This window comes from Pseudomonas sp. H9 (genome assembly GCF_004353925.1).
Classification (GTDB): domain Bacteria; phylum Pseudomonadota; class Gammaproteobacteria; order Pseudomonadales; family Pseudomonadaceae; genus Aquipseudomonas.
Genome location: NZ_SMOK01000039.1, coordinates 226,525 through 283,421, shown reverse-complemented (window position 1 = coordinate 283,421; position 56,897 = coordinate 226,525). Strand labels below are relative to the sequence as shown.

The following is a 56,897-nucleotide window of genomic DNA, read 5'->3' as shown; positions in this document are numbered from 1 at the left end:
CAACCAAGACCGTGGTCTATGCCTCGTTGGCAGTCCTGGGTCTGGACTTTATTCTGACCGCCTTGATGTTTGGAGATTTCTGATGCAAAACCGCACCCTGGAAATCGGTGTCGGCCTGTTCCTCCTGGCCGGGATCCTGGCACTGATCCTGCTGGCCCTGCGTGTCAGCGGCCTGTCGGCAAGCCCGAGCGGCGATACCTATAAAGTTTACGCAAACTTCGACAATATCGCCGGTTTGACGGTCAGAGCTAAAGTGACCATGGCCGGTGTAACCATCGGCAAGGTCACGGCCATCGATCTGGATCGTGACACCTACACCGGTCGGGTGACGTTGCAACTGGAGAAACGCGTAGACAACCTGCCTACCGACTCCACGGCATCTATCCTCACCGCTGGGTTGCTCGGCGAGAAGTACATCGGTATCAGCGTGGGCGGAGAAGATGCGGTGCTCAAGGATGGTTCTACCATTCACGACACCCAGTCGGCGCTGGTGCTGGAAGATCTGATTGGCAAGTTCCTGCTCAATACCGTTGGCAAAGAAGCTAAATAAGGAGTTTCCATGATTTCTATCCTGCGACGCGGCTTGCTGGTACTGCTGGCTGCATTGCCGTTGATGGCTAGCGCAGCTGCTCAGTCACCTAAAGAAGTAATTCAGGCCACCACCAACCAACTGCTGGCCGACCTCAAGGCTAACAAGGAGCAATACAAGGCCAACCCAAGCGCCTTCTATGACGCCTTGAATGCCAACCTCGGGCCGGTGGTAGATGCCGATGGCATCTCGAAAAGCATCATGACTGTGAAGTACTCGCGTAACGCTAGCCCGGCACAAATGCAGCGCTTTCAGGAGAACTTCAAGCGCAGCCTGATGCAGTTCTATGGCAATGCTTTGCTGGAGTACAACAACCAGGGCATCACCGTGGGCAATGCCAAGCTGGATGGCGATGATCGTGCCAGCGTCGATATGACCGTCAAGGGCAACAATGGCGCGATCTACCCGGTTTCCTACACCATGACCAAGCTCAATGGTGAGTGGAAAGTGCGTAACGTCATCGTCAATGGCATCAACATCGGCAAGCTGTTCCGTGATCAGTTCGCCGATGCCATGAGCCGCAATGGTGGCGACCTGGACAAGACCATCAATGGCTGGGCGGGTGAAGTGGCCAAGGCCAAGGAAACCGCTGAGCAGCAATCGCAATGAGTCAGAGCAGCGTATCGATGAGCGAACCCGGCCTTTTGAACCTGGCCGGGGTGCTCGACTACCGCAGTGGGCCGGTCTTGCGTAAGCAAGGCCAGGCCTTGATCGCATCGTGCAAGGCCCCGGCCTTGGTGCTTGATTGCTCGCAGGTAGAGAAGTCGAGCAGCGTCGGCTTGTCCTTGTTGCTGGCGTTCATGCGCGATGGCAAGGCGGCCGGCAAGGCTGTCGAGGTACGTGCCATGCCTCAGGACATGCGCGAAATTGCCGAGGTTTATGACCTCGAAGAAGTGCTGGCCGGTCAATGACCACCAGCAAGTGACTGGCCCCTCCGTCAGAGTCTCCGTTTACGGGGTTCGCAGGCGAGGGGCTTTTTTGTATGATGGCCGACCCGCGCGCACTGGGCGCCGATTGAGGTTGAGCATGCAGGCCGTAGAAGTTAAGAACTTCCTTGAAGAAAAGTTGCCGGGAACCCGGGTCGAAGTTGAAGGCGAAGGCTGCAACTTCCAGTTGAACGTGATCAGTGACGAGTTGGCGGCCCTGAGCCCGGTCAAGCGTCAGCAGCAGATCTATGCTCATCTTAATCCGTGGATCACCGATGGCAGCATCCATGCGGTAACCATGAAATTTTTCAGCAGCGCAGCCTGGGCTGAGCGCAACTGAGCCTAAATTGGCGGCGAGACAGAAATGGACAAACTGATTATTACTGGCGGCGGTGCCAAGAACGCGGCCCTGCCAATTCTGGCGGGTGCTCTGCTGTGCGATGGCCCGGTCACGGTCGGCAACTTGCCGCACCTGCACGACATCACCACCATGATCGAGCTGTTCGGTCGCATGGGCATCGAGCCTGTGATCGACGAGAAGCTCTCGGTGGAAATCGATCCACGCACCATCAAAACCCTGATCGCGCCGTACGAACTGGTTAAAACCATGCGTGCCTCGATCTTGGTATTGGGCCCGATGGTTGCTCGTTTTGGCGAAGCCGAAGTGGCACTGCCTGGCGGTTGCGCGATCGGTTCGCGTCCGGTCGACCTGCACATCCGTGGCCTTGAAGCCATGGGTGCGAAAATTGAAGTCGAAGGCGGTTACATCAAGGCCAAGGCGCCTGAAGGCGGCCTGCGTGGCGCGCACTTCTTCTTCGATACCGTGAGTGTGACCGGTACCGAGAACATCATGATGGCCGCAGCCCTGGCCAAGGGCCGCAGCGTGCTGCAGAACGCGGCACGCGAGCCGGAAGTGGTCGACCTGGCCAACTTCCTGATTGCCATGGGCGCCAAGATCCAGGGCGCCGGTACCGATACCATCACCATCGATGGCGTCGAGCGTCTGGGTTCTGCGACCTACCGCGTCATGCCTGACCGTATCGAAACCGGTACCTACCTAGTTGCCGCTGCCGTTACCGGTGGCCGCGTCAAGGTCAAGGACACTGATCCGACCATCCTTGAAGCTGTGCTTGAAAAGCTCAAGGAAGCGGGTGCCGAGATCACCACGGGTGAAGACTGGATCGAGCTGGACATGCACGGCAAGCGGCCAAAAGCCGTTAACCTGCGTACCGCGCCGTACCCAGCGTTCCCAACTGACATGCAAGCGCAGTTCATCTCGCTCAACGCCATTGCCGAAGGCACCGGCGCGGTCATCGAGACGATCTTCGAAAACCGTTTCATGCACGTGTACGAAATGCACCGCATGGGCGCCCTGATCCAGGTTGAAGGCAACACTGCCATCGTCACCGGTACCAAAGTGCTCAAGGGCGCGCCCGTCATGGCGACCGACCTGCGTGCTTCGGCCAGCCTGGTGCTCTCGGCGCTGGTAGCCGAAGGCGATACCCTGATCGACCGCATCTACCACATTGACCGTGGTTACGAATGCATCGAGGAAAAACTGCAGATGCTGGGCGCGAAGATCCGTCGCGTACCGGGCTAGTCTGTGAGCGGCGCAGGGACGCGCCATCCGAATTGAATGCGGTCGGGCCATCAGGTCCGGCCGGCTGTAGCCGCATAAGGACCGACGTTCCCCATGTTGACCATCGCGCTATCTAAAGGTCGGATTCTCGACGATACCCTGCCGCTGCTGGCGGAAGCCGGTATTGTGCCGACCGAGAACCCGGACAAAAGCCGCAAATTGATCATCCCCACGACGCAGGACGACGTACGCCTGCTGATCGTTCGGGCGACCGACGTGCCGACTTACGTCGAGCATGGCGCCGCCGATCTGGGTGTGGCCGGCAAGGACGTGCTGATGGAGTACGGCGGCCAGGGCCTTTACGAGCCGCTGGACTTGCAGATTGCCCAGTGCAAGCTGATGACCGCCGGTGCAATCGGCGCCGCTGAGCCCAAGGGACGGCTGCGTGTGGCGACCAAGTTCGTCAATGTTGCCAAGCGTTACTATGCCGAGCAGGGCCGTCAGGTCGATATCATCAAGTTGTACGGTTCGATGGAGCTGGCGCCGTTGATCGGCCTGGCTGACAAGATCATCGACGTTGTCGACACCGGTAATACCCTGCGCGCCAATGGCCTGGAACCCCAGGAATTGATTGCCACCATCAGCTCCCGGCTGGTGGTCAACAAGGCTTCGATGAAGATGCAGCATGCGCGCATCCAGAGCCTGATCGACACCTTGCGCCAAGCTGTCGAATCGCGACACCGCGGCTGATACCTGCGCGCGACCTTCGCTGTCGCGCCCGTCTATCCGCGTCATAGCCAATTTTCTCAGGTGCCCGCGCGGATGGACTGGTAGCTTAGGGCGCCTGAGCATTCGCCATTTATTGAGGCCCTCGCTATGACCACGTCCACTGCAATTGCCCGACTCAATGCCGCTGACCCGGATTTCGCCCGACATCTGGATCATCTGTTGAGCTGGGAAAGCGTGTCTGACGACGCGGTCAACCAGCGTGTACTCGACATCATCAAGGCCGTGCGTGAGCGCGGGGATGCAGCGCTGGTCGAGTTCACCCAGCGCTTCGATGGCGTTGAGGCCAAGTCCATCGATGACCTGATTCTGGGGCGTGAGCGCCTGGAACTGGCCCTGACACGCATCACGCCTGCCCAGCGCGAAGCCCTGGAAAAGGCAGCCAACCGCGTGCGTATCTACCACGAGCGGCAGAAGCAGGACTCCTGGAGCTACACCGAAGCAGACGGCACAGTGCTGGGCCAGAAGGTCACGCCGCTGGACCGTGCTGGCTTGTATGTGCCGGGTGGCAAAGCGTCCTACCCTTCGTCAGTGCTGATGAACGCGATTCCGGCCAAAGTTGCCGGTGTCGGCGAAGTGGTCATGGTCGTGCCTACCCCGCGTGGCGAGGTCAATGAGCTGGTGCTCGCTGCCGCCTGCATTGCCGGTGTTGACCGGGTGTTCACCATCGGTGGCGCCCAAGCCGTCGCGGCACTGGCTTACGGCACCGAAAGCGTACCGCAGGTAGACAAGGTGGTCGGCCCCGGCAACATCTATGTCGCCACGGCCAAGCGCCACGTGTTCGGCCAAGTCGGTATCGACATGATTGCCGGACCGTCGGAGATCCTGGTGGTGTGTGACGGTCAGACCGACCCGGACTGGATCGCCATGGACCTGTTCTCTCAAGCCGAGCACGACGAAGACGCCCAGGCGATTCTGGTCAGCCCGGATGCAGCGTTCCTCGACAAGGTGGCTGCCAGCATCGACAAGCTGCTGCCGACCATGGAACGTGCCGAAATCATCAAAACCTCGATCAATGGTCGCGGCGCGTTGATTCAGGTACGTGACATGCAACAGGCCATGGACGTTGCCAACCGTATCGCGCCTGAGCACCTTGAGTTGTCGGTGGCCGATCCGCAAGCCTGGCTACCGCACATTCGTCACGCTGGGGCGATCTTCATGGGGCGTCACACCAGCGAAGCGCTGGGCGACTATTGCGCCGGTCCGAACCATGTGTTGCCAACCTCGGGCACTGCGCGTTTCTCCTCGCCGCTTGGGGTGTATGACTTCCAGAAACGTTCGTCGATCATCTTCTGCTCCGAGCAGGGTGCATCGGAGTTGGGCCACACCGCCTCGGTGCTGGCGCGGGGTGAGTCGCTGACCGCTCACGCCCGTAGTGCTGAATACCGCATTGTTTCCGACAAGAAGGGGAACTGAACATGAGTAAATTCTGGAGCCCCTTCGTCAAGGACCTGGTGCCTTACGTTCCGGGTGAGCAACCGAAGCTGGCCAGGCTGGTCAAGCTCAACACCAATGAAAACCCATATGGCCCGTCGCCCAAGGCGCTGGAAGCCATGCGGGGTGAGTTGAACGACAATCTGCGCCTGTACCCGGACCCGAACAGCGACCTGCTCAAACAGGCGGTGGCGGATTATTACGGGGTCAAAGGCAACCAGGTGTTCCTCGGCAATGGTTCGGACGAAGTGCTGGCGCACATCTTCCACGGTTTGTTCCAGCACGGTGCACCGCTGTTGTTCCCGGATATCAGCTACAGCTTCTACCCCGTGTACTGCGGCTTGTATGGCATTCCCTATGAAACGGTAGCGCTGGATGCGCAGTTCCAGATCCGTGTCGAGGATTATGCCAAACCGAATGGCGGGATCATTTTCCCCAACCCCAACGCCCCGACAGGTTGCTTGCTGGCGCTTGAGGCGATTGAGCAGTTGCTCAAAGCCAACCCGGAAACGGTGGTGGTGGTCGATGAGGCGTACATCGATTTCGGCGGGCAAACGGCGATCAGCCTGGTTGATCGTTATGACAACCTGCTGGTCACCCAGACCTTGTCCAAGTCACGTTCGCTGGCTGGTCTTCGGGTTGGCCTGGCAGTGGGGCACCCGGACCTGATCGAAGCGCTGGAGCGGATCAAGAACAGCTTCAACTCCTACCCACTCGACCGTATGGCGATTGTCGGCGGCGCTGCCGCATTCGAAGACCGCGCCTACTTCGACGAAACCTGCCGCAAGGTCATCGACAGCCGTGAGCAATTGGTTGCCGAACTGACCGCGCGTGGTTTTGAAGTGCTGCCGTCGGCTGCCAACTTCATCTTTGCCCGCCACCCGCAGCACGATGCTGGCGATCTGGCGGCCAAACTGCGTGAGCACGGCGTAATTGTGCGTCACTTCAAGCAGGCGCGGATCGCCCAATTCCTGCGGATCACCATTGGTACGCCAGAGATGAACCAGGCGCTGCTTGATGCGTTGAACTGATAGCGCGGTGATTTGATCGCGGGGCAAGCCCGCTCCCACAGGTTGTGTGTGAACTTGTGGGAGTGGGCTTGCCCCGCGATTCATTTAAATCAGCTATGCTCTGCGAATTCATCGGATGATTGGGTGACTTTGTGGCAAGCAATGGGAAAGAGCTGGTACGTCGCTCTTTGGTAGATCTAGCGGTCGAGCAACTGCGCTTGCGCATTCTTGAAGGCGCATGGCAGGTAGGCCAGCGCTTGCCCACCGAGCCTGAGCTAGCCGTTGAGCTGGGCATCAGTCGCAACACCGTGCGCGAGGCTATGCGGGTGTTGGCCTTCAGTGGCGTGGTCGAGGTTCGCCAAGGCGATGGCAGTTACCTGCGCACCCAGCTCGATCCGTTGCAGGCGGTGCAGGCCATGTCTCGCTGCTCGCCCGAACATGCACGGGAGACGCGACACATCCTTGAAGCCGAGGCCATTGGACTGGCGGCGTTGCGCCGTACCGAGGCTGACCTGCGGGGGTTGCGGCAAGCGCTGGAAGGCAGCGCCAGGCATTTTCATGGCGAGGTCGATGCATACGTTGCGTGCGATCTGGTGTTTCACCAGCGCTTGGTCGATGCCGCCCACAACCCGGCTTTGAGCGAGCTGTACCGCTATTTCTCCGGTGTTGTCGCCAGCGCGCTGCAGCAGAACCTGACGCAAGCGCCCCGTTGTCAGTCGGTATTCGACCTGCACGGGCAGATCCTCGATGCCATTGAGCAGCGTGATGCGGAACGGGCCAAGCGCCTGAGTCGCACCCTTATAGAATCCTGAGGTAAGAAGGCCATGGCCGAACAATTGACTCGCACAAGTGCTGCGCGCGAACCCGAGCTCGAAGAGCTGCTGATCGACGCTGAGGCCGACGACGAACAGGTGCAACAGCAGCCGGTGCTGCTTAAGCGCCCTTGGTTACTGCTGCTTGGCCTGGTGCTGGTGGCGCTGAACCTGAGGCCGGCGCTGTCGAGCATGGCGCCACTGTTGAGCCTGGTTTCTGAAAGCCTTGGCCTGAGCGCCTCCCAGGCAGGCTTGCTGACAACTTTGCCGGTGTTGTGCCTGGGCTTGTTCGCACCGCTGGCGCCCGTGCTGGCGCGGCGCTTTGGCAGTGAGCGGGTCATCCTCGGCATCCTGCTGACCCTGGCCGCAGGCATTGCCGTGCGCAGTGCCTTTGGTAGCACCGGCGTGTTTGTCGGCAGCATCATGGCCGGCGCAAGTATCGGGGTGATTGGCGTTTTGTTGCCGGGTATCGTCAAGCGCGATTTTCCCAAGCACGCTGGCACACTGACTGGGGTCTACACCATGGCGCTGTGCCTGGGCGCCGCAGTGGCCGCAGGCGCCACGGTGCCGCTGAGCGAGCACTTTAACGACAGTTGGTCCCTGGGCCTGGGCTTCTGGTTGCTACCTGCGGTGGCGGCGGCGCTGATCTGGCTGCCGCAGGCGCGTCAGGGCCATGGGGCGCATCATGTGGCCTACCGGGTGCGTGGCCTGCTGCGTGACCCGCTGGCCTGGCAGGTCACGCTGTACATGGGGTTACAGTCGTCGTTGGCTTACATCGTGTTCGGCTGGTTGCCGTCGATTCTGATCGGGCGTGGGCTTAGTCCGACCCAAGCGGGGCTGGTGCTGTCCGGTTCGGTGATTGTGCAGTTGATCAGCTCGCTGAGCGCGCCGTGGTTGGCAACCCGAGGCAAGGACCAGCGCCTGGCCATTGTTGTGGTCATGCTGCTTGCCCTGGCGGGCCTGTTTGGTTGCCTGTACGCGCCGCTGGAAGGCCTGTGGGGCTGGGCCATCGTGCTTGGGCTGGGGCAGGGCGGTACCTTTGCCCTGGCCTTGACCCTGATCGTCCTGCGCTCCAAGGACGCTCACGTAGCGGCCAACCTGTCGAGCATGGCCCAGGGCGTTGGTTATACCTTGGCCTCCATGGGGCCGTTCGCGGTTGGCCTGGTGCATGACTTGACGGGTGGTTGGGATGCCGTCGGCTGGATCTTTGCCGTGCTGGGTGTCGGGGCGATTGCCTTCGGTTTGAAGGCTGGGCGCAATCTGCATGTACAGGTGGTCAGCGAGCGGGTCTGAGGTGGGCAGGGCAAACCTGCTCTCACCACGAGGCTAGCTTTTTGCCAGTTGAGCAGATTATCGTGCGGGTCTCTCCATCGGAAACGGACCCGACCTATGAGCGATGCCAACAGTGTCCTGATCACCCGCTTCTACCAGGCGTTCAAGCGCCTGGATGCAGAGGCGATGGTGGCTTGCTACAGCGACGACATCATTTTCAGTGACCCGGCTTTCGGTACGTTGCGTGGCAAGGATGCAGGCGACATGTGGCGGATGCTCACCTCCCGTGCAAAAGACTTTACCCTGACCTTCGACAGCGTCCGTGCCGATGAGCGCAGCGGGTCGGCCCACTGGGTGGCGACTTACCTGTTCAGCCAGACCGGGCGCGTTGTGGTCAATGACATTCAGGCGCGTTTTGTCATCCGCGATGGCAAGATCTGCGAGCATCATGATCATTTCGACCTGTGGCGTTGGTCGCGGCAGGCGCTGGGCCTGCCGGGACTGTTGTTGGGCTGGTCACCGCTGCTACGCAACAAAATACATGCTCAGGCCCTCAACGGTTTGCGGGCCTTTCAGCGCCATTAGCTTCAGAGCGCTGCAGTAACGGCTTGATCCGTGTCGCGATAGTGGAACGTGGTTTTGCCGTCAGGTGTTTGGGGCAGTTGAATGCGGATGACAGGAATGAACGTGCCATTGGTGTCGAACCAATCCTGTTGGTCGGCACGGGCCTGTTCCAGGCCGTTGATCAGCCCGGCAATGTAGAAAAATGATTGGATCGGCAAGGTGGAGGACTTCGATTCGTCCCAGGCGCCGACCATGACCTCATTCCAGGGATACGGCATTTCTGTTCGGAACAGCTGTTTGGTTCGAATCCCCTGATAGAAAGCATTGGCTCTTTCTGTCACCGTGGCGTGCTGCGCATCGAATGCGCACTGATGCTTGTAGTCCCCCGTGCGGCGAAAGTTGGCGATCCAGTCTTCGGCTGACGTTACGCCCTGTTTATGGCAAAGCGCCTCCGTTGAAGTGGTTCGGCTGTTGTCGCCACAACCGCGGGTATCACGGGTCCAGCTGTCGCCATCAGTAGGCCATGTGCACAGCACCTCGTAGTTCAATGCGCCTTGGGGCTTCTGTTGCTGCGGGTAGAGCGTGAAGCCGCTGCGGCCATCTTCGGCCAGGCGTGTGATCGGGATGTCGGCGCGCAAGTAGGAGAAGGAAACGCTGCCTTTGGTTTTCGAGTTCTCGCTATGATGCCAGGTGTGGTACGCCGGGGACGGTCGGGTAGACCTGATCAACACGCCCGAGCACTCATAGGCTGCGTTGGCACCGCTGCCACAGTGCTGCGGCGTGGCATCGAAGTTTTTTTGCATGGCCGCCGCAGTCCGCGGCCCAGTGGAGGCCTGTGCGTTGAACGACAGCAAGCACAGGGCAAAACAGGTTGAAGTTAATTTGTACATGGTGGAGCCCTTTTTGACGTGGGCTCACCAAACTAGTGACAAACGGGGTAGGCGTCGTGAGTGAAGATCTTCCGGATCGGGTAAGCAAACCCTGGTATGTCTACCTGGTGCGGGCAGAGAATGGCACGTTGTATTGCGGGATCAGCGACGATCCGCAGCGGCGTTTTTTGATGCATCAACGCGGGCGTGGTGCACGGTATTTCCAGACCAGCCCCGCGCAGGCACTGGTCTATGTCGAGCAGTGGCCGGACAAGTCTCAGGCGCTGCGCCATGAGCGCCTGGTAAAGAAGCTGCGCAAGAGCGCCAAGGAGGCTTTGGTGGCCTCCTGGACGGGGTTTAGTCCTTGCGGCGTTTGAGCTGATCGGTCAGCTGCGTCGGCAGGCCCTTGATGATCAGGGTGCCGGCTTCTTCGTCGTACTCGATCTTCGAGCCCAGCAGGTGAGCTTCAAAGCTGATCGACAGGCCTTCAGCACGCCCCGTGAAGCGGCGGAACTGGTTCAAGGTGCGTTTGTCGGCGGGGATCTCCGGAGACAGGCCGTAATCCTTGTTGCGGATGTGCTCGTAGAAGGCGCGCGGGCGGTCTTCGTCAATCAACCCGGACAGCTCCTCCAGGGTGACAGGCTCGCCGGCCTTGGTCTGGCTGGTGGCGTAGTCGACCAGGGTTTGGGTTTTTTCCCGGGCGGCTTCTTCAGGCAGATCCTCGCTTTCGACAAAGTCGCTGAAGGCTTTGAGCAGCGTGCGGGTTTCACCTGGGCCGTCGACACCTTCCTGGCAGCCGATGAAGTCGCGGAAGTATTCCGAGACTTTTTTGCCGTTTTTACCTTTGATGAAGGAAATGTACTGCTTTGAATTCTTGTTGTTCTGCCATTCGGACAGATTGATTCGCGCCGCCAGGTGCAATTGACCCAGATCCAGGTGGCGCGATGGCGTGACGTCCAGTTCGGCGTTCACCGCCACGCCTTCACTGTGGTGCAGCAGGGCGATGGCCAGGTAGTCGGTCATACCTTGTTGGTAGTGGGCAAACAACACATGACCACCGACGGACAGGTTGGATTCTTCCATCAGCTTTTGCAGGTGCTCAACCGCCACTCGGCTGAAGGCGGTGAAGGTGCTGCCCTCTTCCAGGTATTCCTTGAGCCAGCCACTGAACGGGTGGGCACCGGACTCGGCATGGAAGAAACCCCAGGCTTTGCCTTGTTTGGCGTTGTAGCTGTCGTTGAGGTCGGCCAGGAGGTTTTCGATGGCGCTGGACTCGGCAAGTTCCGAGTCGCGCGCGTGCAGTACAGCGGGGCTGCCATCGGGTTTCTTGTCGATCAGGTGAACAATGCAATGACGGATCGGCATGGGATTCTCGGTTGAAAATGGGCGGTGCTGGCCGCGTTGCAAAGTTGCCAAGTGTACCTCAGCGCAGAGGTGATTCAGCGGCCAGATGTTGGCAGAAATGTCAGTTGTTCGTTTTTTGTTCAGTTTTTTGCGTTTTTTCGCGCAAACCCCCGAAAAACCTGCACATTTGCCCTGTCAGCAGCGGATATTTATCCATTCCTGTGGTAGTTTTGCCCGGTCTTGCGCCCCGTGTGTGGCGCATTGCTGGCAGACCGCTCACGTCGCGTCGAACCAAACGTCGTTTTTCGTATCTACATACGCGATTGACATGGCTGTAACACCGGACCGCCGGTTCCCCCGCAGGTCTGGCTCGATGACTGACGTAGCACTCTGCATACTCACTGAATTTGATAGGGAAGGAACACCACCATGGCATTGACCAAAGACCAACTGATCGCCGATATCGCCGAAGCTATCGACGCGCCGAAGACCACCGCGCGTAACGCTCTGGAGCAACTGGGTCAGATCGTTGCTGATCAACTGGAAAATGGCAGCGAAATCACCCTGCCAGGCATTGGCAAACTGAAAATCACCGAGCGTCCTGCCCGTACCGGCCGCAACCCTTCGACTGGCGCTGCCATCGAAATCGCTGCCAAGAAAGTCGTCAAGTTCGTTCCAGCCAAAGTGCTGACCGACGCTGTTAACAAGTAATTGTAAGCAGTTCGAAAAAAACCGCGTCCGGTGTGAGCCGAACGCGGTTTTTTTGTGCCTGTAGGAGCGGGCTTGCCCCGCGATTGGGGTTTGTCAGCTACATCGCATCGCGGGGCAAGCCCGCTCCCACAGAGGGTGCCCAGCGTTTTTGACGGGTGGCGGCATCCTGGAAGGTCCAGGCCACCATGCGGCTTTGCTTTTGCCCCTGGCCCATCTCGACAACGCGCTGTTCGACGGCGCCGGCTTTCTTCAGTGCCGCCTGAATGCCAGGCAGGTTCGAGGCTTTGGACACCAATGAGGTGAACCACATCACCTGTTGGCCGAGCGCAGCGCTTTCGGCTACCAACTGGGTGACAAAGCGGATTTCGCCGCCTTCGCACCACAGCTCGTTGTTCTGCCCGCCAAAATTCAGTACAGGCAGTTTGCGCTTGGGGTCGGCCTTGCCCAGTGCGCGCCATTTGCGCTGGCTGCCGCGTGTGGCTTCGTCTCGCGAGGCGTGAAAGGGCGGGTTGCACAGGGTCAGGTCGTAACGCTCGTCGGCTTTGAGCAGGCCGAGCAGGATGTGCTTGCGGTTGCTTTGCTGGCGCAGGCTGATGGCCTTGTCGAGGCCGTTGGCCTGGACGATAGCCTTGGCGGCGGCCAGGGCCGTGGTGTCGATGTCCGAGCCGAGGAAGCGCCAGCGGTAGTCGCTGTGGCCCAGCAAGGGGTAGATGCAATTGGCACCGACGCCGATATCCAATGCCCGCACTTGTGCGCCGCGGGGGACTTCGCCCTTGTTGTCCTCGGCGAGCAGGTCGGCAGCGACATGGATGTAGTCGGCCCGACCGGGAATCGGTGGGCACAGGTAGTCGGCCGGGATGTCCCAATGCTGGATGCCGTACTGCGCCTTGAGCAGCGCTCGGTTGAACACCCGCACGGCTTCAGGGTTGGCGAAGTCGATGCTGGGTTTGCCGTGAGGATTGGTGATCATGAACTGGCCCAGTTCGGGGCTGCTCTTGATCAACTCGGGAAAGTTGTAACGGCCCTGGTGGCGATTGCGCGGGTGCAGGGTCGGTTTACTGGGTGTGGTCATCGCGTTGGTCCGGTAGAACGCATCGCGGGTCAAGCCCGCTCCTACAGGGAGCCCTGTGGGAGCGGGCTTGACCCGCGATGGCGTCGCTGAAATCAGCGAGTGTTACAGTGCAGCGATCCGCGCATGCTGCTCGGTGAAGTTGGCCAGGGCCTGTTCGGCTTCAGCCAGCTTGGCGCGCTCTTTGTCGATCACCGCAGGCGGTGCCTTGTCGACGAAGGCGGCGTTGGACAGCTTGCCACCCACGCGCTGAACTTCGCCTTGCAGGCGCTGGATTTCCTTGTTCAGGCGCGCAAGTTCCGCGTCCTTGTCGATCAGGCCAGCCATCGGCACTAGCACTTGCAGGTCGCCTACCAGTGCAGTGGCGCTCAGTGGTGCTTCTTCCTGTTCGCCCAGTACGGTGAAGGATTCGATCTTCGCCAGCTTCTTCAGCAGCGCTTCGTTTTCCTGCAGACGGCGCTGGTCTTCAGCGCTGGCGTTCTTGAGGAACAGTTGCAGCGGCTTGCCTGGGCCGATGTTCATCTCGCCGCGGATGTTACGCACGCCGAGCATCAGTTCCTTGAGCCATTCGATGTCGCCTTCGGCAGCCGCATCGATACGGCTTTCGTTGGCCACCGGCCACGGCTGCAGCATGATGGTCTTGCCTTCGGCACCGGCCAGCGGCGCCAGGCGCTGCCAGATTTCTTCGGTGATGAATGGCATGAACGGGTGAGCCAGGCGCAGGGCAACTTCCAGCACACGTACCAGGGTACGACGGGTGCCACGGGCGCGTTCGACTGGGGCGTTTTCGTCCCACAGCACAGGCTTGGACAGCTCCAGGTACCAGTCGCAGTACTGGTTCCAGATGAACTCGTAAAGGGCCTGGGCGGCCAGGTCGAAGCGGAACTGCTCCAACTGGCGGGTCACTTCGGCTTCAGTGCGTTGCAGCTGGGAGATGATCCAACGATCGGCCAGCGACAGCTCGTAGGCTTCGCCGTTCTGACCGCAGTCTTCACCTTTGTCCAGCACGTAGCGCGCCGCGTTCCAGATCTTGTTGCAGAAGTTGCGGTAGCCTTCGACGCGGCCCATGTCGAACTTGATGTCGCGACCGGTGGAGGCCAGCGAGCAGAAGGTAAAGCGCAGGGCATCGGTGCCATAGCTGGCGATGCCTTCCGGGAACTCGGCCTTGGTCTGCTTGGCGATTTTCTCGGCCAGCTTGGGCTGCATCAGGCCGCTGGTGCGTTTTTCCAGCAGCTCGTCCAGGGTAATGCCGTCGACGATGTCCAGCGGGTCAAGGACGTTGCCCTTGGACTTGGACATCTTCTGGCCCTGGCCATCGCGCACCAGACCGTGGACGTAGACCGTTTTGAACGGAACCTGCGGGGTGCCGTCTTCGTTCTTCACCAGGTGCATGGTCAGCATGATCATCCGGGCAACCCAGAAGAAAATGATGTCGAAACCGGTGACCAGCACGTCGGTGGAGTGGAAGGTCTTGAGGAATTCGGTTTGCTGCGGCCAGCCCAGGGTCGAGAAGGTCCACAGGCCCGAGCTGAACCAGGTGTCGAGTACGTCGTTGTCCTGGTTCAGGACCACGTCGGCACCGAGGTTGTGCTTGGCGCGCACTTCTTCTTCACTGCGACCGACGTAGACCTTGCCGGACTCGTCGTACCAGGCCGGAATACGGTGGCCCCACCACAGCTGACGGCTGATGCACCAGTCCTGGATATCGCGCATCCAGGAGAAGTACATGTTTTCGTACTGCTTGGGTACGAACTGGATGCGGCCGTCTTCGACAGCAGCAATCGCAGGCTCGGCCAGCGGTTTGGTCGACACGTACCACTGGTCGGTCAGCCAAGGCTCGATGACGGTGCCGGAGCGGTCGCCTTTCGGTACTTTCAGGGCGTGATCGTCGACGCTGACCAGCAGGCCGGCGGCGTCGAAGTCGGCAACGATCTGCTTGCGCGCAACGAAACGGTCGAGACCGGCGTACTGGGCTGGCAGGCTGGCATCGATGCTTTCGTTGACGGTGCCGTCGAGGTTGAACACCTGGGCAGCAGGCAGCACGAAAGCGTTTTTGTCGAAGATGTTCAGCAGCGGCAGGTTGTGGCGTTTGCCGACTTCGTAGTCGTTGAAATCGTGTGCCGGGGTGATTTTCACACAGCCGGTGCCGAACTCAGGGTCGCAGTAGTCGTCGCCGATAATCGGGATGCGGCGGCCAACCAGCGGCAGCTCAACATACTTGCCGATCAGCGCTTTGTAACGCTCGTCTTCGGGGTTCACGGCAACGGCGGCGTCGCCGAGCATGGTTTCCGGACGGGTGGTGGCGACGATCAGGTAGTCTTTGCCGTCGGCGGTTTTCGCGCCGTCAGCCAGTGGGTAGCGCAGGTTCCACAGGTGGCCCTTCTCGTCGTGGTTTTCCACTTCGAGGTCGGAAATCGCCGTGTGCAGCTTGGTGTCCCAGTTGACCAGGCGCTTGCCGCGGTAGATCAGGCCATCTTCGTGCAGGCGTACGAACGCTTCTTTCACCGCTTCCGACAGGCCGTCGTCCATGGTGAAGCGCTCGCGGCTCCAGTCGACCGAGGAGCCCAGGCGGCGGATCTGGCGGCTGATGTTGCCACCGGACTGCTCTTTCCATTCCCAGACTTTTTCCAGGAATTTCTCGCGACCCAGGTCGTGGCGGTTCTGGCCTTTGGCCTCGAGCTGGCGCTCTACCAGCATCTGGGTGGCGATACCGGCGTGGTCGGTACCGGGCTGCCACAGGGTGTTACGGCCCTGCATGCGGCGGAAACGGATCAAGGCATCCATGATCGCGTTATTGAAACCATGACCCATGTGCAGGCTGCCGGTTACGTTCGGCGGCGGAATCATGATGGTGTAAGAATCGCCCGCGCCTTGCGGAGCGAAATAATTCTCGGACTCCCAGGTGTTGTACCAGGAAGTTTCAATAGCGTGCGGCTGGTAGGTCTTATCCATGCGCGGCGGGACCCTATGGCATTTATTCAGGAAAGCCGGGCAGTATAACGGGGATAAGTGCCGGGGCGTAGCGTGAGGTGATGGCAGGAGGCAAAAACATCGCGGGGCAAGCCCGCTCCCACAGGTTTGACAGCACACCTGTGGGAGCGGGCTTGCCCCGCGATTTATGGATTAAGCAGACGCTCTAGCCGAGCATCGAGGCGACGTTTGATCTCGTTTTCGATGTGCGGTGTGAAGTCGTTGATCACGTCCTGCATGATCAACTGTGCAGCAGCGCGTAACTCAGCATCCAGATGCAGCAGGGTATCCTGGCGGCGGGTCTGAGGGTCCACGGGGGCTGCTGGCTCGGCTGCAGCAGGCGGCACCGGGGCCTCTTCGAGCAGCAACGGAATCTGCTCCTCGACCGTGTCGGTCAACAGTGGCGGTTCGAGGGATTCATCGCCCAGCAACTGACGGATCGATTCGAGGTCGTCGAGCAGGTGTGCAGATTGGGGCAGGGGAGTGGGTTTGTCCGTCATCTTCAGAGTCGCTGTAAGCGGTGGTCTTGCAGAGCATAGCCCTGTTCGCGGTAGAAACGAAAACTCTCTCGGGCAGCCTGACGGATCGTCGGCTCCTCGACAACAATCTCGGCGATACGGGCAAAGCGATCGGCGAAAGGCGCAACCTTGAGGTCGAGATTGATCAGTAAGTCGTGGTGGCTGCCGGGATCGGCACCCAGGCCCAGTACCACGCAGCCTTGAGCGTCATCCTCGGCACGCGTGTGCGGTACGAAGGCTTCACCCTTGAAGGCCCACAGGCGGGCATCAAGATCGTCACGCTGCTCGGCATCGGCGCAATGCAGGTAAACCTGATGCCCCATCCGCCAGGCCTTCTCGCAGAGCTTGCAGGCGAAATCCAGGCGCGCCGATGGCGCATCGCTGGGCAGAATATAGAAATCGACTTTGTTCATGGTCTGCCGGCCGCTTGCCTGCGCTCAAGGGCGCAGGCAAGCGGCACTCACTCAGGCATTGGCGCGATCAAGCAGGTATTGAGTCAGCAATGGTACCGGGCGGCCAGTGGCGCCCTTGTCCTTGCCGCCGCTGATCCACGCGGTACCTGCGATGTCCAGATGCGCCCAGTTGTAGGCCTTGGCAAAGCGCGACAGGAAGCAACCGGCGGTGATGGTGCCCGCCTTCGGCCCGCCAATGTTGGCGATGTCGGCGAACGGGCTGTCCAGCTGCTCTTGGTACTCGTCGAACAACGGCAGTTGCCAGGCGCGGTCGTCGGCGCGCTTGCCGGCGTCGAGCAGTTGATTGACCAGCTCATCGTTGTTGCCCATCAGGCCCGAGGTATGGCTACCCAAGGCAACGATGCAGGCGCCGGTCAGGGTGGCGATGTCGACTACTGCCTGAGGCTTGAAGCGCTCGGCGTAGGTCAGGGTATCGCACAGCACCAGGCGGCCTTCGGCGTCGGTGTTGAGGATCTCGACAGTCTGCCCGCTCATGGTGGTAACGATGTCGCCCGGACGAGTAGCGCCGCCGCTTGGCATGTTTTCGGCGCAGGCCAGCAGGCACACCAGGTTGATCGGCAGTTGCAGTTCAAGCACGGCGCGCAGGGTACCGAAGACGCTGGCAGCACCGCCCATGTCGTACTTCATTTCGTCCATGCCGGCACCCGGCTTGAGGCTGATGCCACCGGTGTCGAAGGTGATGCCTTTACCTACCAGCACAAATGGCTTCTCGCTCTTTTTGCCGCCTTGGTAGTTGAGCACGATCAGGCGTGGCGGCTGGTCGCTGCCCTGGCCCACGGCGTAGAACGCGCCCATGCCCAGTTCTTTGATCTTTTTCTCATCGAGAACTTCGACCTTCAGGCCCTTGTAGGCTTTGCCCATGCCCTTGGCTTGTTCGGCGAGGAAGCTTGGGTGGCAGACGTTAGGTGGCAGGTTGCCCAGGTCACGGGCGAAGCTCATCCCGCTGGCAATCGCGGCGGCGTGCTTGATGGCGCGCTCGATGTCGGCGGCACCGGCCTTGTCGGCCAGCAGGGTGATTTTCTTCAGGGCGCGAGGTTCGGCTTTTTTGCTCTTGAACTGGTCAAAGACGTACTCGCCGTCGAGCAGGGTTTCGGCCAGCAGGCGAGACTTGCTATAGAAGGCATCGCGGCCGGTTACCGCCACATCGCCCAGGGCCAGCACGGCGTCAGTGCCATTGAGGCCTTTGAGCACGGCCAGGACGGCGGCTACCACTTTGCGCCAGCTACGGTCGCCCAGTTCACCGTCTTTGCCGGTGCCGACCAGCAATACGCGCTCGGCCTTGAGGTTTGGCAGGCTTTGCAGCAACAAGGTCTGGCCGAGCTTGCCGGTCAGGTCGCCGCGCTTGAGTACGGCACTTAGCGCACCGCCGCTGGCTTCATCGACAGCTTTGGCGTTGGCGCCGAGTTTGCGGCCTTCGCCGACTGGGAGTACCAGTGTGGCAGTTTTCAAGGATGCAGCGGCTACGCTCTTTACAACCAGTTCCATGTCCGTTCCCCGAATGATCTGTTCTTTGCGCGCTGGTGCGGGCACTTCAAGCGAGCTGGCCGCAGGTCGCGGGCCAGTGATAAAGCCGCCAGTTTGAGCCTGCTCGGACCGACCTGACAACCCCGTTAATGAAGCAATGAGTAACGCCAGTGACAGGCACGGCCAATCACAGGATAATGCGCCAACTTTTTTGCGGGCTCGCGCTGGCGAGTCAGCAACTATTCTTGGCTGTTATGGATTTTTTGTTTGGCTGTCCGAGCCTGACAACCCAGGAGTGTCTGGTTTGATCGTCTTCCGATATCTGTCCCGCGAGGTCCTGGTGACCTTGAGTGCCGTCAGCGCTGTGCTGCTGGTGATCATCATGAGCGGGCGCTTCATCAAGTACCTGGCCCAAGCGGCCCAGGGTGTGCTCGACCCGGGCGTGCTGTTCCTGATCATGGGCTACCGCTTGCCAGGGTTCCTGCAGTTGATCCTGCCGCTGGGACTGTTCCTGGGCATTCTGCTGGCCTACGGCCGCCTGTACCTTGAAAGCGAAATGACCGTGCTGTCGGCCACCGGCATGAGCCAACAGCGTCTGTTGGGCATGACTATGGCCCCCGCAGCTCTGGTTGCCGTGCTGGTCGCCTGGCTGAGTCTTGGCCTGGCGCCTCAGGGCGTTACTCAAGTAGCACAGATCATCAACCAGCAGGACGCCCTGACCGAGTTCGATACCCTGGTGCCTGGGCGCTTCCAGACGTTGCGCGATGGTTCGCGGGTGACATACACCGAAGAACTGTCTGAAGACCGCGCCAACCTTGCCGGTGTGTTCATTTCCGAGAAGCGCTTCTCCCAGGACAAGACCAAAGAACGTGCACCTTCGGTGCTGGTCGCTGAGAAGGGGCGTCAGGAAATCGGTGCCGACGGCAACCGTTACCTGATTCTGGAGAACGGCTATCGCTACGACGGTAACCCAGGCCAGGCTGACTACCGCGCAATCAAGTACGACACCTATGGCGTGCTGCTGCCCAAGCCTGAAGTCAGTGAAGAAATCACCGACCGCGAAGCGATTCCGACTTCCGAACTGCTTGCCAGCGATGGTCGCCGTGAGCGTGCCGAGCTGCAATGGCGCTTGTCGTTGCCGCTGCTGGTGTTCGTGGTAACCCTGCTGGCGGTACCGCTGTCACGGGTCAACCCGCGCCAGGGCCGCTTCCTCAAGCTGCTACCGGCGATTCTTCTGTATATGGCGTACTTGACCATGTTGATTGCTGTACGGGGTGCTCTGGAGAAAGGCAAGTTGCCGATTGGTCTGGGTATCTGGTGGGTCCACGGAATCTTCTTGCTCATCGGTCTGGGGCTGATGTACTGGGAGCCGCTACGCCTCAAGCGTGCCGCGCGTCGTGCGGAGGTGGCCCATGGTTAAGCTCGACCGCTACATCGGCAAGAGCGTGCTGCTGGCGATCATTGCTGTACTTGGGATCATCCTCGGCCTGGCCTCGTTGTTTGCCTTCATCGACGAGATGGGCGACATCACCGACAGCTACACCCTGTGGGACGCCGGCAGTTTTGTACTGCTGACCGCGCCACGGCGCCTTTACGACATGCTGCCGATGGCTGCCCTGATCGGCTGCCTGATCGGCCTGGGCAGCCTGGCCAGCAGCAGTGAGCTGACCATCATGCGCTCGGCTGGGGTGTCGATCGGGCGTATCGTCTGGGCGGTCATGAAGCCGATGCTGGTGCTGATGCTGGTTGGTATCCTGATTGGCGAATACCTGGCGCCGGTCACCGAGAACAAGGCCCAGGCCGACCGCTCCCTGGCGCAGGGCAGTGGCGATGCACAAAGCTCCAAGCGTGGCATGTGGCACCGCCAGGGCGAAGAGTTCGTACACATCAACTCGGTTCAACCCAATGGCCTGCTGTACGGCGTAACGCGTTACCGTTTCGATAACGAGCGCCACCTGGTGACCTCCAGCTTTGCCCGTCGTGCCCAGTATCAGGACGATCACTGGCAGTTGAGCGATGTGACCACCACACATTTCCGTGGCGATCACACTGAAGTCATCAAAGCGCCTGTGGAGCGTTGGGATGTCACCGTTACACCGCAACTGCTCAATACCGTTGTACTGGCACCAGAGTCCCTGTCGATTACCGGACTGTGGGATTACATCCATTACCTGTCCGATCAGGGTTTGAACAATGCCCGCTATTGGCTGGCGTTCTGGACCAAGGTATTGCAGCCGATGGTGACAGCGGCGCTGGTGCTGATGGCGATCTCGTTCATCTTCGGTCCGCTGCGTTCGGTTACCTTGGGGCAACGGGTCTTCACCGGTGTGCTGGTGGGCTTTGTGTTCCGCATTGCTCAGGACCTGCTTGGGCCTTCCAGCCAGGTGTTTGGCTTCCCGCCGTTGCTGGCGGTGGTAATACCGGCGGCGATTTGCGCAGGTGCCGGTCTCTGGATGTTGCGGCGGGCCGGGTAAGGTTCGCAGGCATGAAAAAGCCGACCCTCGGGTCGGCTTTTTTGTGGGGCATTGTAGGAGCGGGCTTGCCCCGCGAGTGCGATCTTCCTGTTACATCGTAATCGCGGGGCAAGCCCGCTCCTACAGCAACAGAATTCGCGTTACTTGCGTTTGGGGAGCTGGACCAGCTGAGTGTCGGAATAGATGTCGTGCCAGCTGCGCTGGCGCTTGTCGAACAGCGACCAGATGAAACCCAACCCAAGGCACAGCCACGAGGCGATGGCGACGACGAAACGCAGCAGGGCCTGCCACAGGCTGATGGCGCTGCCGTCGGCGTTCTGCACGCGTATGCGCCATACCTGCATGCCGAGTGTCTGCCCACCATGGGTCCAGAACTTGGCGAAAAAGCCGAACAGGGCAAATACCAGTATGGTCGACAGCAACGGATCGCCGTCCAGGGCTCCAGCGTCGGTCAGCGCGCGCATCTGCGCTTCACCAATGATTGCCATCTGGATCATCTTGTACACGCCAGCAGTCACGATCAGCAGCGCAGTGCACAACAGGAAATCGTAGAACATGGCGGCCAGGCGCCGGCCCAGACCGACGGCAGGGAAATCGCCCTGGGGCTGCAACAACTGCTTGGGCATACACGGGCCTCCTTGGGCAAAACAGCCATTCTACGGAATTACGCGCATAAAAAAGCCCCTGCTGTTGCCAGCAGGGGCTTTTTCGAATCGGGGAATTAAGCTTCCGCGATCACTTCGTCAGCCTGCATGCCTTTCTGGCCCTGCACGGCGATGAAGGTGACTTTCTGGCCTTCTTTCAGGCTCTTGAAGCCGTTACCCTGGATAGCGCGGAAGTGTACGAACAGATCCGGACCGCTTTCTGGAGTGATGAAACCAAAACCTTTCTCGTCGTTAAACCACTTGACGGTACCGCTCTGACGTTGGGACATTGTCTTATTTCCTTTGAAACTTAGAATTAGTAACAGCTTCTTCCAAATGAAAGAGTACTGGGCTGGGTTGCAGGAAAGTAAGAGACGTCGAACGGGTTGTAGCAAATCTCAGCGCTACTGCCCAGGTCACGAACCATAGCGACCCATGCAAACACAGTGCAGTGACTCTACGCTAACTCTGTCGGCAAAAACAAGCCCTCAAAGCCGCTGCCGCTCTACCTTTTAGCAGCCGTTCGGTCTATTTTTTTTGCGCTCATTCCATGCGGTGGTGCGTTGCTTTTCGAATGTTATAAACAGCGTTCGAATTCGAAAACCCGAACGCTGCATGACACAAAGTTTCAACTAACGTTTCAGCCGCGATAGTAACGCTGAGCAACGAATGGCATTTTGCTGACTTTCATTGCCACACGCTTGCCGCGAACAATGGCCCATACAGTGGTTTCCAATGCAGTATGCGCCGCATCCAAGTAACCCATTGCTACAGGGGCATTCAGGCTTGGCCCGAAGCCGCCACTGCACACCGTACCGATGACGTTGCCAGCTTCATCGACAATCTCTGCCCCTTCACGCACGGGCGTACGCTCCTGTGGCAGCAGGCCTACTCGTTTACGTGCCACGCCACCTTGCTGGTGGGCAAATACCGCTTCGGCACCCGGGAAGCCACCGGCGCGTTCGCCGTCTGCGCGACGTACCTTGGAGATCGCCCACAGCAGGCTGGCTTCAATCGGCGTGGTTTGGGCGTTCATGTCATGGCCGTACAAGCACAGGCCCGCTTCCAGGCGCAGCGAGTCACGGGCGCCGAGGCCAATGGGGGCAACTTCCGCTTCGGCCAGCAAACGACGGGCCAGTGCTTCGGCCTGTTCGGCAGGTACCGAGATCTCGAAACCATCTTCACCGGTGTAGCCAGAACGGCTGACAAAGCAGTCGACACCCAGCAGTTGCACCGGCTGGAACTGCATGAAGGTCATCTTCGCCACTGAAGGCGCCAGGCGCTCCAGGACATTGACCGCCGCCGGACCTTGCAGCGCCAGCAGGGCGCGTTCCTCGAACAGCGGCTGGATCTGGCACTGATCGCCGATGTGCTGGCGCAGGTGGGCCAGGTCTTGGTCCTTGCAGGCGGCGTTGACCACCAGGAACAGTTCGTCGTTACCCAGGTTGGCAACCATCAGGTCATCGAGGATGCCGCCTTGTTCGTTGGTGAACATCGCGTAGCGCTGCATACCAACAGGCAGATCGATGATGTCGACCGGTACCAGCGTCTCCAGGGCTTTGGCTGCGTTGGCGCCGCTCAGACGTATCTGGCCCATGTGCGAAACGTCAAACAGGCCGGCTTTGTCGCGGGTGTGCAAGTGCTCTTTCATCACCCCCAGCGGGTATTGGACGGGCATGTCGTAGCCGGCGAACGGTACCATGCGCGCACCCAGTTCAAGGTGCAGGGCGTGCAGCGGGGTCTGGAGCAGCGTTTCGGTGGACATTGATGACTCCTTGGGGCTTTAGAGGGTGTCAGCATTCGATGATGTTGACGGCCAGACCGCCGCGGGCGGTCTCCTTGTATTTGCTTTTCATGTCGGCGCCGGTCTGGCGCATGGTGCGGATGACCTTGTCGAGCGAGACGAAATGTTGACCGTCGCCTCTCAGGGCCATACGCACCGCATTGATGGCCTTGACCGAACCCATGGCGTTGCGCTCGATGCACGGCACCTGAACCAACCCGCCAATGGGGTCGCAGGTCAGGCCCAGGTTGTGTTCCATACCAATCTCGGCAGCGTTCTCGACCTGTTGTACGCTGCCGCCCATGACTTCGCACAGTGCACCGGCGGCCATCGAACAGGCCACGCCGACCTCACCCTGGCAACCGACTTCGGCACCGGAGATCGAGGCGTTTTCCTTGTAGAGGATGCCAATCGCCGCAGCGGTGAGTAGAAAGCGCACCACGCCGTCTTCGTTGGCACCGGGGATGAAGCGCATGTAGTAATGCAGCACGGCCGGGACAATGCCAGCAGCGCCATTGGTGGGGGCGGTGACCACCCGCCCGCCAAAGGCGTTTTCTTCATTGACGGCCAGGGCGTACAGATTGACCCAGTCCAGCACCGAGAGTGCGTCACGTAAACTGGCTTCCGGGTGACTGCACAGCTGGCGATACAGCGCGGCGGCCCGGCGCTTGACCTTCAGCCCGCCGGGCAGGATGCCTTCGTTGCGACAACCTGCGGTGACACAGTCCTGCATGACTTGCCAGATGCGTAGCAGGCCGCTGCGGGTTTCACTTTCCGGGCGCCAGGCCGCTTCATTGGCCAGCATGATCTGGCTGATCGGCAGGTTCTGCGCTGCACAATGGCCGAGCAGTTCTTTGGCGGTTTTGAACGGGAAGGGCAGCACGGTGCTGTCTTCGACGATGCGGTCGGCACCGGCGGCATCTTCATCGACAACAAAGCCACCGCCCACCGAGTAGTACTCGCGGCTGCGGATCTGCAGGCCCGCACGGTCGAAGGCGCGAAAGATCATGCCGTTGGGATGATAGGCCAAAGGCTTGCGGATCATCGCCAGGTGCTGTTTCTCGATAAATGCGATGTCGTGCTCGCCCAGCAGTTTCAACCGACCGGTGCTGCGGATCAGTTGCAGGCGGGCGGGAATGCTATCGGTATCGACGCTATCAGGGTGCTCGCCTTCAAGGCCGAGCAACACCGCTTTGTCGCTGCCATGGCCTTTGCCGGTGGCACCGAGTGAACCATAAAGTTCGGCCTTGACGCTGACCGTTGAGGTCAGCAGGCCGTCGCGCCGCAGGCCTTCAGCAAAGCGTGCTGCTGCGCGCATGGGGCCTACGGTATGGGAACTGGAGGGGCCGATGCCGATCTTGAACAGGTCGAAGACGCTCAGTGACATGGTCGTGCCCTCTTATGGTGAAGGGGATCGCGGGCCAAGCCCGCTCCCACAGTAGGAGCGGGCTTGCCCCGCGATGAGGCTATCAGACGTCCTGATAGCTCTCGATCGACGGACAAGCGCAGATCAGGTTGCGGTCGCCAAAGACGTTGTCGACGCGACCGACCGGCGGCCAGTACTTGCCTTCCACCAGCGTTGCCACCGGATACACCGCTTGCTCGCGGCTGTACGGATGGCTCCACTCACCGGCAATTTCAGCAGCGGTGTGCGGCGCGTTTTTCAGCGGGTTGTCGTCTTTGTCCAGGCTGCCGTTTTCCACTGCGCGAATCTCTTCACGGATGCGGATCATCGCCTCGCAGAAGCGATCCAGTTCTTCCTTGGATTCACTTTCGGTCGGCTCGATCATCAACGTGCCGGCCACCGGGAACGACATGGTCGGCGCATGGAAGCCGAAGTCGATCAGGCGCTTGGCCACATCGTCGACGCTGATGCCACTGCTGTCTTTGAGCGGGCGCAGGTCGAGGATGCACTCGTGTGCCACCAAGCCATTGCTGCCGGTGTACAACACAGGATAGTGCTCTTCCAGGCGGCGGGCGATGTAGTTGGCGTTGAGAATGGCCATTTGCGAGGCGCGCTTGAGGCCGGCACCGCCCATCATGCGGATGTACATCCAGGTGATAGGCAGGATGCTGGCGCTGCCGAACGGCGCCGCGCATACCGCGCCTTGCTTGTTCTGCATGTGGCCATGGCCTGGCAGGAACGGCACCAGGTGCGACTTGACGCCGATCGGGCCGACACCCGGGCCGCCACCGCCGTGCGGAATGCAGAAAGTCTTGTGCAGGTTCAGGTGCGAAACGTCACCACCGAACTTGCCCGGTGCGCACAGGCCGACCATCGCGTTCATGTTGGCGCCGTCGATGTACACCTGGCCGCCGTTGTCGTGAATGATCGCGCAGATTTCGCCGATCGCTTCTTCGAATACGCCGTGGGTCGACGGGTAGGTGATCATCAGCGCGGCGAGATGCTCGCGGTGCTCGATGGCCTTGGCGCGCAGGTCGTCGATGTCGACGTTGCCGCGGGCGTCACAGGCGGTCACCACCACGCGCATACCGGCCATGTGGGCGGTTGCCGGGTTGGTACCGTGGGCCGAGGAGGGGATCAGGCAGATGTCGCGGCGGGCTTCGCCACGGCTCTGGTGGTAGGCGCGGATGGCCAGCAGGCCAGCGTATTCGCCCTGGGAACCGGCGTTGGGCTGCAGCGATACCGCGTCATAACCGGTGGCGGCGCAGAGCATGGCCTCCAGCTCGTCGGTCAGTTGCTGATAGCCCTGGCTCTGTTCAGCCGGCGCGAACGGGTGCAGGGTGCCGAACTCGGCCCAGGTGACCGGGATCATTTCGCTGGCGGCGTTGAGCTTCATGGTGCACGAACCCAGCGGGATCATGGTGCGGTCCAGGGCCAGGTCCTTGTCGGCCAGGCGGCGCAGGTAGCGCATCAGCTCGGTTTCGCTGTGGTAGCGGTTGAACACCGGGTGCTCAAGAATGGCCGACTGACGCAGCAGGGCGGCAGGCAGCTGCGATGGGGTGCTGGCGGCCAGTGCGGCGAAGTCTGGAACGGCCTTGCCGTCGGCAAACAACTGCCACAGGGCTTCAACGTCAGCCTGGGTGCTGGTTTCGTCCAGCGACAGGCCCACGCGTTGGGTGTCGATCTGGCGCAGGTTCAGGCGTTGGGCGCGAGCCTTGTCGTGCAGCGCAGCAGTAGCGTCGCCGGTGGTCAGGGTCAGGGTGTCGAAGAAACCTGCGGTTTCAACGCTGACGCCGATTTGCTTGAGGCCGGCAGCGAGGATCGCGGTCAGTGCGTGGGTGCGCTGGGCGATCTGCTTGAGCCCCTGCGGGCCGTGGTAGACCGCGTACATGCTGGCGATGTTGGCCAGCAATACTTGAGCGGTGCAGATGTTACTGGTGGCCTTCTCGCGGCGGATGTGCTGCTCACGGGTTTGCATGGCCAGGCGCAGGGCGGTCTTGCCGAAGCGATCGATAGACACGCCGACCAGACGGCCAGGCATGTCACGCTTGAATGCGTCACGGGTGGAGAAGTAGGCCGCGTGTGGGCCACCGAAGCCCAGCGGCACGCCGAAGCGCTGGGCGCTACCGATGGCCACGTCAGCACCGAATTCGCCTGGTGGGGTCAGCAGGGTCAGGGCCAGCAGGTCGGCGGCAACTGCGACCAGCGCGTTAGCGGCGTGGAAACGTTCGACCAGTTCGCGGTAGTCGAACACGTCACCGTTGCTGGCCGGGTATTGCAGCAGGGCGCCGAAGAAGGCGCTGACATCGTCGAGCTCGCGCTCGTCACCGACCACCACTTCGATACCCAATGGCTCGGCGCGGGTGCGCAGTACGTCGAGGGTTTGCGGATGGCAGTGGACCGAGGCGAAGAAGCTGTGGCTGGCCTTGTTCTTGCTCAGACGCTTGCAGAAGGTCATGGCTTCAGCGGCAGCGGTGGCTTCGTCCAGCAGCGAGGCGTTGGCGATTGGCAAACCGGTGAGGTCGCTGATCAGGGTCTGGAAGTTCAGCAGCGCTTCCAGGCGGCCCTGGGAGATTTCTGGTTGGTAAGGGGTGTAGGCGGTGTACCAAGCCGGATTTTCCAGCAGGTTACGCAGGATCGGTGCCGGGGTATGGCAGTTGTAGTAACCCTGACCGATGTAGTTCTTGAACAGTTGGTTGTTGCCAGCAATGGCTTTGAGCGAAGCCAGTGCGTCGGCTTCGCTTTGCCCGGCGCCCAGCTCCAGCACGCTGGTGCCCTTGATGCTGTCGGGAATGACAGCGGCACTCATGGCTTCCAGTGAGTCGAAGCCCAGGGTGGCAAGCATCTGTTGTTCGTCATTCTGGCGTGGGCCAATGTGACGGGCGATGAATTCGTTGGCAGTGCCGAGGTTGATGGTCATGGCGAGTCCTCAGGCGTCAGCGTTGGCTTTGATCAGGCGGTCGTAGGCTTCCTGGTCGAGCAGCTGCGCAACGGCACCGGCATCGGCTGGAATGAAACGGAAGAACCAGCCTTCACCCAGCGGATCTTCGTTGACCAGTTCAGGGTTGCCTTCGAGCTTGTCGTTGACGGCGACGACTTCGCCAGTCAGCGGCATGTAGACGCCGCTCGCGGCTTTTACCGATTCGACGGTCGAGGCTTCGGCGCCTTGATCGTAGCTTTGCAGTTCTGGCAGTTGCACATAGACCACATCACCCAGCGCGTTCTGGGCGAAGGCGGTAATCCCGACAGTGACACTGCCGTCAGCTTCAGTACGCAGCCATTCGTGATCTTCGGTAAAACGCAACTCGCTCATGGAAACTCCTCGGGAACAGGCATGGCTCAGGTACGGCGCTGAGCGCTGATAGGTAGGGTTTCCATAGCAATATTGCGGCCATAAATAAAAAATCGTTATAAATCAAATACTTATAATTTATTTGGTATGAGCCTCGTCTTCTTGCGTAACGATATCGCTACACGAGAGGGCGAGAGAAAAACATCAGGTGGATCAAAACCTTGCCGCACAGCGCTTAAATCGTTACGTATCGATTTCGTTACGCTGTAGTGATTTCGCTACAGTTGCAGCGACATTCAGGCCTTGGTCGGGATGCCGTACTTGCGCAGGCGGTGGGCAATGGCGGTGTGTGAAGTACGCAGGCGTGTGGCTAATTGGCGCGTAGACGGGTGACTGGCATACAGTTTTTCCAGCAGACCACGTTCGAAGTCTTCCACTGCCTGCTCCAGGCTATCGACTTCGCCAGTGTGATCGCCGGCTACCGAGGTACCGGCGATATCCAGATCGCCAATGTCTACCAGGTTACTTTCACAAACTGCGGCAGCCCGGAAGATGACGTTCTGTAACTGCCGCACATTGCCCGGCCAGCGGTTGCCCAGCAGCGCCGGGTAGGTGGCGGGTGCCAGGCGGCACAGCGGTCGTTGGATCTGAGTACAGGCCTGCTGCATGAAATAGCGGGCCAGCAGCAGAATGTCCTGGCCGCGCTCGCGCAGCGGCGGGACCTGCAAGTTGAGTACGTTCAAGCGGTAGAACAGGTCTTCACGGAAACTGCCATCGGCAACCATCTTTTCCAGGTCGCGGTGGGTAGCGCTGAGGATCCGCACATTGACCTTGATTTCACGGTCGCCGCCGACGCGACGAAAGCTGCCGTCGTTGAGAAAGCGCAACAGCTTGGCCTGCAGGTAGGGCGACATTTCACCGATTTCATCGAGAAACACGGTGCCCTGGTTGGCCAGCTCCATCAGCCCCGGTTTGCCACCGCGCTGGGCACCGGTGAAGGCACCGGGCGCGTAACCGAACAGTTCGCTTTCAGCGAGGTTTTCCGGCAACGCTGCGCAGTTTAGGGCCAGGAACGGCGCGCTGTGGCGGCTGCTGATGGCGTGGCATGCACGGGCGACCAACTCTTTGCCCGTGCCGGTTTCGCCATTGATCAGCAAGGGCGCGTCGAGGGCGGCAACGCGCAAGGCGCGGGCCTTGAGGGTACGAATGGGCGGCGAGTCGCCCAGCAATGCATCGAAGCCTTCGGCGTGATCGTGATGCAGGGCCGACAGGCGTTCACCGATGCGGTTGGGCGGGTACAGCGTCAGCAGGGCGCCAGCGTTGGTGATCGGTGTGGCATCGAGCAGCAGGGTCTGGCCGTTGAGCAGCACTTCGCGCATCGGCAGATGAAAGCCATTTTCGATCAGGGTGGCGAGCAGCCCGGCGTCGTTGAACAGTTCGGCAACCGACAACCCCACTGGCTCTTGGCCAAACAAGGCGATCAGCGCCGGGTTGGCGAGGATCACGTGGCCGGCGCTGTCGAGCGCCAGTACTGGGTCGCTCATGGCCGCGAGCAGGGCATCGAGTTGCAGGTGGCGGCGCTGACCGGGAAGAATGTCGACAACCCTGACCGTTTGCACGCCGTGCACATTCAGCAGTGCATCGTGCAGTTCTTCCAGCACACCAGGGCTCAACGTTGGGGCATCGATGTAGACGTTGGGGGGAACCATCTCTACCGCATCCAGGTTGAGGTTGCGGGCACCGAGCAGGGCCAGCACTTCCTGGGTGATACCGACGCGGTCGATAAAACTGACGTGAATGCGCATGGGGAAACGGGTTCAAGGCTGCTGAAGCGGGCAAGTATGCCCTAAATCGCGGGGCAAGCCCGCTCCCACCGGCACTGTAGGAGCGGGCTTGCCCCGCGATGAGCCTTTAGAGGCTACTCGAAATCTTTCAGGTCGATTGAATCGCCTGATTTCATGTTCAGCTTCTCGCGAATATCTTCGAACATCAGGTCATAGTGTTTGTGCACTGAACCGATGTTGCTCAGGTGTTTGGGAATGCCGTATTGCTCCGCAATTTTCGTTACGTTGCTGGCGAAGTTGTAGGCCTCTACCTTGGGCAGGAAGAAGGTTTCATTCATGGGTTTGTTTTGAATCGATCCATGCATCTTGAACTGGATGCCTTTGCCTTTGCTGGGGTCTGTGGCGACCTCGTACTCGAGGTTAATGTCGTAGCTGACATCGGCCGTGTTCAACGCATGGCGCTCGATGTGTAGGTGACCGGGTTCGAACTGGGCCATGACGGGCTCCTCTGGAGGGTTGAAAAGGGCGGACCATCAGATCCGCCCAACTGCATCAACGGTAGCTTATTCCAGGCTTGGCCGTGCTGACACGGGTACCGGCAGTACCTTTGACGATTTCTTCGATATCAGACAGCGAGCCGATCACCGCGACTTTGCCAGTATTGCGGGCAAATTCGCAGGCAGCCTGGACTTTCGGGCCCATGGAACCGGCAGCGAAGCCAAGCCGTTCCAGCTCATCGGGGTGCGCCTCGGCAACGGCTTTCTGAGTAGGTTTACCCCAGTCGATGTACGCGGCATTGACGTCGGTGGCGATAACCAGCAGATCGGATTCCAGCTGCTGAGCCAGCAACGACGAGCAGAGGTCTTTGTCGATAACCGCCTCGACGCCACTGAGCACCTTGCCGGTTGCATCGTATTTGGTCGGAATACCGCCACCGCCTGCACAGATCACAACGGTTTTGTTTTCCAGCAACCATTTGATCGGGCGGATTTCGAAAATGCGCTTCGGTTTAGGGCTGGCGACCACGCGACGGAATTTATCGCCGTCGGCCTTGACCACCCAACCTTTTTCCTTGGCCAGGCGCTCAGCTTCTTCTTTGCTGTAAACCGGACCGATGAACTTGGTCGGGTCTTTGAAGGCTGGGTCGTTGGCGTCTACTTCAACCTGGGTAAGCAGGGTGGCGAACGGTACTTCGAACGCCAGCAGGTTACCCAGCTCTTGCTCGATGATGTAGCCGATCATGCCCTCGGTTTCCGCCCCGAGGACGTCCAGCGGGTAGGCTTCGTCCGGCTTGTAGGATTGAGCCTGCAGCGACAGCAGGCCGACCTGTGGGCCGTTGCCGTGAGCGATGACCAGCTCATTGCCCGGATGAACCTTGGCAATCTGTTCGGCGGCAATACGGATATTGGCGCGTTGATTCTCTGCAGTCATGGGTTCGCCACGGCGCAGCAGGGCGTTACCGCCCAATGCAACAACGATACGCATGATGAAATTCCTTCTGAGAAAAGTGCTTGTAGGAGCGGGCTTGCCCCGCGAATGCGATGTGTCAGTTACATCGCATCGCGGGGCAAGCCCGCTCCCACAGGGATGCTCGCTTACAGGTCAGCCAGAGTGGAGACCAGGATCGCCTTGATGGTGTGCATGCGGTTTTCCGCTTGCTCGAAGGCGATGCAGGCTGGCGATTCGAAGACGTCTTCGGTGACTTCGATACCGTTTTTCAGGTTTGGATACTGCTCGGCGATCTGCTTCCCGACTTTGGTGTCGGAGTTGTGGAACGCTGGCAGGCAGTGCATGAACTTGGTGCGTGGGTTGCCGGTAGCCTTCATCAGGTCGGTGTTGACCTGGTAAGGCAGCAACTGAGTAATACGTTCAGCCCAGGCTTCAACCGGCTCGCCCATCGATACCCAGACGTCGGTGTGGATGAAGTCGACGCCTTTGACCGCTGCTTTCGGATCTTCGGTCAGGGTGATGCGGGCACCGCTTTCTTCCGCGTATTTTTTGCAGCGCTCGACCAGGTCGTCATGCGGCCACAGGGCTTTCGGCGCTGCGATGCGTACGTCCATGCCCAGCTTGGCACCGATCAGCAGCAGCGAGTTACCCATGTTGTTGCGGGCGTCGCCCAGGTAGGCGTAGCTGATGTCGTGCAGTGGCTTGTCGCTGTTCTCGCGCATGGTCAGCACGTCGGCGATCATCTGGGTTGGGTGGTATTCGTCGGTCAGGCCGTTGAACACCGGTACGCCGGCAAACTTGGCCAGCTCTTCGACGATTTCCTGTTTGAAACCACGGTATTCGATGGCGTCATACATGCGGCCCAGAACACGTGCGGTGTCCTTCATGCTTTCTTTGTGGCCGATTTGCGAGGAGTTAGGGTCGATGTAGGTGACGTTGGCGCCTTGGTCATAGGCAGCGACTTCAAACGCGCATCGGGTACGGGTCGAGGTTTTCTCGAAAATCAGCGCGATGTTGTTGCCTTTGAGGTGTTGCTGCTCGGTGCCGGTGTACTTGGCGCGTTTCAGGTCGCGGGACAGGTCCAGCAGGTAACGTAGCTCGCGGGTGGTGTGGTGTTCCAGGCTCAGCAAGTTACGGTTGTGAATGTTGAACGCCATGATGATTCTCCTGTTCTTGTGAACGGAAAGCGGTGATCGGCCCGGCTGCACCTGTGGGTGCAGCCGGCGATGGTCATTTAGTAGTCGATAGGGTCGCGAACGATTGGGCAGGTCATGCAGTGGCCGCCGCCACGGCCACGGCCCAGTTCGCCGGCGCTGATGGTGATGACCTCAACACCTGCTTTGCGCAGCAGGGTGTTGGTGTAGGTGTTGCGGTCGTAGCCGATAACCACACCCGGCTCAACAGCCACCACGTTGTTGCCGTCGTCCCACTGTTCGCGCTCGGCGGCGAAGCTGTTGCCGCCAGTTTCGACGACGCGTAGTTTCTTCAGGTTGAGGGACTCGGCCACCACGTCGAGGAAGGTTTTGTCCTCGCGGCGTACGAACATGCCGTAAGGCTTGCTTTCATCTGGAGTGATAACGAACGGTACGATTTCCTTGACGACTTCAGGGAATACCGTCACCAGGTCGCGGTCGCAGAAACTGAACACGGTGTCCAGGTGCATCGCTGCGCGAGATTTCGGCAGGCCTGCCACCACGACTTTCTCGACTGCGCCTTTGGCGAACAGCGATTGAGCCAGTTGGCCGATGGCTTGACGCGAGGTGCGCTCGCCCATGCCGATCAGCACTACGCCGTTGCCGATTGGCATGACGTCACCGCCTTCCAGAGTCGACTTGCCGTGGTCCTTATCCGGATCGCCGTACCAGACTTCGAATTCGGCCCCGGTGAACTCGGGGTGGAACTTGTAGATCGCGGTGGTCAACAGGGTTTCCTGACGTCGCGCTGGCCAGTACATCGGGTTCAACGTCACGCCGCCGTAGATCCAGCAGGTGGTGTCGCGAGTGAACTGGGTGTTTGGCAGTGGGTCGAGCAGGAAGCTGGAGTGGCCCAGGTAATCACGGTACATCTTGATCACGCTGGCGCCATCGCTTTCTGGCAGGTCTTCACCGGCTACACCGCCGATCAGGAACTCGGCCAGGTGGCGTGGCTCAAGGCCTTCGAGCCAGCTGCGGACTTCGTTTTTCAGACCCACGCCGACGGTGTCATCGGTGAGTTTGCGGTCAAGGATCCATTTGAGCGCTTCGGGAATGGCAACGATATCAGTCAGCAGGTTATGCATTTCCAGCACTTCGATGCCGCGTTCACGCATCTTGGTGACGAAGTCGAAGTGGTCACGCTTGGCCTGGTTGACCCAGATGACGTCGTCAAACAACAGCTCATCGCAGTTGCTTGGCGTCAGGCGCTGATGCGCCAGGCCTGGGGAGCAGACCATTACTTTACGAAGTTTGCCGGCTTCAGAATGTACGCCGTACTTAACTTTTTCCGTGGACATGTTTATTTCCTCCAAGTTTCGAATACGGGGGTTACAGAGTCAGGAAGCCGTCGTACAGGCCATAGGCAGCCACCAGGGCGCCAATGACAACGGCGGCGAATAGCAATTTCTCCACGTTGGTAAAAATCGGTTGGCCGACCTCGCGTTTGGCCTTGGCGAACAGGATCACGCCAGGGGCATACAGCAGCGCCGAGAGCAGCAGGTATTTCACGCCACCGGCATACAGCAGCCAGATCGCGTAGATCAGGGCGATACCGCCGATGATCAGGTCTTTCTTGCGTTCAGCCAGGGCTTGCTCGTAAGTCTCACTGCGCCATGCCAGCAGGAAGGCATAGGCTGCCGACCACAGGTAAGGCACCAGGATCATCGAAGTGGCGAGGTAGATCAGCGACAGGTAAGTACTGGCCGAGAACAGGGTGATGATCAGGAAGATCTGCACCATGGCGTTGGTCAACCACAGGGCGTTGGCCGGTACGTGGTTGGCGTTCTCGCGGCGCAGGAACTCCGGCATGGTGTGGTCTTTGGCGGCGGCGAACATGATCTCGGCGCACAGCAGTACCCAGGAGAGCAGGGCACCGAGCAGCGAGATGATCAAGCCGACACTGATCAGTACCGCACCCCAGTGGCCGACCACGTGCTCAAGCACGGCTGCCATCGATGGGTTCTGCAGTTTGGCCAGCTCAGGTTGAGTCATGATGCCCAGCGACAGCACGTTGACCAGTACCAGGAACAGCAGCACGGTGATGAAACCGATGACCGTTGCCTTACCGACGTCTGAACGTTTTTCTGCCCGGGCCGAGAAGATGCTCGCCCCTTCGATACCGATGAACACCCAGACAGTCACCAGCATCATGTTACGCACCTGGTTCATCACGCTGCCCAGGTCGGGGTTCATCGAGCCCCAGATGTCAGCGGTGAAGATATCCAGCTTGAACGCGAACAGGGCGATGAGGATGAACAGCGCCAGTGGCACGACCTTGGCGACGGTGGTGATCAGGTTGATGAAGGCAGCTTCCTTGATGCCTCTCAGAACCAGAAAATGTACCGCCCACAGCAATACCGAGGCGCCGATGATGGCTGCCGGGGTGTTACCCTCGCCAAAAATCGGGAAGAAGTAGCCCAAGGTACTGAACAGCAGTACGAAGTAACCGACGTTGCCCAGCCAGGCACTGATCCAGTACCCCCAGGCGGACGAAAAGCCCATGTAATCGCCAAATCCGGCCTTGGCGTAGGCGTATACCCCACCGTCAAGATCCGGCTTTCGGTTGGCCAAGGTCTGGAACACAAAGGCCAGGGTCAGCATACCGATGGCGGTGATTCCCCAGCCGATCAGTACTGCGCCAACATCAGCACTGGCAGCCATGTTTTGTGGTAGCGAAAAGATACCGCCACCGATCATCGAGCCGACTACAAGTGCAACCAATGCACCAAGTCGTAGTTTTCCGGGAGCGTCTGACATTGAATAACTCCATATGAGGAGAAGAGATGACGCTAGAGTAAATCCAGCGACGTTTTCATAAGCTGATTCAGGTCAGTTAATTGGGCAATCCATTGCTTCCTTGACTGAAAGAGCTCCCCCGGAGTATGCCGACGGCAATGCTGCAAGCCTCGTGCACAGGCACCTCCATGGTGTTTAGAGCATTCGCTCTGACAGCCTGCGAGATATGAAGCTAGCCCGTTTCACAGCTTTCGCAAATTTTTGACGAGATTTTTTCTTATTTACTTGAAGCGGTCGCGATAGTGCTCAAAACTCCCATTAAGCGTGTTCGGTATAGACGTCATAGTTATGAGGGTATTACTTCTAAAGACGGAATTTTTATAAACGTCTAGACTGAGCCTATATTTAACTGAGCATGTACAGCTTAGGTTACAAAGACGAGACAGAGAGGGGATTTACATGTCCGAATCTGGACAAAAACTGCGCCTGGGTGCGTTGATCGCGCTGGTGGTCGGCTCGATGATCGGTGGTGGAATCTTCTCCTTGCCACAGAACATGGCCGCGCGTGCCGATGTGGGGGCGGTGTTGATTGGCTGGGGAATCACAGCGGTGGGTATGTTGGCCCTGGCCTTCGTGTTTCAGACCCTTGCCAACCGCAAACCGGAGCTTGATTCAGGGGTGTACGCCTACGCCAAGGCCGGCTTTGGTGAGTACATGGGCTTTTCGTCCGCCTGGGGCTACTGGATCAGTGCCTGGCTGGGCAACGTTGGCTACTTCGTCCTGCTGTTCAGTACCTTGGGGTTCTACTTTCCGATTTTTGGCGAAGGCAATACGCCCATCGCCATCGCCTGCGCGTCACTGCTGCTGTGGTCGGTGCATTTTCTGGTGCTACGCGGCATCAAGGAGGCCGCGTTCATCAACCAGGTGACCACCGTGGCGAAGATCGTGCCGCTGGTGATGTTCATCGTCATCGCCGCAGTGGCCTTTCGGGCTGACATCTTTACTCGTGACATCTGGGGGTTGAGCAACCCGAAATTCGGCAGCGTGCTCGATCAGGTGCGCAACATGATGCTGGTGACCGTGTTCGTGTTCATCGGCATTGAAGGGGCCAGCGTGTACTCAGGCCGGGCGCAGAGGCGCTCAGACGTGGGTAAGGCCACGGTGATCGGCTTCATTGGCGTGTTGGCCTTGCTGGTGCTGGTTAACGTGCTGTCGCTGGGGGTGATGACCCAGCCGGAGCTGGCGGCATTGCAGAACCCGTCGCTGGCGTCGGTGCTGGAGCATATCGTCGGCCCCTGGGGTGCCTTGCTGATCAGCATTGGCCTGGCCATTTCGTTGCTGGGGGCGTTGTTGTCCTGGGCATTGCTGTGCGCCGAAATCCTGTTTGCCACCGCCCGTGACCAGACCATGCCGCGGTTCCTGGCCAAAGAAAACGCTAACCATGTGCCGGCCAATGCCCTGTGGCTGACCAACGTCATGATCCAGCTGTTCTTGCTGATCACCTTGTTCTCGGCAGGCACCTACACCAGCCTGATTTACCTGGCTTCGTCGATGATCCTGGTGCCCTACCTGTGGTCGGCGGCCTATGCCGTGTTGCTGGCGGTGCGTGGCGAGAGCTACGAGGGCCATGCCGGGGCGCGGCGCAAAGACCTGTTCATTGCCGGGGTCGCCTTGGTGTACGCGGTGTGGCTGCTGTATGCCGGCGGCCTGAAGTACCTGCTGTTGTCGGCGTTGTTGTACGCGCCGGGCGTGATTCTGTTTGCCCGCGCCAAGCGTGAGCAGGGACAAAGCCTGTTCACGCACTGGGAGAAGGTGATCTTTGCCGCAGTACTGGTGGGAGCAGGAGTGGCGGCGTACAGCCTGTATGCAGGGCTTTTAACCCTGTAGGAGCGGGCTTGCCCCGCGACTGCGGTCTGTCAGTCAAACCGTATCGCGGGGCAAGCCCGCTCCTACAGAGGGGTCAGACTCTGAATTGGTCCATCAGGGCCATTTGCTGCGACGACAGGGTATTGAGCTGGCTGCTGACTTGAGCCGACTCTGCTGCCTGCCCGGTCAGGGTTTCGGTAACACCGCGAATCGCCGATACATTCCGGTTCACCTCTTCGGCCACCGCGCTCTGCTGTTCAGCAGCACTGGCAATCTGCAGGTTCATGTCGCTGATGACCGTCACCGCTTCGCTGATGCGGTCCAGGGCTTCGACCGCCTGGTGGATCTGCCCGGCATTCTCCTGAGCCTTGCCGTGGCTGGAGTGCATGGTGGCAACGACTTCGCGGGTATTACTTTGAATGCGTTCGATCACCTGGCGGATCTCTTCCACCGAATCCTGGGTGCGCCGCGCCAGGTTGCGTACCTCGTCAGCCACCACGGCAAAGCCGCGGCCGCTCTCTCCGGCACGGGCTGCCTCGATGGCAGCATTGAGGGCCAGTAGGTTGGTTTGCTCGGCGATGCTGCGAATCACCTCCAGCACCGAGCCGATTTTTTCACTGTTCTGTGCCAGTACCTCGACCTCGGTCACCGCTTTGCTCACTTCATCCGCCAGCAAGGTGATGTCGCGGGTGCTGCGTTCGATGATCGCCATGCCATCTTTGGCTGAGCGGTCGGCGCCGCGTGCGGCATCAGCAGCGCTGGCGGCGCTGTTGGCAACGTCATGGGCGGTGGCGCTCATTTCGTTGGAGGCCGTGGCCACCTGATCGATTTCGCGGAACTGCACCTGCATGCCTTCGCTGGTGCGCTGGGCAATGGCCGAGGATTGGTCTGCGGTGCTGCGGGCCTGGCTGATGCTTTGTTTGATTTGGGCAATGGTTGGCTGCAGTTTGTCGAGGAAACGGTTGAAGCCTGAGGTCAACCGGCCCAATTCATCCTGACGGGAGTAGCGCAGGCGTTGGGTGAGGTCGCCGTCACCGCTGGCAATGTCTTCGAGCATTTTGGCCACAGTGTTCAGCGGGCGGGTGACGCCGGTGGCGGTCATCCACATCAGCAACAAACCACCGAGGCCGGCCAGGGCGGCGAACAGCACGACTTTAACGGTGCCGCTGGTGCGTGCTTGCTCAAGGGTGTTTTGCAGGCTGATGGTATCTGCCAGCAGCACCTGCTTGGGCAGATCGATGACGATGCCCCAGGCTTTGCTGTCGGCAATAGGCTGCACGGGGGTGACAGCACGGATAGATTCACCTTGCTCAAGGACCACAGGCTGATTGCCTGCCAGCTTCTGTACGGCTTGCTGGCCGTCCTGACCCAGGGTTTGGGCGATGTTCTGGCCAACCTTGCTGGCGTCATCACTGTTGGCGGCCAGCAGCCCGCTGGGGGATACGATCATTAAGTGCCCGGCACCGTCGAACAGCGACTGTTGGGCTTTACTGGCGGCGGCTTGCAAGGTGTCGAGAGAGATGTCGACACCCGTCACGGCAATGACCTTGCCGTTTTGCACAAGCGGCAAGGTGATGCTGGTCATCAGCATTTGTTTGCCGCCGACGGTGTCGGCGTAGGGTTCGAGCAGGCAAGGACGTGCGCTGTGCAACGAACAGGTGTACCAGACGTTGTACGGTGTGCCGCTGAGGTTGATGTCTGTCTTGTTCAGGTCAGTGTCACTGATCACCGTGTTCAAGGATGCACCCTGGGCGCGGCTCCAGTAGCTGGCGAAACGGCCACTTTCGTTGCTCATGTGCTTGGCATCGTTGGCGAAGGCCGCGTCGTCGGCGTTCAGTGCGCCGGGCTCGAAGGCCATCCAGATACCCAGCACATTCGGGTTGCGTTTGAAGGTGGTGGCCAGGCTCTGGTTGATGGCATCGCGCAGGTCGCCACCACTGAGCGCATGTGTGCGGGCCAGTTGCTGAAGGTCACTGACCTGATCAGCAACGGCGGTGATGACGGCCTCGTTGCTACTGAAGGCGCGACGCAGCATTTCGGCTTTCTCGCCCGCGCGGGCCTGGAGCTGGGCTTGAACGCTGCGGGTGAGCATATTGGTGCTGGCCTCACCCACCAGTTCATCACTCTGGTTCGATTGGTACAGGTTGATACCGACCACCAGCGCAACCACGCCGAGCAGGCAGAAGCCGGAGAGCAAAACGATTTTCAGGCGGATGGACAGCGTGTCGAACATGGTGCACGTACTCGCTAAAGGACTGGCCAGAGGTAGACCGAACCGGGGCGGCTCGACTCGCCACATCCATTTAGCGATAACAGGTCATCGGCGTTATAGCGTTAACCATGAGTGCGTACTGACGAGCGGTCATTGGCGCTCAAGGGCGGGGCTTCTGGCCGCGACCAGATCCACAGGTTGCCCAAGGTCATGCCGGCAATAGCGAGAAAAACCGGCCAGCGGTGCTCAAGAAACACCAGCATCAGGCTGGCGCAGAGCACCATGCTGACGGTGGCGCTGAGTTTGGCACGGCGTTGAATAACCTTGCCGTTGCGCCAGTTATGCAGAATCGGGCCGAACAGGCGGTGGTTTTCCAGCCAGGCGCTCAGGCGTGGTGAGCTGCGTGTGGCGGCCCAGGCGGCCAGTAGAATGAATTCGGTAGTCGGTAAACCAGGCACAACGATCGCGACCAGGCCGATGGCCAGGCTGACATAGGCCAGAAGGCCATACAGCAGGCGGGAGATTTTCGAAGCGGCGGGGCGGGTCATGAGGTCGTCGAATGCAGGGGGGGGAGGCCCGGTCACCACGAGGGTAACCGGGGGCGGCGCATCAGGCCAATTCGGCTTTAGGCGCAGTCGCGTAAGCGTGTTTCAGCAGTTCGGTAAAGCGCTCGAAGGCGGCTACTGCACCTTGCTCGGCTTTGGCTTCTTCCTCGGGGCTCAGCGCCAGGCCGTCGAGGATGCGGGTGAACTGCTTCCAGCCCTCGGCACGGCCACCGGCCGGTTCGCCCAGGTGACGGGCACCGAAGCTGTCGGACAGGCCCAGCCCTACCGCACGCTTGATCAGGAATGCAGCGCCGAGCTTGGAGCCTTCGGACACGAAGATCCAGCCCATGGCTTCACCCAGGCTCGGCTTCTGCAGCTCGCCAGGGAAGTCGCCTGGGATCTCGGTGTTCAGGTCGGCGAGGTCCAGGCCCGCCTGTTCGGCGCGGCAGCGCTCGGCCAGGTCAGGGACGATGGCGATCAGCTCAGGGTTGGTGTACAGCGCCTTGAGTTCGTTCTGGAACAGGTACTGGGCAACCACGAAGCGCGCAAAACTTTCGCGGGTTTCGAACGGCGCATGGGATTTGACCAGGGCGTCCAGCTCGGTATGCGGGGCATGGGTCAGCTGATTGAGGCGTTGCGAACGCAGGTTGGCGCGTTCGGTAGTGGTAGCGGCGGTCATGGTGATTCCTTGCGAAGTGGGCGTGCCTAGTGACTAGACGAACGAGAAGACGTACGACAGTAAAAAATCCTCACCTCATCGCGGGGCAGGCACGCTCCCACCCAATATTTCACCGACTCTGTGGGAGCGGGCTTGCCCCGCGATGCGTCCAGACAGTCACACCGCATCGCGGTGCAAGCCCGCTCCCACAGTTCAGGTTTTATGCTGCGTTGCACAGCGCCAGGCAGTTATCCAGCATGCGGTTGGAAAAGCCCCATTCGTTGTCATACCAGGCCAGCACTTTGAGCATACGTCCGCTGGTGCGGGTATGGTTGGCGTCGAAGATCGATGACAGCGGGTTATGGTTGAAGTCGCAGGACACCAGCGGCAGGCTGTTGTAGCCCAGTACTTTGGAGTGGCGGCTGGCGTCTTTGAACAGGTTGTTGACCTCTTCGACGCTGGTGTCGCGCTTGAGGTTGACGGTCAGGTCGACCAGCGACACGTTGATCACTGGTACGCGAACTGCCATGCCGGTGAGTTTGCCCGCGAGCTCCGGCAGCACCAGGCCGACCGCTTCGGCGGCGCCGGTTTTACTCGGGATCATCGATTGGGTCGCCGAACGGGCGCGAAACGGGTCGCTGTGTGCTACATCCGTCAGACTCTGGTCATTGGTATAAGCGTGAATGGTGGTCATCAGACCCTGTTCGATACCCAGTTCACGGTGCAGCACCTGGGCTAGCGGCGCCAGGCAGTTGGTTGTGCATGAGGCGCTGGAAATGATCTGGTGCGCGGGGCGCAGAATGTCGTGGTTGACCCCGTAAACAATGGTCGCATCGGCGCCTTTGGCCGGCGCCGAGATAATGACTTTACGCGCCCCGGCAGTAAGATGGGCGGCTGCTTTGGCCCGGTCAGTGAAATGCCCGGTACATTCAAATACCACATCGATGGCTTCGGCTTTCCACGGCAGTTCAGCCGGGTTGCGAATGGCGCTGACAGCAATGCGGTCACCATTGACGGTCAGGCTTTCATGGTCGGACTCGACACTGGCGGCAAAGATGCCATGAACACTGTCGTACTTGAGCAAGTGGGCGTTGATGGCGCTGTCGCCCAGATCGTTGATCGCGACGACCTGCAAGTCTTGGCGGTAGCCTTGGGTATAGAGTGCGCGAAGGATGTTGCGGCCAATGCGGCCAAAGCCATTGATTGCGATACGAAGGGTCATAGAGCTACCTCTGGCAGACCGGGTGAAGCCGGTAAAAAACCAGCAATTGCTTCACTGAATCTGATTTTGTTGTTGGAATTACAAGATTATTCGTAAAAAAATAGAAAACAAGCCTTTTTGCTGGCAGTATTTTATTCAATCTACAACGAGCGATCGGCCAAGCAGTTCTTCCCTTAGCAACTCCCCCTGCCTTTGAGCCTAGGTGGCGAATGCTGATAAGGGAAACCGCCGCAGAGGTCGCAACCACTGATAGCCTGGAGTCCAGTACATGCATCCGCGCATTCTTGAGGTCACCCAACGGCTGATCGCACGCAGCCGTCCCACCCGTGAGCGCTACTTGCAGTTGATTCGCGGCGCGGCCAGTGACGGGCCAATGCGGGCCAAGCTGCAATGTGCCAACTTCGCCCACGGTGTGGCCGGATGTGGCACTCAGGACAAGAACAGCCTGCGCATGATGAATGCGGCCAACGTCGCTATCGTGTCTGCCTACAACGACATGCTCTCGGCACATCAGCCTTACCAGCACTATCCCGAACAGATCAAACAGGCCTTGCGCGAGATCGGTTCGGTGGGCCAGTTCGCCGGTGGCGTACCGGCCATGTGCGACGGTGTCACCCAGGGCGAGCCGGGCATGGAGCTGGGCATCGCCAGCCGCGAAGTGATCGCCATGTCTACCGCCATTGCGCTGTCGCACAACATGTTCGATGCGGCGTTGATGCTGGGGATTTGTGACAAGATCGTTCCAGGCCTGTTGATGGGCGCGTTGCGCTTCGGTCACTTGCCGACCATTTTCGTCCCGGGCGGGCCGATGCCTTCCGGCATTTCCAACAAGGAAAAAGCCGATGTGCGACAGCGCTATGCCGAGGGCAAAGCCACTCGTGAAGAGCTGCTGGAATCGGAAATGAAGTCGTATCACAGCCCTGGCACTTGCACCTTTTACGGCACCGCCAACACTAACCAATTGTTGATGGAAGTGATGGGGCTGCACTTGCCGGGGGCGTCGTTCGTCAACCCATACACGCCGCTGCGCGATGCGCTCACTGTTGAAGCGGCGCAACAGGTTACGCGCATGACCAAGGCCAGTGGCGACTTCATGCCGCTGGGCGAAATCGTCGACGAGAAAGCGCTGGTCAACTCGATTGTCGCCCTTCACGCCACTGGCGGTTCGACCAACCACACCTTGCACATGCCAGCGATCGCTCAGGCAGCCGGCATTCAGTTGACCTGGCAAGACATGGCTGAGCTGTCGGAAGTGGTGCCGACGTTGTCCCACGTCTATCCGAACGGCAAAGCCGACATCAACCATTTCCAGGCAGCCGGCGGCATGGCCTTCCTGATTCGTGAGCTGCTCGATGCCGGGTTGTTGCATGAAGACGTGAACACCGTCGCTGGCCACGGCCTGCGTCGTTACACCCAAGAGCCGTTTTTGCAAGATGGCAAGCTGGTGTGGCGCGAAGGGCCAGACGCGAGCCTGGACGAAGCGATCCTGCGCCCGGTGGCGCGACCGTTCTCTCCGGAAGGCGGATTGCGGGTAATGGAAGGCAACCTGGGCCGTGGTGTGATGAAAGTGTCGGCCGTGGCCCCTGAGCACCAGGTTGTCGAAGCGCCCGCGCGGGTGTTCCATGACCAGCAAGCGCTGGCCGATGCATTCCAGGCCGGTGAGCTGGAACGCGACTTTGTCGCGGTGATGCGCTTCCAGGGGCCGCGTTGCAATGGCATGCCGGAGCTGCACAAGATGACCCCGTTCCTCGGTGTGCTGCAAGACCGTGGCTTCAAGGTGGCACTGGTCACCGATGGGCGCATGTCCGGCGCCTCAGGGAAAATCCCCGCAGCCATTCATGTTTGCCCGGAAGCTTTCGACGGTGGCCCGCTGGCCCGTGTGCGCGATGGCGATATCGTGCGGGTTGACGGTGTTGCCGGTACCCTGACGGTGAAAGTCGATGACGCCGTATTCGCTGATCGGGACATTCCAGCGTCGCCGACCGGCAACGATCTGGGCTGCGGGCGTGAACTGTTCGGCTTCCTGCGCATGGCCCTGAGCCCGGCAGAGCAGGGCGCCAGTGCCTTTACGTCAGCCCTGGAAGCACTCAAATGAAGCGCGCCCTGGTAGGTGACATCGGCGGCACCAATGCACGTTTCGCCCTCTGGGAAAACAACCAGATGCACGCGGTGCAGGTGTTCGCCACGGCCGACTACACCAGCCCTGAACAGGCCATTGGTGCTTACCTGTTGGCACAAGGGTTGAGCAAGGGCGATCTGGGCGCGGTCTGTCTGGCGGTCGCTGGCCCGGTCAGTGGCGATGAGTTTCGTTTCACCAACAATCACTGGCGTCTCAGCCGTCGGGCCTTCTGCCAGACGTTGCAGGTTGAGCACTTGTTGCTGATCAATGACTTTACCGCCATGGCCCTGGGCATGACCCGACTACAGGCTCACGAGTGCCGGACAGTGTGTGAAGGCGAGGCGCAAGCAGGGCGCCCTGCGGTAGTGATCGGCCCCGGTACTGGTTTGGGGGTAGGCACTTTGCTTGCCCTGGAGGATGGTCGCTGGATGGCATTGCCGGGCGAAGGCGGGCATGTCGATCTGCCGGTGGGTACTGAGCGCGAGGCGCAGATCCGTCAACAGATCGCCAACGAGACCGGGCATGTCAGCGCTGAAACCGTGCTCAGCGGTGGTGGCTTGTTACGTTTGTATCAGGCGATCTGTGCGTTGGACGGCTACAGTGCAACCCTGCAGAGCCCGGCGGCGATCACCGATGCAGCGTTGGCTGGCGAGCCGGTGGCGTTGACCGTCATCGAACAGTTCTGTTGTTTTCTCGGGCGTGTAGCCGGCAACAACGTACTGACCCTCGGTGGCCGCGGCGGTGTGTACATTGTCGGCGGCATCATTCCACGTTTCGCCGAGCTGTTTTTGCGCAGCGGGTTTGCCCGCAGCTTTGCTGAAAAAGGCTGCATGAACGGCTATTTCAGCGGTGTGCCGGTGTGGCTGGTAACTGCCGAATTCTCAGGCTTGCTTGGCGCTGGCGTCGCTCTGCAGCAAGCCGTGGGAGCGGGCTTGCCCCGCGATGCGATATAACTGACACACCATGATCGCGGGGCAAGCCCGCTTCCACAGGAACAGAGCTGTGAGCAAGTCGATTTTGCTGGTCGATGATGACCATGACATCCGCGAACTGCTGCAAACCTACCTGAGCCGCGCAGGCTTCAGTGTGCAGGCCGTCGCCGACGGTCAGGGTTTTCGCCAGGCCCTGGACAGCACGGAGTGTGATCTGGTGATTCTCGATGTGATGCTGCCCGACGAAGACGGTTTCAGCCTGTGCCGCTGGGTACGCCAACACCCGCGGTTGGCACAGGTACCGATCATCATGCTTACGGCCAGTTCCGATGAGGCCGACCGGGTGATCGGCCTGGAGCTGGGGGCCGACGATTACCTGGGCAAGCCCTTCAGCCCCCGCGAATTGCAGGCGCGTATCAAAGCCCTGTTGCGTCGTGCCAGCTTTGGTCAAGAGCGCAATGGCGGTGATGTACTGGCCTTCGATGAGTGGCGTCTGGATACCATCAGCCACCGCTTGTTTCATCGCGATGGTGAAGAAGTGATTCTGTCCGGCGCCGACTTTGCCTTGCTCAAGCTGTTTCTCGATCACCCTCAGCAGATTCTTGATCGCGACACGATCGGTAACGCAACCCGTGGGCGTGAACCCATGCCCTTGGACCGCATCGTTGACATGGCTGTCAGCCGCCTGCGTCAGCGTCTGCGCGATACGCAAAAGCCACCACGGCTGATCCGTACCGTGCGTGGCAGCGGCTACCTGTTGGCGGCCAGCGTTGCGCCCGCGCACTGAGCAACGTTGGCATCTGCCCCTACCGCGCTCGCTGTTGGGGCGCATGCTGCTGTTGACCCTGTTGGTGGTACTCCTGGCCCAGGGCCTGTCGAGCCTGATCTGGCTATCTCAATTGCGCGCCAGCCAGATGGAAGGGCTGGTTGCCAGCGCCCGTAGCCTGGCGCATTCGATGAGTGCCAGTGTCAGTTACTTTCGCTCCCTGCCGCTGGCCTACAGGCCGATGGTACTCGACCAACTGCGCAGCATGGGGGGCACGCGCTTTGTTGTATCACTCAACGACAAGCCGCTGGACATGCAGGCGTTGCCCGCAACACCGCGCAAGCAGGCGGTGATCAATGCCGTGGGCGATGTGTTGCACCAGCGTCTGGGCACGCAGATGGATATTTCCCTCGAGTTCGTCAGCCCGCAAGACCTGCGCATTTTCAACAGTGGCCTGAAGCTCGATGAGCTGCCCCGTTCCTGGGCGCACTATGCGTTGACCCTTGAGCCGCTCAATCCGCCGGTGCTGGTCACCCAGATCCGCCTCGCTGAAGGTGAATGGTTGTACATCGCTTCACTGATGCCGGAGCCCTACACCAGCCTTGAAGACGAAGGGCTGCCACGTCAGCAGGTCTGGTTCATCGGCCTCACCAGTTTTTTCCTGTTGCTGTTCATCGGTTTATTGGTGCATTGGCAGAGCCGTCCGCTCAAGCGCCTGGCTCGCGCTGCGCGAGAGATGTCTTTAGGCGCTGATGTCGAACCGGTGGTAGAAGGTGGCGGCAGTGAGGTGGTTGAAGTCGGTCGGGCGTTCAATGCCATGCGCGAACGTATCAGCCGCTACCTGACTGAGCGCAGCCAGTTGTTCAGCGCTATTTCTCACGATCTACGCACGCCGATTACGCGCTTGCGGTTGCGGGTCGAGTTGCTGGAAGACGAGCAGCAGCAGATGAAGTTCAGCCGTGATCTGGATGAGCTGGAGATGCTGGTCAAAGGTGCATTGCAATGCGTGAAAGACACCGACATCCACGAAAACATCGAATCCGTTGACCTCAACCATGCCCTCGACTGCCTGGTCGAGCCGTACCTGGCCAGTGGGCGGGTGACCGTGCAGGGCCGGGCACTGGCGCCGTACCCAGGCAAACCGCTGGCGTTGCGCCGGTGCATGGGCAACTTGATCGACAACGCCCTGAAATACGGCGAGCGCGCGCACCTGCGGGTGCTCGACAGTGAGTCGGGCTTCGTTTTGCAGGTGGACGATGAAGGGCCGGGTGTGCCCGAGCAGCGCCTGGAGCAAGTCTTCGAGCCACATTTCCGGCTGGCCGGACAGCAGCAGGGCTACGGTCTGGGCCTGGGTATTGCACGCAACATCGCCCATAGCCATGGCGGCGAACTGAGTTTACGCAACCTGCGCGAAGGTGGTTTGCGGGTGACCTTGAGCCTGCCCCGTAGCCACGACTGACAGACCTTTCCGGCGAATGTCACCACCCTGTGACATTTGCGCATCCCTTCGTTACCTCCACTGCCCAAGCGGCTGATTAGACTCCGATGCAAGCGCAAGCACCACGACTTGCACCTGCATAACAACAAGAAAAGGTTTCCCCCCATGAATGCGATCAATCGTCTCGCTGTCGTTGTTTCTCTAGCCTCCTTGTTGCCCCTGAGCGCCATTGCTGAAAATGCCAATCCCGGTACCGTTGAAGTCCTGCACTGGTGGACCTCCGGTGGCGAAGCCAAGGCCGTTGAAACCCTCAAGGCGCAGGTGCAGGAAGATGGCTTTATCTGGAAAGACAACGCCGTTGCCGGCGGTGGCGGTGCAGCCGCCATGACCGTGCTCAAGACCCGCGCCATTTCCGGCAACCCGCCAGCGGCGGCGCAGATCAAGGGCCCGGACATTCAGGAGTGGGGTGCGCTGGGTTTGCTCACCGAACTTGATTACGTGTCCAAAGCCAACCACTGGGACAGCCTGCTGCCGCAGAAAGTCGCGCAGATCATGAAGTACGACGGCCATTACGTGGCGGTACCGGTGAACATTCACCGGGTCAACTGGCTTTGGATCAACCCGCAGGTTTTCGACAAGGCCGGTGCCAAAGTGCCCACCACCCTCGACGAGCTCTTCGCGGCTGCCGACAAGCTCAAGGCCGCTGGCTTCATCCCTCTGGCCCACGGCGGCCAGCCGTGGCAGGACAGCACTGTGTTCGAGGACCTGGCCCTGAGCATCCTTGGCCCCAAGGGCTACCATGCGGCCTTCGTCGAGCTGGATGAGCAGACACTGACGGGCGCGCAGATGGTCGAGGTGTTCAAGACCCTGCAGCGCCTGGGAACCTACATGGACCCGAACCGTGCCGGACGTGACTGGAACATCGCCGCTGCCGAAGTCATCAATGGCAAGGCCGGCATGCAGATCATGGGGGATTGGGCCAAGAGCGAATGGACGGCGGCTGGCAAGGTCGCCGGTAAGGATTATCAGTGCGTCGCCTTCCCGGGCACCCAGGGCAGCTTCGCCTATAACATTGATTCGCTGGCGATGTTCAAACTCAAGGACGAGAACGACATCAAGGCCCAGAACGACCTGGCCAAGGTCGCCCTTGAGCCCGAGTTTCAGACGGTGTTCAACCAGAACAAAGGTTCGCTGCCGGTGCGCCAGGACATGGACATGAGCCAGTTCGACGCTTGCACACAGAAGTCTTCCGAGGACTTCAAAGAGGCGGCGAAAGGCGATGGCCTGCAGCCAAGCATGGCCCACAACATGGCCACCAGCCTGGCGGTCCAGGGGGCGATCTTCGACGTGGTGACCAACTTCCTCAATGACCCGAGCGCGGACCCTGCGACGGCGGTCAAACAGCTGAGTTCGGCGATCAAGGCGGCCAAGTAAGGCCTCTTCGCGGGACAAGCCCGCTCCCACCGGAACCTGTGGGAGCGGGCTTGCCCCGCGATAATCACAACACGAGACCTCCCCATGAGCACTGTTGCGCTACTCAACAAGGCCTCGCCCGTCGATGCCTTGCAACGCTGGCTGCCCAAACTGGTACTGGCGCCCAGCATGCTGATCGTCCTGGTGGGCTTTTACGGCTACATCCTCTGGACCTTCATTCTCTCATTCACCAATTCCAGCTTCATGCCCAGCTACAAGTGGGTCGGCCTGGCGCAATACATGCGCTTGATGGAAAACGACCGCTGGTGGGTGGCGAGCAAGAACCTGCTGGTATTCGGCGGCCTGTTCATCACGATCAGCCTGGTGATTGGCGTTGTGCTGGCGGTGCTGCTGGATCAGCGGATCCGCCGTGAAGGTTTCATCCGCACGGTGTATCTGTACCCGATGGCTTTGTCGATGATTGTCACCGGCACCGCCTGGAAATGGCTGCTCAATCCGGGCCTGGGGCTGGACAAGATGCTCCGTGACTGGGGCTGGGAAGGTTTTCGCCTGGACTGGCTGGTGGACCCGGACCGCGTCGTCTACTGCCTGGTGATCGCTGCGGTATGGCAGGCCTCGGGCTTTGTCATGGCGCTGTTTCTGGCGGGATTGCGCAGTGTCGATCAGTCGATCATTCGTGCTGCTCAGGTCGATGGCGCCAGCTTGCCGCGCATCTACTTGCGCATCGTGCTGCCTAGCCTGCGTCCGGTGTTCTTCAGCGCGTTGATGATCCTTGCACACATCGCCATCAAGAGCTTCGACCTGGTCGCTGCCATGACCGCAGGCGGGCCCGGCTATGCCTCGGACCTGCCAGCGATGTTCATGTACTCCTTCACCTTTAGCCGCGGGCAGATGGGCATGGGCTCGGCCAGCGCGATCCTGATGCTGGGGGCGATCCTGTCGATCCTGGTGCCTTACCTGTACTCGGAGTTGAGGAACAAGCGCCATGACTAGAGTCCTGACTTCCCGTACCTTCAGCATCAGCCGCATGACCATTTATGCCACCTTGATCCTGGCCTGTGCGCTGTACTTGATTCCGCTGATTGTGATGCTGCTGACCAGTTTCAAATCGCCGGATGACATCCGCACCGGCAATCTGCTGAGCTGGCCTGAAGTGGTGACCGGCATTGGTTGGATCAAGGCTTGGGATATTGTCGGTGGCTATTTCTGGAACTCGGTGAAAATTACCGTGCCGGCAGTGGTGATCTCGACATTGCTCGGTGCGCTCAACGGTTATGTGCTGTCGATGTGGCGCTTTCGTGGCTCGCAGTTGTTCTTCGGGCTGTTGCTGTTCGGTTGCTTCCTGCCGTTCCAGACCGTGCTGCTGCCAGCTTCCTTCACCCTCGGCAAGCTGGGCCTGGCCAGCACCACCACCGGCCTGGTGCTGGTGCACATCGTCTACGGCCTGGCTTTCACCACGCTGTTCTTCCGCAACTACTACTGCAGTGTGCCCGATGCCCTGGTGCGTGCGGCGCGGCTCGATGGGGCAGGTTTTTTCACCATTTTCCTGCGCATCCTGCTGCCGATGTCGGTGCCGATCATCATGGTCTGCCTGATCTGGCAGTTCACCCAGATCTGGAACGACTTTCTCTTCGGTGTGGTGTTTGCCAGTGGCGATGCCCAACCGATCACCGTGGCCCTGAATAACCTGGTCAACACCAGCACCGGGGTCAAGGAATACAACGTCGACATGGCGGCGGCGATGATCGCCGGGTTACCGACCCTGTTGGTCTATGTGCTGGCTGGCAAGTATTTCCTGCGCGGGCTCACTGCTGGCGCGGTCAAGGGGTGAAACAACATGGCAACGCTTGAACTGCGCAACGTCAACAAAACCTACGGCAGTGGCCTGCCGGATACCTTGAAGCATATCGATCTGTCGATTGAGTCAGGTGAGTTCCTGATTCTGGTCGGGCCTTCAGGCTGCGGTAAATCGACCTTGATGAACTGCATTGCCGGGCTTGAACAGATCAGCGGTGGGGCGATTCTGGTGGACGATGCCGACATTAGCGGCATGAGCCCCAAGGACCGCGACATCGCCATGGTGTTTCAGTCGTACGCGCTGTACCCGACCATGAACGTGCGCGACAACATCGCCTTCGGCCTGAAGATCCGCAAGCTGCCAGCGGCGGCGATTGATGAAGAAGTGGCGCGGGTGGCTAAGCTGTTACAGATCGAGCACCTGCTGACGCGCAAACCCGGACAGCTCTCCGGTGGCCAGCAGCAGCGCGTGGCCATGGGCCGGGCGTTGGCGCGGCGGCCAAAGATCTACTTGTTCGACGAACCGCTGTCGAACCTCGATGCCAAGCTGCGGGTGGAGATGCGCACCGAGATCAAACTGATGCACCAGCGCCTGAAAACCACCACGGTGTACGTTACCCACGACCAGATTGAAGCCATGACCCTGGGTGACAAGGTCGCGGTGATGAAAGACGGGCTGATCCAGCAGTTCGGTACCCCGCAGCAGATCTACAACGATCCGGCCAACTTGTTTGTTGCCAGCTTTATTGGTTCGCCCCCGATGAACTTCATTCCCCTGCGTTTGCAGCGCAAGGATGGTCGCTTGCAGGCCTTGCTCGACAGTGGTCAGGCCCGCTGTGAGCTGCCTTTGGGGTTCAGCGATGCCGGGCTTGAGGAGCGTGAAGTGATCCTCGGTATCCGCCCCGAACAGATTGCCCTGGCGCCGACACAGGCTAACGGTTTGCCGAGTATTCGCGCCGAGGTGCAGATCACCGAGCCAACCGGCCCCGACCTGTTGGTGTTCGTCACCCTCAACCAGACCAAGGTGTGCTGTCGCTTGGCGCCGGATGTCGTGGTGCAGGTCGGCGACACCCTCAATCTGCAGTTTGATCCGGCACGGGTGCTGCTGTTCGATGCTGCCAGCGGTGAGCGCCTGGGCGTGAGCGTTGCGCAGCGCGCCGGCCAGGACAAAGTGGCGCAATTCAAAGGTCGTTGAATCGGTTGTTACGTCGTACAAGCCCATCAAGAACAATAAAATGAGGACATACGAGATGGATCAGTTGAAACGCATCAAGCCGCTACTGCCATTGAGCCTGTTGACGGCGCTGGGCGTCAGTTGCGGGGCGCACGCAGCCGGTGCTTTTGCCCCGGAATCGAAATGGATGAGCGGCGATTGGGGCGGTACCCGTACCGAGCTGCTGGAGAAGGGCTACGACTTCACCCTGGATTACGTCGGTGAGGTGGCCGGCAACCTCAATGGCGGTTACAACGACGACAAGACAGCTCGCTACAGTGACCAGTTCGCGTTGGGCGCGCACCTGGATCTGGAGAAGATCCTCGGCTGGCACGACGCTGAGTTCAAGCTGGCGATCACCGAACGCAGCGGGCGCAACCTGTCCAACGACCGCATCAGTGATCCGCGTGCCGGCCAGTTCAGCTCGGTGCAAGAAGTCTGGGGCCGCGGGCAGACTTGGCGCCTGACCCAGATGTGGATCAAGCAGAAGTACTTCGACGGTGCCCTGGATGTGAAATTCGGCCGTTTCGGTGAGGGCGAAGACTTCAACAGCTTCCCGTGCGATTTCCAGAACCTGGCATTCTGCGGCTCTCAGGTGGGTAACTGGGTCGGGGGTATCTGGTACAACTGGCCGGTCAGCCAATGGGCGCTGCGGGTCAAATACAACATTACCCCGGAATTTTTTGCCCAGGTTGGGGTGTATGAACAGAACCCTTCCAACCTTGAAACCGGCAATGGCTTCAAGCTCAGTGGCAGTGGCACCGAGGGCATGATTCTGCCGTTCGAACTGGTCTGGTCGCCCAAGGTCAACGCGCTGCCGGGTGAGTACCGCTTGGGCTATTACTACAGCACGGCCAAGGCCGACGATGTGTTTGATGACGTCAACGGCCAACCCCAGGCTATCACTGGCAACGACTTCAAATCGCACTCCAGCAAGCATGGTTGGTGGGTGGTGGCGCAGCAGCAGGTGACCGCCCACAACGGCGATGCCAACCGTGGCCTGAGTTTGTTCGCCAACTTCACCGTGCATGACAAAGCCACCAACGTGGTCGACAACTACCAGCAGGTGGGGCTGGTTTACAAAGGCGCCTTCGATGCTCGGCCCAAGGATGACATTGGCTTTGGTGTGGCACGCATCCACGTCAATGACGATGTGAAAGACCGCGCCGAACTGCTCAACCAGCAGAGCGGTATTGATGATTACGACAACCCCAACTTTGTGCCGATCCAGAAGACCGAGTACAACGCCGAGCTGTACTACGGTGTGCATGTCACCAACTGGCTGACCGTGCGCCCCAACCTGCAATACATCAAAAGCCCGGGTGGGGTAGACGAGGTGGATAACGCGCTGGTCGCCGGCTTGAAGATTCAGTCGTCGTTCTGAGGCAATATGTTGTAAATTTACGAGCTGTTCGCGGGGCAAGCCCGCTCCTACCCAGTGGGAGCGGGCTTGTCCCGCGATAAAGGCCCAAACTAACAACAAGAGTTCCCCGTTATGCCCGAGCACCCGCTACAACGCTTCTTCACCTCACAGAGGCCGCGACCGACCTTCGAGTGGGAGCGTTACCAGCAGCGCGATGTGCTGATCATCGACCATCCCCAATGCCAGGCCGCCTTCAGTCGCCAGGGCGCACAGTTGTTGCACTTTCAGCCGACCGGTGAGCGCCCTTGGTTGTGGTGTGCAGCACAGTGGCCGCAAGTGGGGGCCATTCGCGGTGGCGTTCCGGTGTGCTGGCCGTGGTATGGCCGTCACCCCAGCGAAGACATGTGGCCAGCGCACGGTTGGGCGCGTTTGCTTGACTGGAAATTGATCGACAGCACCGAAGATCAGGATGGCGTGACCCTGAAGTGGCGGCTGCAGTTGTGTGAATGGCAGGTCGATCTGTTGGCTAAACTGGGCAAGCGCATGGAGCTGCAGCTCAGTACCGAACACCAAGACAGCCAACCTTGTCAGTTGAGTCATGCTCTGCTGGCTTACTGGCGTATTAGTGACGTTTCAGAGATAGCGCTATCTGGGCTAGAAAACATTGAGGGTTACGACCGTTTGAACCGTCAGGCCTGTCGCCAGAAGGGCGCCTTGAAGGTCTATGGCGGTTGCCAGCGGGTGTTCCCCAATGCAGCGACCGTACAACTACACGATCCGGCTTGGCAGCGGCAGTTGAGCATCGATACCGGTGACAGTGAAGACACCATTGTCTGGCATCCGGGCAGTCGGCCGTTGATGGGGGTCAGCAGCAGTGAAACGTTGGGCTTCGTCTGTGTCGAGGCCGCCAGCGGCAGCAGTGACAGCTTGAGCCTGGCGCCGGGTGAGCAGGCACACCTGCGTTTGCAGGCGCAGTTGCTCAGTTGAGTTCGTCGTCGATCGGGTAGCGGCTGGCGTTGAGGCTTTCCTTGATCTTGCGCAGGTGCGGCTGGAAGTCCACGCCACGGCGCAAGGTCATGCCGGTGGCCAGTACGTCGAGTACGGTCAGTTGAATGATGCGCGAGGTCATCGGCATGTAAATATCGGTGTCTTCTGGCAGCGGTATATTCAGGCTCAGGCTGCAGGCTTTAGCCAGCGGCGAATCAGCGGCGGTCAGGCCCAGTACCGAGGCACCGTTCTCCCGGGCCAGGCGTGCCACTTCGACCAGCTCGCGGGTGCGGCCAGTGTAGGAGATGATGACGAACAGCTCGCCAGTGTGAGCCACCGAGGCCAGCATGCGTTGCATCAGCACGTCGGCGTGGGCCGAGACGGCGAGGTTGAAGCGGAAGAACTTGTGTTGCGCATCCAGGGCTACGGGCGCTGAAGCACCGAGGCCGAAAAAGTGGATCTGGCGGGCTTGAATCAGCATGTCGACGGCGCGGCTGATCAGTTGTGGGTCGAGTTGCTGGCAGGCGCTGTCGAGTGAGGCAATGGCGCTGCCGAAAATTTTGTGGGTGTAGGAGGCCGGGTCATCATCGGCTTCAACCGCCCGGCTGACGTAAGCGGCGCCACTGGCCAGGCTCTGAGCCAGTTGCAGTTTGAGTTCGGGATAGCCGCTGACACCGAACGAGCGGCAGAAGCGGTTGACCGTCGGCTCACTGACCTTGGCGGCCTGGGCGAGGGCGGCAATGCTGAAGCGTGTAGCTTGCTGGGGGTTGAGCAGGATGACTTCGGCGACTTTACGCTCAGCTTTGTTCAGTTCTTCGAGGCGGCCCTGGATCTGTTCCAGGAGGTTTCGCACGCGGTCCATGGGTATGTGTCCTTGGGTCGATGAGGCGGCTCGTAGGCAGTCGCCGTGAGCGTTTGACGCGGTGGCTTATCGTACTGATGGCATGGAAGGCACACCACTTGAATCTGTCCACTGAGTAAAATGTTGTGTTTTTTACTACATTATTCCTTGAAAACCGGGAATGAAAACGGTATTTCTAGCTCAACTTGATAAAAGAACCAACATCATGGCATCGATCAGCGTTGAACCTTGCACCTTTGCCCTGTTTGGCGCCCTGGGTGACCTGGCCTTGCGCAAGCTGTTTCCGGCGCTTTACCAGCTCGACCGCGCCGACCTGCTGCACGCCAGCACACGGGTGCTGGCCTTGGCCCGCGAGCCGGGAAGTGCTGACGAGCACCTGGCGGCGATTGAGGCTCACTTGCGCCAATTCGTCCCGGCCGGGGAGATCGAACCGTTGGTGTTGCAGCGTTTCCTCGCACGCTTGAGCTATGTGCATGTCGACTTTCTCAAGGTTGAGGATTATCAGGCGCTGGCCGAACAGGTCGGTGATGACAATCAACTGATTGCCTACTTCGCCACCGCTGCTGCGGTGTACGGCGGCATTTGCGAAAACCTCGACAAGGTCGGCTTGAGTGCGCGTACCCGGGTGGTGCTGGAAAAACCTATCGGCCATGACCTGGACTCGTCGCGGCGGGTCAACGATGCCGTGGCGCAGTATTTCCCGGAAGACCGCGTCTATCGCATTGACCACTACCTGGGCAAGGAAACCGTACAAAACCTCATTGCCCTGCGCTTTGCCAACAGCCTGTTCGAAACCCAGTGGAACCAGAACTCGATCTCCCATGTGGAAATTACCGTGGCGGAGAAGGTCGGGATCGAAGGGCGCTGGGGCTACTTCGACAAGGCCGGGCAGCTGCGCGACATGATTCAGAATCATTTGTTGCAGCTGCTCTGCCTGATCGCCATGGATCCACCCAGTGACCTCTCGGCAGACAGCATCCGTAACGAGAAAGTCAAAGTCCTCAAGGCTCTGGCCCCGATCACTGGCGAAAGCCTGAGCACCCATGTGGTGCGTGGTCAGTACATTGCTGGCTACAGCGATGGCAAGTCAGTGCCCGGTTATCTGGAGGAAGACAACGCCAACGCCCAGAGCGACACCGAGACCTTCGTGGCCTTGCGTGCCGATATCCGTAACTGGCGCTGGGCGGGCGTGCCGTTTTACTTGCGTACCGGCAAGCGCATGCCACAAAAGCTGTCGCAGATCGTCATTCACTTCAAGGAAACCCCGCACTACATCTTCGCCCCGGAACAACGTTTGCAAATCGGCAACAAACTGATCATCCGCTTGCAGCCAGACGAAGGCATCTCGTTGCGGGTCATGACCAAGGAGCAGGGCCTGGACAAGGGCATGCAACTGCGCAGCGGGCCGTTGCAACTGAATTTTTCCGACACCTGGCGCAGCGCGCGGATTCCTGATGCCTATGAGCGATTGCTGCTGGAGGTCATGCGTGGCAATCAGAACCTGTTTGTGCGCAAAGATGAAATTGAATACGCGTGGAAATGGTGTGATCAGTTGATCGCCGGCTGGAAGAACAGTGGCGATGCGCCCAAGCCTTATGCCGCAGGTTCCTGGGGGCCGATGAGCTCGATTGCATTGATTACCCGTGATGGGAGGTCTTGGTATGGCGATATCTGAACTTGAACTGCCGACTCATGTGACGGCGCACGACTTTCTTGGCGCTTCGGCGCTGGCCGAAGGCCTGGCCAAAGCGGTTGCCACACGCTTGAACGCAGCGATCGACGCGAAAGGCCAGGCGACCCTGGTGGTTTCTGGCGGGCGCAGCCCAGTGGCCTTTTTCCAAGCCTTGATTGAGCAGCCGCTGGACTGGTCCAAGGTGCTGGTCACCCTCGCCGATGAACGCTGGGTACCGACTGAGCACCCAGACAGCAATGCCGGTCTGTTGAAGCGTCATTTGTTGACCGGCAAAGCGGCGAAGGCGCGTTTTCTCAGCCTCTACCGTGCAGCCGCCAGCCTTGAAGCGGCTGCGCTGGAGGCCGATCTGGCTTTGGCCGAACTGCCTGCTATCGACGTATTGGTACTGGGTATGGGGGATGACGGGCATACCGCCTCGCTGTTCCCCAACAGCCCGAACCTGACCGAAGGTCTCGACCTTCAAAGCACACGACGCTGCTTACCAATGCTGGCGCCGAGTGTGCCGCATCAGCGCCTGAGCATGACCCGAGCCTTGCTGGCCACCGCCGGGCTCACCGTGTTGTCTGTGCAAGGCCCAGGCAAACTCGCTACCCTGCGCGCCGCACTGCAGGGGACTGAACTGAACGAGATGCCGATTCGT

Annotated in this window: 52 protein-coding genes and 2 pseudogenes (2 of these 54 only partly in view); 29 read left to right on the top strand and 25 right to left on the bottom strand. The window is 59.9% G+C overall.

What is annotated here, in order from left to right; all coding sequences use genetic code 11:
• The 12 genes from mlaE to E1573_RS24120 form a co-directional block, all read left to right on the top strand.
• Nucleotides 1-83, top strand: partial view of a lipid asymmetry maintenance ABC transporter permease subunit MlaE gene (gene mlaE, locus E1573_RS24175; protein WP_038614371.1) — the 3' portion only. The gene continues 715 nt to the left of window position 1, outside the view; 83 of the gene's 798 nt are visible here — the last part of the coding sequence; its start codon lies beyond the left edge, outside the window; it ends in the stop codon at nt 81-83.
• Nucleotides 83-550 carry an outer membrane lipid asymmetry maintenance protein MlaD gene (mlaD, locus tag E1573_RS24170; RefSeq protein WP_133217055.1) on the top strand — a complete coding sequence of 156 codons (468 nt, stop codon included), beginning with the start codon at nt 83-85 and terminating at the stop codon, nt 548-550. Before mlaE ends, mlaD begins: the two co-directional genes overlap by 1 nt.
• A gap of 9 nt (nt 551-559) precedes the next feature.
• Nucleotides 560-1,198, top strand: a complete 639-nt coding sequence (locus tag E1573_RS24165) for a phospholipid-binding protein MlaC (protein WP_133217054.1) — start codon at nt 560-562, stop codon at nt 1,196-1,198.
• The gene (locus E1573_RS24160; RefSeq protein WP_133217053.1) at nt 1,195-1,500 is read left to right on the top strand and encodes a lipid asymmetry maintenance protein MlaB; all 306 of its coding nucleotides are present in this window, start codon (nt 1,195-1,197) and stop codon (nt 1,498-1,500) included. Before E1573_RS24165 ends, E1573_RS24160 begins: the two co-directional genes overlap by 4 nt.
• A 115-nt stretch (nt 1,501-1,615) precedes the next feature.
• Nucleotides 1,616-1,855 carry a BolA family protein gene (locus E1573_RS24155; RefSeq protein WP_028942843.1) on the top strand — a complete coding sequence of 80 codons (240 nt, stop codon included), beginning with the start codon at nt 1,616-1,618 and terminating at the stop codon, nt 1,853-1,855.
• A 24-nt stretch (nt 1,856-1,879) separates the two neighbouring features.
• On the top strand, nt 1,880-3,115 hold the full coding sequence (gene murA / locus E1573_RS24150; RefSeq protein ID WP_133217052.1) for a UDP-N-acetylglucosamine 1-carboxyvinyltransferase: 1,236 nt from the start codon (nt 1,880-1,882) through the stop codon (nt 3,113-3,115).
• A 93-nt stretch (nt 3,116-3,208) separates the two neighbouring features.
• On the top strand, nt 3,209-3,844 hold the full coding sequence (gene hisG / locus E1573_RS24145) for an ATP phosphoribosyltransferase (RefSeq protein WP_028942845.1): 636 nt from the start codon (nt 3,209-3,211) through the stop codon (nt 3,842-3,844).
• A 126-nt stretch (nt 3,845-3,970) separates the two neighbouring features.
• The gene (gene hisD, locus E1573_RS24140) at nt 3,971-5,296 is read left to right on the top strand and encodes a histidinol dehydrogenase (protein WP_133217051.1); all 1,326 of its coding nucleotides are present in this window, start codon (nt 3,971-3,973) and stop codon (nt 5,294-5,296) included.
• 2 nt (nt 5,297-5,298) lie between these two features.
• A complete protein-coding gene (hisC, locus tag E1573_RS24135) occupies nt 5,299-6,345 on the top strand; it encodes a histidinol-phosphate transaminase (RefSeq protein ID WP_133217050.1) in 1,047 nt (348 codons plus the stop codon).
• Between the two features lie 131 nt (nt 6,346-6,476).
• On the top strand, nt 6,477-7,136 hold the full coding sequence (locus E1573_RS24130) for a FadR/GntR family transcriptional regulator (RefSeq protein WP_133217049.1): 660 nt from the start codon (nt 6,477-6,479) through the stop codon (nt 7,134-7,136).
• 12 nt (nt 7,137-7,148) lie between these two features.
• Nucleotides 7,149-8,429 (top strand): MFS transporter, encoded by a 1,281-nt coding sequence (locus E1573_RS24125; RefSeq protein WP_133217048.1) that lies wholly within the window; start codon nt 7,149-7,151, stop codon nt 8,427-8,429.
• Between the two features lie 96 nt (nt 8,430-8,525).
• Nucleotides 8,526-8,993 (top strand): nuclear transport factor 2 family protein, encoded by a 468-nt coding sequence (locus E1573_RS24120; protein WP_133217047.1) that lies wholly within the window; start codon nt 8,526-8,528, stop codon nt 8,991-8,993.
• 2 nt (nt 8,994-8,995) lie between these two features.
• On the opposite strand, the gene E1573_RS24115 is transcribed toward E1573_RS24120, so the two are convergent.
• Nucleotides 8,996-9,862, bottom strand: a complete 867-nt coding sequence (locus E1573_RS24115) for a hypothetical protein (RefSeq protein ID WP_133217046.1) — start codon at nt 9,860-9,862, stop codon at nt 8,996-8,998.
• A 56-nt stretch (nt 9,863-9,918) separates the two neighbouring features.
• Between E1573_RS24115 and E1573_RS24110 the strand changes: the two genes are divergently transcribed.
• The gene (locus tag E1573_RS24110; RefSeq protein WP_133217045.1) at nt 9,919-10,218 is read left to right on the top strand and encodes a GIY-YIG nuclease family protein; all 300 of its coding nucleotides are present in this window, start codon (nt 9,919-9,921) and stop codon (nt 10,216-10,218) included.
• On the opposite strand, the gene yejK is transcribed toward E1573_RS24110, so the two are convergent.
• Nucleotides 10,199-11,206: a nucleoid-associated protein YejK gene (yejK, locus tag E1573_RS24105; RefSeq protein WP_133217044.1), complete on the bottom strand. Its 1,008-nt coding sequence runs from the start codon at nt 11,204-11,206 to the stop codon at nt 10,199-10,201. The two genes, E1573_RS24110 and yejK, sit on opposite strands and share 20 nt — an antisense overlap.
• Before the next feature lie 408 nt (nt 11,207-11,614).
• Between yejK and E1573_RS24100 the strand changes: the two genes are divergently transcribed.
• On the top strand, nt 11,615-11,896 hold the full coding sequence (locus E1573_RS24100; protein ID WP_009398256.1) for an HU family DNA-binding protein: 282 nt from the start codon (nt 11,615-11,617) through the stop codon (nt 11,894-11,896).
• A gap of 97 nt (nt 11,897-11,993) precedes the next feature.
• Here E1573_RS24100 and rlmF read toward each other — a convergent pair whose 3' ends face one another.
• From rlmF to E1573_RS24075, 5 genes are all read right to left on the bottom strand, one after another.
• Complete coding sequence (gene rlmF, locus E1573_RS24095) at nt 11,994-12,968, bottom strand: 23S rRNA (adenine(1618)-N(6))-methyltransferase RlmF (protein WP_133217079.1); 975 nt, start codon at nt 12,966-12,968, stop codon at nt 11,994-11,996.
• A 102-nt stretch (nt 12,969-13,070) separates the two neighbouring features.
• The gene (locus E1573_RS24090) at nt 13,071-15,917 is read right to left on the bottom strand and encodes a valine--tRNA ligase (RefSeq protein ID WP_133217043.1); all 2,847 of its coding nucleotides are present in this window, start codon (nt 15,915-15,917) and stop codon (nt 13,071-13,073) included.
• Between the two features lie 164 nt (nt 15,918-16,081).
• A complete protein-coding gene (locus tag E1573_RS24085) occupies nt 16,082-16,435 on the bottom strand; it encodes a DNA polymerase III subunit chi (RefSeq protein ID WP_133217042.1) in 354 nt (117 codons plus the stop codon).
• Between the two features lie 2 nt (nt 16,436-16,437).
• A complete protein-coding gene (locus E1573_RS24080) occupies nt 16,438-16,866 on the bottom strand; it encodes a DNA polymerase III subunit chi (RefSeq protein ID WP_133217041.1) in 429 nt (142 codons plus the stop codon).
• Nucleotides 16,867-16,917: 51 nt separating this feature from the next.
• On the bottom strand, nt 16,918-18,411 hold the full coding sequence (locus E1573_RS24075; protein ID WP_133217040.1) for a leucyl aminopeptidase: 1,494 nt from the start codon (nt 18,409-18,411) through the stop codon (nt 16,918-16,920).
• A 283-nt stretch (nt 18,412-18,694) separates the two neighbouring features.
• Between E1573_RS24075 and lptF the strand changes: the two genes are divergently transcribed.
• Together lptF and lptG are read left to right on the top strand one after the other, a co-directional pair.
• Nucleotides 18,695-19,810 (top strand): LPS export ABC transporter permease LptF, encoded by a 1,116-nt coding sequence (gene lptF, locus E1573_RS24070; protein ID WP_133217039.1) that lies wholly within the window; start codon nt 18,695-18,697, stop codon nt 19,808-19,810.
• Complete coding sequence (gene lptG / locus E1573_RS24065) at nt 19,803-20,864, top strand: LPS export ABC transporter permease LptG (protein WP_133217038.1); 1,062 nt, start codon at nt 19,803-19,805, stop codon at nt 20,862-20,864. The genes lptF and lptG overlap by 8 nt, the downstream gene beginning before the upstream one ends.
• A gap of 140 nt (nt 20,865-21,004) precedes the next feature.
• On the opposite strand, the gene E1573_RS24060 is transcribed toward lptG, so the two are convergent.
• From E1573_RS24060 to arcD (E1573_RS24005), 12 genes are all read right to left on the bottom strand, one after another.
• Complete coding sequence (locus E1573_RS24060) at nt 21,005-21,490, bottom strand: RDD family protein (RefSeq protein ID WP_133217037.1); 486 nt, start codon at nt 21,488-21,490, stop codon at nt 21,005-21,007.
• 95 nt (nt 21,491-21,585) lie between these two features.
• On the bottom strand, nt 21,586-21,798 hold the full coding sequence (locus E1573_RS24055; RefSeq protein ID WP_010220199.1) for a cold-shock protein: 213 nt from the start codon (nt 21,796-21,798) through the stop codon (nt 21,586-21,588).
• Nucleotides 21,799-22,148: 350 nt separating this feature from the next.
• A complete protein-coding gene (gene gcvT / locus E1573_RS24050) occupies nt 22,149-23,273 on the bottom strand; it encodes a glycine cleavage system aminomethyltransferase GcvT (RefSeq protein ID WP_133217036.1) in 1,125 nt (374 codons plus the stop codon).
• A 28-nt stretch (nt 23,274-23,301) separates the two neighbouring features.
• Nucleotides 23,302-24,678: an L-serine ammonia-lyase gene (locus E1573_RS24045; protein ID WP_133217035.1), complete on the bottom strand. Its 1,377-nt coding sequence runs from the start codon at nt 24,676-24,678 to the stop codon at nt 23,302-23,304.
• 82 nt (nt 24,679-24,760) lie between these two features.
• Nucleotides 24,761-27,616, bottom strand: coding sequence for an aminomethyl-transferring glycine dehydrogenase (gene gcvP, locus E1573_RS24040; protein ID WP_133217034.1), 2,856 nt, complete (start codon nt 27,614-27,616; stop codon nt 24,761-24,763).
• Between the two features lie 9 nt (nt 27,617-27,625).
• Nucleotides 27,626-28,009: a glycine cleavage system protein GcvH gene (gene gcvH, locus E1573_RS24035; protein WP_133217033.1), complete on the bottom strand. Its 384-nt coding sequence runs from the start codon at nt 28,007-28,009 to the stop codon at nt 27,626-27,628.
• Between the two features lie 275 nt (nt 28,010-28,284).
• The gene (locus tag E1573_RS24030) at nt 28,285-29,793 is read right to left on the bottom strand and encodes a sigma-54-dependent transcriptional regulator (protein WP_133217032.1); all 1,509 of its coding nucleotides are present in this window, start codon (nt 29,791-29,793) and stop codon (nt 28,285-28,287) included.
• A gap of 113 nt (nt 29,794-29,906) precedes the next feature.
• A complete protein-coding gene (locus tag E1573_RS24025; protein WP_133217031.1) occupies nt 29,907-30,269 on the bottom strand; it encodes a DUF5064 family protein in 363 nt (120 codons plus the stop codon).
• A 55-nt stretch (nt 30,270-30,324) separates the two neighbouring features.
• Nucleotides 30,325-31,257 carry a carbamate kinase gene (gene arcC, locus E1573_RS24020; protein ID WP_133217030.1) on the bottom strand — a complete coding sequence of 311 codons (933 nt, stop codon included), beginning with the start codon at nt 31,255-31,257 and terminating at the stop codon, nt 30,325-30,327.
• Nucleotides 31,258-31,367: 110 nt separating this feature from the next.
• Nucleotides 31,368-32,378 carry an ornithine carbamoyltransferase gene (locus E1573_RS24015; RefSeq protein WP_133217029.1) on the bottom strand — a complete coding sequence of 337 codons (1,011 nt, stop codon included), beginning with the start codon at nt 32,376-32,378 and terminating at the stop codon, nt 31,368-31,370.
• 77 nt (nt 32,379-32,455) lie between these two features.
• Nucleotides 32,456-33,712 carry an arginine deiminase gene (arcA, locus tag E1573_RS24010; protein ID WP_133217028.1) on the bottom strand — a complete coding sequence of 419 codons (1,257 nt, stop codon included), beginning with the start codon at nt 33,710-33,712 and terminating at the stop codon, nt 32,456-32,458.
• Between the two features lie 31 nt (nt 33,713-33,743).
• Nucleotides 33,744-35,171 (bottom strand): arginine-ornithine antiporter, encoded by a 1,428-nt coding sequence (gene arcD, locus E1573_RS24005; protein ID WP_133217027.1) that lies wholly within the window; start codon nt 35,169-35,171, stop codon nt 33,744-33,746.
• Nucleotides 35,172-35,609: 438 nt separating this feature from the next.
• Between arcD (E1573_RS24005) and arcD (E1573_RS24000) the strand changes: the two genes are divergently transcribed.
• A complete protein-coding gene (arcD, locus tag E1573_RS24000) occupies nt 35,610-37,037 on the top strand; it encodes an arginine-ornithine antiporter (protein ID WP_133217026.1) in 1,428 nt (475 codons plus the stop codon).
• A gap of 73 nt (nt 37,038-37,110) precedes the next feature.
• Here the strand turns inward: arcD (E1573_RS24000) and E1573_RS27365 are convergent.
• From E1573_RS27365 to gap, 5 genes and pseudogenes are all read right to left on the bottom strand, one after another.
• Nucleotides 37,111-37,626, bottom strand: a pseudogene (locus E1573_RS27365) (methyl-accepting chemotaxis protein); the annotation flags it as partial.
• A gap of 390 nt (nt 37,627-38,016) precedes the next feature.
• Nucleotides 38,017-38,874: pseudogene (locus E1573_RS27360) on the bottom strand (chemotaxis protein); the annotation flags it as partial.
• A 476-nt stretch (nt 38,875-39,350) separates the two neighbouring features.
• On the bottom strand, nt 39,351-39,776 hold the full coding sequence (locus E1573_RS23990; RefSeq protein ID WP_133217024.1) for a YbaN family protein: 426 nt from the start codon (nt 39,774-39,776) through the stop codon (nt 39,351-39,353).
• Between the two features lie 61 nt (nt 39,777-39,837).
• On the bottom strand, nt 39,838-40,452 hold the full coding sequence (locus E1573_RS23985; protein ID WP_133217023.1) for a biliverdin-producing heme oxygenase: 615 nt from the start codon (nt 40,450-40,452) through the stop codon (nt 39,838-39,840).
• Between the two features lie 199 nt (nt 40,453-40,651).
• A complete protein-coding gene (gap, locus tag E1573_RS23980) occupies nt 40,652-41,653 on the bottom strand; it encodes a type I glyceraldehyde-3-phosphate dehydrogenase (protein WP_133217022.1) in 1,002 nt (333 codons plus the stop codon).
• A gap of 268 nt (nt 41,654-41,921) precedes the next feature.
• Here gap and edd point away from each other — a divergent pair, with 268 nt between their 5' ends.
• The 10 genes from edd to E1573_RS23930 all read left to right on the top strand — a co-directional run bounded on the left by edd (nt 41,922) and on the right by E1573_RS23930 (nt 53,702).
• Nucleotides 41,922-43,748 carry a phosphogluconate dehydratase gene (gene edd, locus E1573_RS23975; protein WP_133217021.1) on the top strand — a complete coding sequence of 609 codons (1,827 nt, stop codon included), beginning with the start codon at nt 41,922-41,924 and terminating at the stop codon, nt 43,746-43,748.
• On the top strand, nt 43,745-44,725 hold the full coding sequence (locus E1573_RS23970; protein ID WP_133217020.1) for a glucokinase: 981 nt from the start codon (nt 43,745-43,747) through the stop codon (nt 44,723-44,725). The genes edd and E1573_RS23970 overlap by 4 nt, the downstream gene beginning before the upstream one ends.
• A gap of 10 nt (nt 44,726-44,735) precedes the next feature.
• Nucleotides 44,736-45,491: a response regulator gene (locus E1573_RS23965; RefSeq protein WP_133217019.1), complete on the top strand. Its 756-nt coding sequence runs from the start codon at nt 44,736-44,738 to the stop codon at nt 45,489-45,491.
• A gap of 43 nt (nt 45,492-45,534) precedes the next feature.
• On the top strand, nt 45,535-46,929 hold the full coding sequence (locus tag E1573_RS23960; RefSeq protein WP_133217078.1) for an ATP-binding protein: 1,395 nt from the start codon (nt 45,535-45,537) through the stop codon (nt 46,927-46,929).
• Between the two features lie 144 nt (nt 46,930-47,073).
• Nucleotides 47,074-48,342 carry an ABC transporter substrate-binding protein gene (locus E1573_RS23955; protein WP_133217018.1) on the top strand — a complete coding sequence of 423 codons (1,269 nt, stop codon included), beginning with the start codon at nt 47,074-47,076 and terminating at the stop codon, nt 48,340-48,342.
• Between the two features lie 84 nt (nt 48,343-48,426).
• Nucleotides 48,427-49,335, top strand: a complete 909-nt coding sequence (locus E1573_RS23950) for a carbohydrate ABC transporter permease (RefSeq protein WP_133217017.1) — start codon at nt 48,427-48,429, stop codon at nt 49,333-49,335.
• Complete coding sequence (locus E1573_RS23945) at nt 49,328-50,173, top strand: carbohydrate ABC transporter permease (protein ID WP_133217016.1); 846 nt, start codon at nt 49,328-49,330, stop codon at nt 50,171-50,173. The genes E1573_RS23950 and E1573_RS23945 overlap by 8 nt, the downstream gene beginning before the upstream one ends.
• Nucleotides 50,174-50,179: 6 nt before the next feature.
• Complete coding sequence (locus E1573_RS23940) at nt 50,180-51,334, top strand: ABC transporter ATP-binding protein (RefSeq protein ID WP_133217015.1); 1,155 nt, start codon at nt 50,180-50,182, stop codon at nt 51,332-51,334.
• Between the two features lie 55 nt (nt 51,335-51,389).
• Complete coding sequence (locus E1573_RS23935; protein WP_133217014.1) at nt 51,390-52,736, top strand: carbohydrate porin; 1,347 nt, start codon at nt 51,390-51,392, stop codon at nt 52,734-52,736.
• A 111-nt stretch (nt 52,737-52,847) separates the two neighbouring features.
• Entirely contained in the window at nt 52,848-53,702 is an 855-nt protein-coding gene (locus E1573_RS23930) for a D-hexose-6-phosphate mutarotase (RefSeq protein WP_133217013.1), read from the top strand.
• Here E1573_RS23930 and hexR read toward each other — a convergent pair.
• Nucleotides 53,695-54,555, bottom strand: a complete 861-nt coding sequence (gene hexR / locus E1573_RS23925) for a DNA-binding transcriptional regulator HexR (protein ID WP_177494600.1) — start codon at nt 54,553-54,555, stop codon at nt 53,695-53,697. The two genes, E1573_RS23930 and hexR, sit on opposite strands and share 8 nt — an antisense overlap.
• Nucleotides 54,556-54,769: 214 nt before the next feature.
• Between hexR and zwf the strand changes: the two genes are divergently transcribed.
• Together zwf and pgl are read left to right on the top strand one after the other, a co-directional pair.
• The gene (gene zwf / locus E1573_RS23920) at nt 54,770-56,239 is read left to right on the top strand and encodes a glucose-6-phosphate dehydrogenase (RefSeq protein ID WP_133217011.1); all 1,470 of its coding nucleotides are present in this window, start codon (nt 54,770-54,772) and stop codon (nt 56,237-56,239) included.
• A protein-coding gene (gene pgl / locus E1573_RS23915; protein WP_133217010.1) for a 6-phosphogluconolactonase crosses the window boundary here: on the top strand, nt 56,226-56,897 show its 5' portion. 42 nt of this gene lie beyond the right edge of the window; the window shows 672 of its 714 coding nt (coding positions 1-672); its start codon is at nt 56,226-56,228; its stop codon lies off the right edge, out of view. Before zwf ends, pgl begins: the two co-directional genes overlap by 14 nt.

Excerpts from the sequence above, each read along its gene's own strand:
- mlaD (WP_133217055.1), top strand. The coding sequence starts at position 83 with ATGCAAAACCGCACCCTGGAAATCGGTGTCGGCCTGTTCCTCCTGGCC.
- E1573_RS24165 (WP_133217054.1), top strand. The coding sequence starts at position 560 with ATGATTTCTATCCTGCGACGCGGCTTGCTGGTACTGCTGGCTGCATTG.
- E1573_RS24160 (WP_133217053.1), top strand. The coding sequence starts at position 1,195 with ATGAGTCAGAGCAGCGTATCGATGAGCGAACCCGGCCTTTTGAACCTG.
- E1573_RS24155 (WP_028942843.1), top strand. The coding sequence starts at position 1,616 with ATGCAGGCCGTAGAAGTTAAGAACTTCCTTGAAGAAAAGTTGCCGGGA.
- murA (WP_133217052.1), top strand. The coding sequence starts at position 1,880 with ATGGACAAACTGATTATTACTGGCGGCGGTGCCAAGAACGCGGCCCTG.
- hisG (WP_028942845.1), top strand. The coding sequence starts at position 3,209 with ATGTTGACCATCGCGCTATCTAAAGGTCGGATTCTCGACGATACCCTG.
- hisD (WP_133217051.1), top strand. The coding sequence starts at position 3,971 with ATGACCACGTCCACTGCAATTGCCCGACTCAATGCCGCTGACCCGGAT.
- hisC (WP_133217050.1), top strand. The coding sequence starts at position 5,299 with ATGAGTAAATTCTGGAGCCCCTTCGTCAAGGACCTGGTGCCTTACGTT.
- E1573_RS24125 (WP_133217048.1), top strand. The coding sequence starts at position 7,149 with ATGGCCGAACAATTGACTCGCACAAGTGCTGCGCGCGAACCCGAGCTC.
- E1573_RS24120 (WP_133217047.1), top strand. The coding sequence starts at position 8,526 with ATGAGCGATGCCAACAGTGTCCTGATCACCCGCTTCTACCAGGCGTTC.
- E1573_RS24115 (WP_133217046.1), bottom strand. The coding sequence starts at position 9,862 with ATGTACAAATTAACTTCAACCTGTTTTGCCCTGTGCTTGCTGTCGTTC.
- yejK (WP_133217044.1), bottom strand. The coding sequence starts at position 11,206 with ATGCCGATCCGTCATTGCATTGTTCACCTGATCGACAAGAAACCCGAT.
- E1573_RS24100 (WP_009398256.1), top strand. The coding sequence starts at position 11,615 with ATGGCATTGACCAAAGACCAACTGATCGCCGATATCGCCGAAGCTATC.
- rlmF (WP_133217079.1), bottom strand. The coding sequence starts at position 12,968 with ATGACCACACCCAGTAAACCGACCCTGCACCCGCGCAATCGCCACCAG.
- E1573_RS24090 (WP_133217043.1), bottom strand. The coding sequence starts at position 15,917 with ATGGATAAGACCTACCAGCCGCACGCTATTGAAACTTCCTGGTACAAC.
- E1573_RS24085 (WP_133217042.1), bottom strand. The coding sequence starts at position 16,435 with ATGACGGACAAACCCACTCCCCTGCCCCAATCTGCACACCTGCTCGAC.
- E1573_RS24080 (WP_133217041.1), bottom strand. The coding sequence starts at position 16,866 with ATGAACAAAGTCGATTTCTATATTCTGCCCAGCGATGCGCCATCGGCG.
- E1573_RS24075 (WP_133217040.1), bottom strand. The coding sequence starts at position 18,411 with ATGGAACTGGTTGTAAAGAGCGTAGCCGCTGCATCCTTGAAAACTGCC.
- lptG (WP_133217038.1), top strand. The coding sequence starts at position 19,803 with ATGGTTAAGCTCGACCGCTACATCGGCAAGAGCGTGCTGCTGGCGATC.
- E1573_RS24060 (WP_133217037.1), bottom strand. The coding sequence starts at position 21,490 with ATGCCCAAGCAGTTGTTGCAGCCCCAGGGCGATTTCCCTGCCGTCGGT.
- E1573_RS24055 (WP_010220199.1), bottom strand. The coding sequence starts at position 21,798 with ATGTCCCAACGTCAGAGCGGTACCGTCAAGTGGTTTAACGACGAGAAA.
- gcvT (WP_133217036.1), bottom strand. The coding sequence starts at position 23,273 with ATGTCCACCGAAACGCTGCTCCAGACCCCGCTGCACGCCCTGCACCTT.
- E1573_RS24045 (WP_133217035.1), bottom strand. The coding sequence starts at position 24,678 with ATGTCACTGAGCGTCTTCGACCTGTTCAAGATCGGCATCGGCCCCTCC.
- gcvP (WP_133217034.1), bottom strand. The coding sequence starts at position 27,616 with ATGACCATCAACCTCGGCACTGCCAACGAATTCATCGCCCGTCACATT.
- gcvH (WP_133217033.1), bottom strand. The coding sequence starts at position 28,009 with ATGAGCGAGTTGCGTTTTACCGAAGATCACGAATGGCTGCGTACTGAA.
- E1573_RS24030 (WP_133217032.1), bottom strand. The coding sequence starts at position 29,793 with ATGCGCATTCACGTCAGTTTTATCGACCGCGTCGGTATCACCCAGGAA.
- E1573_RS24025 (WP_133217031.1), bottom strand. The coding sequence starts at position 30,269 with ATGGCCCAGTTCGAACCCGGTCACCTACACATCGAGCGCCATGCGTTG.
- arcC (WP_133217030.1), bottom strand. The coding sequence starts at position 31,257 with ATGCGTATCGTTGTTGCATTGGGCGGTAACGCCCTGCTGCGCCGTGGC.
- E1573_RS24015 (WP_133217029.1), bottom strand. The coding sequence starts at position 32,378 with ATGGCGTTCAACATTCACAACCGTAACTTGCTGAGCCTGGAACACCAC.
- arcA (WP_133217028.1), bottom strand. The coding sequence starts at position 33,712 with ATGTCCACGGAAAAAGTTAAGTACGGCGTACATTCTGAAGCCGGCAAA.
- arcD (WP_133217027.1), bottom strand. The coding sequence starts at position 35,171 with ATGTCAGACGCTCCCGGAAAACTACGACTTGGTGCATTGGTTGCACTT.
- arcD (WP_133217026.1), top strand. The coding sequence starts at position 35,610 with ATGTCCGAATCTGGACAAAAACTGCGCCTGGGTGCGTTGATCGCGCTG.
- E1573_RS23990 (WP_133217024.1), bottom strand. The coding sequence starts at position 39,776 with ATGACCCGCCCCGCCGCTTCGAAAATCTCCCGCCTGCTGTATGGCCTT.
- E1573_RS23985 (WP_133217023.1), bottom strand. The coding sequence starts at position 40,452 with ATGACCGCCGCTACCACTACCGAACGCGCCAACCTGCGTTCGCAACGC.
- gap (WP_133217022.1), bottom strand. The coding sequence starts at position 41,653 with ATGACCCTTCGTATCGCAATCAATGGCTTTGGCCGCATTGGCCGCAAC.
- edd (WP_133217021.1), top strand. The coding sequence starts at position 41,922 with ATGCATCCGCGCATTCTTGAGGTCACCCAACGGCTGATCGCACGCAGC.
- E1573_RS23970 (WP_133217020.1), top strand. The coding sequence starts at position 43,745 with ATGAAGCGCGCCCTGGTAGGTGACATCGGCGGCACCAATGCACGTTTC.
- E1573_RS23965 (WP_133217019.1), top strand. The coding sequence starts at position 44,736 with ATGATCGCGGGGCAAGCCCGCTTCCACAGGAACAGAGCTGTGAGCAAG.
- E1573_RS23960 (WP_133217078.1), top strand. The coding sequence starts at position 45,535 with ATGCTGCTGTTGACCCTGTTGGTGGTACTCCTGGCCCAGGGCCTGTCG.
- E1573_RS23955 (WP_133217018.1), top strand. The coding sequence starts at position 47,074 with ATGAATGCGATCAATCGTCTCGCTGTCGTTGTTTCTCTAGCCTCCTTG.
- E1573_RS23950 (WP_133217017.1), top strand. The coding sequence starts at position 48,427 with ATGAGCACTGTTGCGCTACTCAACAAGGCCTCGCCCGTCGATGCCTTG.
- E1573_RS23945 (WP_133217016.1), top strand. The coding sequence starts at position 49,328 with ATGACTAGAGTCCTGACTTCCCGTACCTTCAGCATCAGCCGCATGACC.
- E1573_RS23940 (WP_133217015.1), top strand. The coding sequence starts at position 50,180 with ATGGCAACGCTTGAACTGCGCAACGTCAACAAAACCTACGGCAGTGGC.
- E1573_RS23935 (WP_133217014.1), top strand. The coding sequence starts at position 51,390 with ATGGATCAGTTGAAACGCATCAAGCCGCTACTGCCATTGAGCCTGTTG.
- E1573_RS23930 (WP_133217013.1), top strand. The coding sequence starts at position 52,848 with ATGCCCGAGCACCCGCTACAACGCTTCTTCACCTCACAGAGGCCGCGA.
- zwf (WP_133217011.1), top strand. The coding sequence starts at position 54,770 with ATGGCATCGATCAGCGTTGAACCTTGCACCTTTGCCCTGTTTGGCGCC.